This is a genomic window from Acinetobacter uliginosus (genome assembly GCF_044130295.1).
In the GTDB taxonomy this organism is placed as follows: domain Bacteria; phylum Pseudomonadota; class Gammaproteobacteria; order Pseudomonadales; family Moraxellaceae; genus Acinetobacter.
This window is the reverse complement of the sequence record NZ_JBIQOC010000015.1, coordinates 1-57,671: the sequence shown is the minus strand read 5'-3', so window position 1 is coordinate 57,671 and position 57,671 is coordinate 1. Positions and strand designations below refer to the sequence as shown.

Sequence of the window (57,671 nt, the reverse complement as noted above, 5' to 3'; positions counted from 1 at the left end):
ACCGCCATACGTACTGCAATACCGTTGGTCACCTGATGCAGAATCACTGACTGGGTGCCATCGGCAATACTGGAATCAATTTCCACACCACGGTTCATTGGGCCTGGATGCATCACGATGCAATCCGGTTTTGCCATAGCCAGACGCTCTTTGTTCAGACCGTACATTTTGTAAAATTCAGCTTGTGAAGATAAAGCGGGTGAATCAATACGTTCGTTTTGAATACGCAGGGTAATGATCACGTCGCAATCTTTAATGCCTTCTTCCATGTTGTTAAATAAACGGACACCTTCGCCATATTCAGCAAAACCATAAGGCAGCAAGGTATTTGGCGCAATCACACGGATATCTTTACAGCCTAAAGTTTGCAGTGCCGCAACATCTGAACGTGCTACACGTGAATGCTTGATGTCACCAATAATGGCAATGCTGATATCTTCAAAATTCTTTTTGGTTTCACGGCGAATGGTCAGCATGTCCAGCATCGCTTGTGTCGGATGTGCATGACGGCCATCACCGGCATTAATAATGGCAACATTCGGGCAGACATCTTTGGCAATAAAATGCGGCGCACCTGAAGATGAATGACGCACCACAAAAATGTCGGTTGCCATGGCTTCCAGATTCCACAAGGTGTCACGCAGGGTTTCGCCTTTAGAGGTACTAGAACGCGCAATATCAATGTTGAGCACATTGGCAGACAAACGCTTTGCTGCAGCTTCAAAAGTGGTACGGGTACGGGTAGAGTTCTCGAAAAACAGGTTCATCACCGTACGACCTTCGAGAAGATTATTGGTAATCAGCTGATTTTGGTCATTAAAAAAGGACTGCGCAGTGTCCAATATTTTTGTGAGTGTTTCTTTAGAAAGACCCTCGATGGTGAGGAAGTGTTTTAAGTTACCATCTTGGTTGAGTTGAATCTGGCTCGGAGTATGCAATGCCGCCAAGTGCATGAGAGATTCCTTATACGTTAAGTCAACGTATTATACAGAGTTTAAGCGATTTAAATAGTTCAGCTTGATCTTACTTGTCTAAAAAGCAGCTCGGTATTTGGAATAAAAAATATAATTCCCATTTAATTTTTCAATAAGATAAATTAACCATTCAATGATTTAGCCATCTGATTTTTAAAATAAAAATAGGTAACTCAGCCTGATTCCGAGTTACCCTAGACAACTAACGTAGAGCCCCAATGTAGCGGTTTGCCCCTTGTGCACGCTCTATATCTTCTTGAGTGGGTTCAACCGAAATTAATTCTTCATGTTGGGTGAACTGAATTTCATTTTCAGGCTCTTCATCAGTTTTTAGTCCCAGCACTTTAGTCAAACGTTCAACTAGGCGAAGTAATTCAGGGTCTTGTGTCTGTTTCGCCATTGCCACCACATGTTCGGCATATTCGACATTCTCTGTAAGATAGCTTGCATCAATCACACGCCCTGATACCCGTCTTAACCGTGCATAAATAAGTGTTGCCACTGAAAAAACTTCATTTGTAATGATTACACTTTCTGACATTTGTCATTCCCATCTCTAAAAAAGAAAGTGAGGCATCAAGTGCTCTTCTTGATCAAGCAGCCTCACTGGGCTATGCAGCAATATCTGTACCAATATCAAAAAAAGCTCACATGATTCAACATATGAGCTCTCTTAAAATGATGTTTTTATTATATTTTAGAATAGGCTAAAACTTACATGGCCTTCGTCAAAAACTTTTTTATTGGCATTATTTTCCTTCGAAAGACGAATCTGTTGATCTTCTCCATTTGTAAGTTCACGATCATCCTGTAAGTCTAAAAGCACTCGCAAACGTTCCACATAGCTGGCAAGCTCTGGATCCTTTGTCTCAAGTGCAAGTGTGACCACATGATGTGCATAGGAACGATCCTGCATTAAATACATGACATCAATAACCCGGCTATTCACTTTCCTTAAGCGTGCATATAATAATGTCGCAACTGAAAAAATATCATCCTTTTTTGCTGTAATATTCACATTTTTCCCTCAATAAAATCCATTCATTAAACTTTAAAACTTACTTTTAAGCGCAATGTAATTTTACATATCGTCTGAATTTTCAATTGGCTTTTTATTCCAACATTTAGAGCTTTTTATAATTAATACACTGACCTAAGTCGCTTGAAGTTTTCAAAATATAAAAAGTTTTCAGCACTAAAATAAGTTAAACTTATACAAGTTTTTATTTTATTTTTTCGGTCTCTCTATTTTATGAATACCTCTTCACGTTTAAGCAATTACTGGGTCACCTGTGCAGATGGTCTTGAAACCTTACTCCGCGAGGAAATTGAAGGTTTAGGTGTTCAAAATATTGAACAGTTACCGGGTCGTTTGATTTTCAAAGGCACACTGGCAGATGCATACCGTATTTGCATGTGGTCTCGTTTGGCTTCACGTGTTTTAACCCCTATTCATGTTCATGAACTTGAATTTACCCATGACGCACGTGATGTTGCAGAAGAGCTCTATAAAGGTGCAATCAACTTTGACTGGTCACTCATTTTCGCACCACAAAGTACATTTGCCATTCGTTTACATGTAGAACGTGAAATCAAGGTCAATACACAATTCGCAACTTTACGGGTAAAAGATGGTGTGGTGGATTCCTTTATGGAAGCTGTGGGTAAACGCCCAAGTATCGACATCAAACAGCCAGAAATTACCCTCTATGTACTTGCTGGTAAAACTGCGCATACCTATTGTCTGGATTTATCTGGCGATTCCTTACATAAACGTGGCTATCGTCATTACATGACCGATGCGCCGATTAAAGAAAATCTTGCGGCAGCCATTCTGCAAAAAGCCCAATTAAAAAAACGTAATCCCGATATTATTCTGGACCCGATGTGTGGTTCAGGGACCTTTATCATTGAATCATTGATGATGCTGACTGACCGTGCTCCGGGCCTGGTACGTCGCTTTGGCTTTAATGGCTGGAATGGTCACGACCATGAACTGTGGATGTCAATTAAGGCAGAAGCCGCAGAACGCCATCAAATAGCATTGCAACAGCCTTTACCGCAGTTTTATGCCTATGATGCAGACTGGGAAGCAGTCAAAGCCACCAAGCAAAACATCATTGCAGCCGGTTTTGAAAAGCTGCTTGACCATATCAAAATTGAAGAGCGTACATTGGCAGATTGGCCGGATTTTAAAGCCGAAGGCAAAACCTCATTTATTGTCACCAACCCGCCTTATGGTGAACGTTTAGGGGATAAAGCCTCTAACCGTGCTTTATATTTAGGTTTATCTTCGCTGCTACAAAAGAATTTCCCGAACCAGTATGCTGCGGTGATTGCTGCACAGGTTGAGCAAGCCGACGTGCTGGCATTCAATGAACCGCAAATTCTGCGTTTGATGAATGGTAAACTGCCGATTTATGTGCGTTTCGGCATCATTAAGCCTGCACCGGTATCAGAACCGTTCTTGGCACACTGGCAACCCCAGCAGTTCGAGCCGATTGAAGGCGCTCAGGACTTTACCAACCGTCTGCAAAAAAACATGCAGAATCTAAAAAAATGGGCGGTCAAAGAAAATATCTTCTGTTTGCGTTTATATGATGCCGATTTGCCTGACTTTAATGTTGCGGTAGATTTATATGGTGACCGTTTACATGTGCAAGAATATGCACCACCAAAAACCATCGATCCGGAAAAAGCTAAAAAGCGTTTTAATCTCGCTTTACAAGCCATTCGTGCAGTGACCGGTTCAGGTCGTGATGCTATCTTCATTAAAACCCGTGCGCGTCAGGAAGGTAAAAACCAGTACACCAAACAGAGTACTGCTTCTAAACGTTTTATCGTACAGGAAGGCAAAGCCAAAATTTTAGTCAACCTGACTGATTATCTGGATACCGGCCTGTTCCTGGATCATCGTCAAATGCGCTTGCGTATTGCAGCAGAAGCAAAAGGCAAGCATTTCCTCAACCTGTATAGTTACACCTCAACTGCCAGCCTGCATGCTGCTTTAGGGGGCGCTGCCAGTACCACCAGTGTCGATTTATCCAACACTTACCTGAACTGGTCGAAAGAAAACTTTGTCTTGAACGGTTTAACCGTAGATCATGCCGATGAACAACACCAGTTCTTTGCCAGTGACTGTTTTGAATGGCTAAAAGAAGGTCATGAACAATATGACCTGATTTTTATCGATCCGCCAACCTTCTCGAATTCGAAAAAGTTTCATGGTACCTTTGATGTACAACGTGACCATTTATCGCTGATTAAACGTGCCATGAACCGCCTGACTACAGAAGGAACTTTATACTTTTCGAATAACTATCGTGGTTTCGAGATGGATGAAGAAATTCTGGCGTTCTTTGATGTTCAGGAAATTACCAATGAAACCATTGGACCAGACTTTAAACGTAATACCAAAATCCACCGTGCATGGAAAATTCAACATCCACAAAATGACTAATATATTTTAGATACTACACTAACTAAAAAGGCTGCCTATCTGGCAGCCTTTGTTTTTACATATGTTAATTTAAAAATTTCTTTTCACCGTATTTATATTCAATACCGATTTTTAAGATATCACCTTCCCGTTTCGCTTGCAGCGTCTGCTGCATACCATCCAGCATTTGCTCAAGTTCCTGGTCAGATAAGGTTTTACCGCCTTGTTGCAGATAGTTTTTCATGATGGTTTTCATGATTTGTTTATCGTATTCAATATTGGCCTGATATTCGACCAGATTCGGCGCCATTTTCAATAAGCTTTCAAAAGAGGATTGATGTCCCGGCATGACCTTTCCTGTCAGGCTGGCTTTGGCATAGCCATCACCCACCTTAATTTGATTATTCTGCGATTCAAAAGTAAAACCGTCATTCACAATGGCCAGGAAACTGCTCACCATATCCTGATTGAGTTCTTCTTTTGCTATACATGCTGCACTACTTTTTTCCAATAAATCAAAAAAATTCTGCACTTTTTGTCGATTAAGATCAGTCAGCTTAAAATTCATTTCAAAATCATGAAAACTAGGAGTTTTATACATGGTCATTTCATCAATTTTGACCTGAGTATCAAAAGCAACCTTGGTTTTATCGAGCTGAGTATTTACCCGCAAAGCAAAGCCTTTTAATTCACCACTGCCAAACTGCTGTACATTTCGATCCGTACGCTGAATTGAAGCAATATTTAAACGAGCTTCCCCCTCCTTCAGAACCGTGTTTAAGCCATGATTGCTTTCAAACTCTAAATCGCGCATCTGCATCTGGCCCAACTTATCATTCACCGTCATATTCGGAATTTGAAATTTTACATTCAACACATCGAATTGATCATCTTTTGATTTGGCAAGCATTGTAAAAGTCATGGGATCAATGCGGGTTTGTATATCTGCATCATTTTTCTCATACACCGGAGTGACGAGTGAAGTATGCATTCTTCCCAACCAATCAATTTTTGTTTGAACCGTTAACGGTTGCTTCAGTAAACGTTGGAAGGTTGCATCACCTTGCTTTAGTGAGATTTTTGATTGAATCTGATAGCCATTCCAGCTGCGCTTGATTTTATCTTGACCGCTAATCATCAGGATATCTTTAGGCTTACAGGGATCAAGAGTAAATTCGGCCGTCCAGTCGGCAGAACCCTGCATCGCACCCATATTAAAATTTTTATACTGAATCGACATGAAATTTGATTTTTGAGACTGTTGATAATAGGAAGTTAAACTTTTGTCTGCATATAAATTCCCTCCTATGACCGCTGTTGCCAATACCACAATGCTTCCCAGACCCCAAGTTAATTTTGACATAGTATCTGCTCTAGATTTATATGTTTTTATTAAATAATAAGTATAATTAAATTTTTTAATAAAAGATAATTATTTTTTAATAATTAATAACTTACACACATAAAAAACCAAAAAAACTTTAAAAATTATGTCAATTTTTTACCTAACATTTCACTTTTTCGACTGAAATTGTCAGGCATAAAAAAACCTGGCCGAAGCCAGGTTTTTTCTATTTACAGCACATTAACTTAATTTCATTTTTTCAAATTCAAGATGACCATTTTCCCCTTTTACGAAAATGGTATCTCCTGGCAGAAAATCACCACTCAGGATTTTTTGCGCCAATGTATTTTCTACTTGTTGCTGGATAGCACGCTTCAATGGACGAGCACCATACACAGGGTCAAAACCGGCATCAATCAACTGATCAAAGGCAGTATCATCCACTGAAAGACGCATGTCTTTTTCGCTTAAACGTGCACGTAAACGATCCAGCTGGATATCGGCAATACCACGAATTTGCGCTTTTTTCAGTGAATGGAACACGACCAGCTCATCAATACGGTTAATAAATTCCGGACGGAAGTGTTGAGATACAGCCGCCATCACCACTGCACGAACTTCATCATCGGTTGCGTTATCACCCAATTCACGGACATCTTGCGAACCCAGGTTTGAAGTCAGCACAATCACCGTATTTTTGAAATCCACCACACGACCTTGCGAGTCGGTTAAGCGGCCATCATCCAGTACTTGCAGCAAAATATTAAATACGTCTGGATGTGCTTTCTCCACTTCATCAAACAACACTACGCTATAAGGTTTACGGCGTACTGCTTCAGTCAAGATACCGCCCTCTTCATAACCGACATATCCCGGAGGCGCACCCACCAAACGGCTGACCGAATGTTTCTCCATGAACTCACTCATATCGATACGCACCATGGCATCATCACTGTCAAACAGGAAGTTGGCCAAGGCTTTGGTCAATTCGGTTTTACCCACCCCGGTTGGTCCAAGGAACAGGAATGAACCACTTGGACGGTTTGGATCAGACAAGCCTGCACGTGAGCGACGTACTGCATTAGAGACTGCTACTACGGCTTCATCCTGCCCTACCACACGGTTATGCAGGAATTCTTCCATATGCAGCAATTTTTCACGTTCACCTTGCAGCATTTTCGCTACAGGAATACCGGTTGCAGCACTGACCACTTCGGCAATTTCATTTTCTGTAACTTTGGTACGGATCAGTTTCGGTTCCTCACCATTTTCTTCAGCAACTTCTTCAGCAGCAAGACGTTTTTGTAATTCAGGAATAACCCCGTATTGCAAACGGCTCGCTTCTGCCAAGTCACCTTCACGCTGGGCTTTTTCAAATGCGGTACGCGCTTTATCAAGTTCAACTTGCGCCTGACTGGTGCCTTCAACCAGTCGTTTTTCAGCAATCCACTGTTCTTCCAGATCGCTGTATTCACGCTGTACTTCTTCGATCTGTTTTTCCAGATGGCTGACTTCTGCCTTGCTTACCGAATCTGCATCCTGTTTCACCGCTTCCAGCTGCATTTTCAACTGAATTAGGCGACGGTCCAAACGGTCGAGTGGCTCAGGTTTGGAGTCAATTTCCATTTTAATCCGCGAAGCTGCTTCATCAATCAGGTCAATGGCTTTATCGGGCAATTGACGGTCAGTGATATAGCGGTGCGACATTTTCGCTGCGGCAATAATCGCTGAATCCAGAATCTGTACCCCGTGATGGGTCGCATATTTCTCTTTTAAGCCACGCAGAATTGCAATAGTATCTTCAACGCTCGGTTCATCGACCAATACTTTCTGGAAACGGCGTTCCAAGGCAGCATCTTTTTCAATGAACTGGCGGTATTCATCTAATGTGGTTGCACCAACACAGCGCAGCTCACCACGGGCCAATGCAGGTTTAAGCATATTGCCTGCATCCATGGCACCTTCGCCCTTACCTGCGCCCACCAGGGTATGTAATTCATCAATGAAGAGGATGATTTCGCCTTCATGTTTGGCCAAATCTTTCAGAACTGCTTTTAATCGCTCTTCAAACTCACCGCGATATTTTGCACCAGCCAGCAATGAACCCAAGTCCAAAGATAAAACCCGTTTACCTTTCAGGCCTTCCGGAACTTCACCGTTGACAATGCGTTGTGCCAAGCCTTCCACAATTGCCGTTTTACCCACTCCAGGCTCGCCAATCAGTACCGGATTATTTTTGGTACGGCGTGACAAGACCTGAATGGTACGTCGGATTTCTTCATCACGACCAATCACAGGGTCAAGTTTGCCGGACATGGCACGTTCAGTTAAGTCTATGGTGTATTTATTAAGTGAATCACGTTGATCTTCATGGGTATTACTCATGACTTTTTCGTCACCTCGAATTTTTTCAATCGCTTTGCGTAAGCTTTCAGTAGTTACGCCGACATTATTTAATAAAGTTTTGGTTGCACCAGTTTCCGCTAAAGCGAGTAGCACCCAGTCGGTAGATAAAAACTCATCCCCGGCTTTTTGGGCATAGCTGTCCGCCAGATTTAAAGCCCGTACCGCTTCAGGATTTAAGTTGATGTCCCCAGTTGGATTAGCGATGGTCGGCGCATCTTGAAGCGCTTGCTGCACTTTGGTTTGCAGATCACGTAGATTTGCTCCGGCTTGCTGAAACAGGCTGATATTGGCAGGCTCTTCCAGTAACACCGATAAAATGTGAATACCTGAGATGGCAGTATGGTCTTTACCCATGGCCAGAGACTGAGCATCTGATAAGGCTTGCTGCAAGCGATTTGTAAATTTTTCAAAACGCATTCTTATTTTTCCTCACAACAAATTTTGTACTTGGATAATAGATGGGAATGGCTTGATATTTTTCAATAACATTTTTAAAAAATATTTTTAATTTTCAACAACTAAACCAAATTAATATAAAGCTTGGATGTTAGTTATAATATGGGTGTTTAAGCTAATTTTTTCAAGCATATTGTAATTATTTATGTATGAAATTCTCTTCCCTAGGCATTTTGTATCTTTTAATAAGGAATCATCAAAGCTTTTAAAAAACTATTGTGATTATGAATACATCAATCAGCTTGATGAATATTCTAGAAATGCATGTTTAGAGGACAGGATTCATCAAAAGTATAATGGGTTACTGTTGAATCCCTCTTAGAGTGAAATGCGTTTTTACTTTATACCTTTTTAATTGTGATGCAGAATAAAAAATGGCAATCCAAAAATGGATTGCCATCTGGATTTCATTATTCAACTTCAATAATTTCAAAATCGTGGCTAATTTCCACCCCACCATCCGATAACATTTTGCTTGCAGAACAGTATTTTTCAGCTGAAAGTTCAACTGCTTTAGCGACCTGTTTTTCTTTGACTGCTTTACCCGTTACCACAAAATGTAAATGGATTTTGGTAAACACGGCTGGGATGCTATCCGCACGTTCAGCTTTGAGCTGACATACAACATCCGTCACATCTTGGCGAGATTTCTTTAAAATAGTCACAATATCAAAGGAAGCACAGCCACCAAGTCCCATTAATATCAACTCCATAGGACGTGGTCCACGGTTTTGACCACCATATGCCTCGGCCCCATCCATTACAATTTGGTGACCACTTTCCGATTTTGCTTCAAAAGCAACATTCTCTAGCCAATGAACGCTTGTTTGCATTGCAACTACCTGAAAAAAACTATAAATTTACGACGTACCTGTACACTAACATAAATTGAGTTGATAAGGAATTTCAGCTCTTCTGTGTGACAAGTTCACTTTAGGTCTTGTGCGATCTATTAATTATCCATATTCGGAACCGTTAGCATGACTTCAAACTTTTCACAACTTAGCACTGATGCGCTGTCTCCTGGTCAACTCCCTGAGTCAGTAAAAGCATTATTAAAACGTGCATATATAAATCGTTATCCAAAACGCACTGCAATTGTAGATGCAGGCTCAGAATCAAAATCGCTTTATTTGATTTTAAAAGGTTCGGTATCCATTATTTTACGTGAAGATGATGATCGTGAAATTGTGGTTGCCTATTTGAATGCTGGAGACTTTTTTGGGGAAATGGGTCTTTTTGAAGCAAATCCACAACGTACTGCAGAAGTTCGTACACGCGACGTATGTGAAATTGCCGAAATCACCTATGAAAACTTCCACGAATTAAGCAAACAGTATCCAGACCTGAGCTATGCCGTATTTGCCCAGCTTGTACGTCGCTTAAAAAATACCACTCGTAAAGTGACTGACCTGGCATTTATTGATGTATCTGGCCGTATTGCACGCTGCCTGATTGACCTGTCTTCTCAACCAGAAGCCATGATTTTACCGAATGGACGTCAAATCCGTATTACCCGTCAGGAAATTGGCCGTATTGTTGGTTGTTCCCGTGAAATGGTCGGTCGTGTCCTCAAAACACTGGAAGAACAAGGCATGATCCAGACTGATGGTAAAGCCATCCTGATTTATGATGTTTCTGCTGAAGATAGCAATGCAGCTTTAGAAGACGAGGATGATGAAGAATAAGTTTTCTTCCATTCACCATAAAAGCAAATCCTAAGATTTGCTTTTTTTATGTCCGTAATTTGCAACCTGTTCTTTTTAAATTTTTTATGACAACTTTAAAACAATTCATGATTTAACCCTGATGCAAAAATCAGTTAGCCTAATGCACAATGTTAAACTTGATAAAAATTAAGGGATCAACCTCTATGCAACTCAAATCTTTAGCCAATACCGGGATTCTTGTGCCTGAAATTTGTTTAGGCACCATGACCTTTGGTGAACAAAATACCCAGGCAGAGGCCTTTCAACAGCTTGAATATGCTCTGGATCAGGGGTTGTTTTTTTGGGATACCGCAGAAATGTATCCGGTCCCACCAAAACCTGAGACTCAAGGAGCAACAGAAACCATCCTGGGCAACTGGATTGCACAACGTGGTCAGCGTGACCAGCTGTTCATTGCCTCAAAAATCGCCGGTCCCTCACAAGGCGGCAGCCATATCCGTGATGGCCAAACACGCTTTACTGCAGCTGAGATTAGCTCGGCAATCGATGGCTCGTTAAAACGCCTGCAGAGTGATTATATTGACCTGTATCAATTGCATTGGCCACAACGTCCAACCAATTTCTTCGGAAAATTGGGTTATGGCAATACAGAAGCGCACAATCAACAGCAAGTCACTGCCTTAGAAGAAACCTTAAGCGCCTTAAGTGATGAAATTAAAAAAGGCCGTATCCGTTATATTGGGCTGTCCAATGAAACCCCGTGGGGAACTTTAAAATTTTTACATCTGGCTGAAAAGTTAGGCCTGGAAAAATTTGTCAGCGTACAAAATCCGTATAGCCTGTTGAACCGGACTTATGAAATTGGCATGTCTGAAATTGCCCATTATGAAAATGTCGGCTTACTTGCCTATTCCCCTTTAGCCTTTGGTTACTTGACAGGTAAATTCCGTCATGGTGCTCGTCCAGCCAATGCACGGGTCAGCCTATTTTCCCGTTTTAGCCGCTATAGCAATCCTGAAAGTGAATGGGCAACTGAACAGTATGCTCAGCTTGCAGAGCGACATGGCTTAACCCCAACCCAACTGGCATTGGCATTTATTAAGCAGCAGTTCTTTGTCACCAGTACCATTATTGGCGCAACTAACCTGGATCAACTGAAAGAAAATATTCAGGCTTTTGACATTGATTTATCAGCAGAAGTTTTACAGGGTATTGAAGATATTCACCGCCAGCAGCCAAATCCAGCACCCTAATTTCATTTTAAGTACTGCTTAAAATGAAATTAGAAAAGTTAAAGCTTTATATTCGATCACTTCGAAATTATTGACACCATCTTCCCTTGCGCACTCAGAATATATTCTGAGGATGCTCATCCCCCATAGGAAGAGGGAGTAAAAGCAAAAAAGGATGCTATAGGCATCCTTTTTTATGAATAAAACAACAATTAGCGTCTGTTATAAATAGCTTGAGCTGCAGGCAAGTTTTTACGCATTGCTTCGATACGCTGACCATTTGAAGGGTGAGTCGACAGGAATGATGTACCACCTGCACCTTCTAACTTGTTCATTTTTTCCCAAAGGGTAATCGCGGCTTGCGGGTTATAACCTGCACGTGCCATTAGCATTAAACCACCTTGGTCTGCACGGCTTTCAAGACTACGTGAATATGGCAAACCCACACCCACTTGTGCGCCTAACTGAGCTGCTGCTGCCCCCAATTGACCGACATTATTGCCTGCATAGCCTAAACCAATGTTTAAAGCTAGGTCAGTTAAAGCTTGTGCACCAATTTTTTGTTTGGAATGTTCTTCCAGGGCATGCACCATTTCATGACCCATCACAGCTGCAATTTCAGCATCGGTTAGATTGAGTTTATTCACAATACCAGTGTAAAACACCACTTTCCCCCCTGGTGCCACATAGGCATTAACCTGGTCTGATTTCAGCACAGCCAATTGCCAGTCAAACTTTTGGCCTGTCTGGTTGATTTGATCACCATAAGGTTTTAGACGTAAAAATACCGAATTAATTCGCTTATAAGTGGTAGATGAAGTATCTAAGGTTTTATTGGCACTTGCTTCCTGAACAGTTTTATTAAAGCCCTGCGCAGCAGTAACATTTAATGTGGATGAATCTGCCCCAGCCATATCCGCTACAGTGGTACAACCTGAAATAGTGATTACACTCGCTGCACACAAACTTAAAATCAGCTTGCTGTTCATTATAATAATCTCCGCCTTAAAACTAGATATCTCTTTTCAGGGAGATTATATGAAATAGTGAATAATCTTTAAATTGATATTCTCTTCACAATCATATCATTTATGTAAACAAGGTCATTTAAGAAATTGAAAACTAAGCCAATAAAGCAAACATAAAACATTTAGCCCCAAGTATATCTGGGAAAGGGGTTTAATTTTCTGTTCCAGTTGTTCATTTTTGCGCTTAAAAAATAAAAATGCATTTTGAATCAGAACAATGGGGACCAGAATACAGGCAATGATAACGCTTAATCCAATAAGTGCTGCATTAATAATTGCGGGATCTTGTGTTTGTGCCTGAATAACCAGCATGGCAATGGTCGGTGCCCCACCCATTGCAAACAGTAATGAATAAAACATCGTCGCTGATATATTTTTATGCATCATGCACAACCTTGTATTTCTTTTATATTTAACATTCTAGCAAGCGCAAATAAATTAAACAGTATTCTCTGATGCAACTTTAGTCGGGCAAAACAGTCTGCATACTGGTCGTAGATATATTTTCCAAATGAAATGGACAAAAAAAGCCTCGCAAATGCGAGGCTTTTTGTACATCTTAATTCTTGGCAGATTAAGCTTCGAATGGATGGCGAAGAATAATCGTTTCTTCACGGTCTGGACCAGTTGAAATGATGTCGATTGGACATTCAATCAATTGCTCAAGACGTTTTACGTAGTTAAGTGCAGCTTCTGGTAACTGATCAATTGATTTAGCACCAAAAGTAGACTCAGACCAGCCTGGCATAGTTTCATAAATTGGCTTTAAAGTTTCGAATGCAAGCGCATCAGAAGAACCTACGCAACCAGAATCAGCAGCTTCGTAACCGACACAGATTTTCACTTCTTCTAAACCATCAAGAACGTCAAGTTTAGTCAAGCAGATACCAGAAAGTGAGTTTACTTCTACTGAACGGCGAAGAATTTCAGCATCGAACCAACCACAACGACGTTGACGGCCAGTAGACGCACCAAATTCTGAACCTACAGTACCCAAGTGTTTACCAATTGCATCACCCACATCGTTCGCTGCATCGTAAACAAGCTCAGTTGGGAATGGACCAGCACCTACACGTGTTGTGTACGCTTTAGTGATACCCAATACATAGTCAAGGTGTAATGGACCAAGACCAGAACCAGAACTTACGCCACCAGCAGTTGTGTTTGAAGAAGTTACATACGGGTATGTACCATGGTCAACGTCAAGAAGTGAACCTTGCGCGCCTTCAAACATGATGTTATCACCGTTTTTACGGTATTTATGAAGTTCACCTGTTACGTCCACAACTAATGGAGCAACAACTTCACGCCATTGGTCGCAAAGAGCAAGTACATCTTCAAGATTAACTGCTTCTACACCGTAGAATTGAGTTAATTGGAAGTTATGGTATTCAAGAAGCTCGGTAAGTTGAGCTTTAAGATGTTCACCACCACGTACCAGGTCAGCAACACGAATTGCACGACGTGCAACTTTATCTTCGTAAGCGGGACCAATACCACGGCCAGTTGTACCAATTTTTGCATTGCCACGTTTTTTCTCACGCGCTTGGTCAAGTGCAATGTGGTTTGGAAGGATTAACGGACAGTTTGGAGAAATACGTAAACGCTCACGTACTGGCACGCCTTCTTTTTCAAGAATATCCATCTCTTTAATAAGCGCTTCAGGTGAAAGAACCACGCCGTTACCAATTAAGCACAGTACATTTTCACGTAAAATACCAGATGGAATGAGGTGTAATACAGTTTTCTTACCACCAACCACAAGAGTATGGCCTGCGTTGTGTCCGCCTTGATAACGAACGACCGCTGCCGCTTGATCTGTGAGCAGGTCAACGATTTTACCTTTACCTTCGTCGCCCCATTGGGTACCGAGTACCACAACATTCTTGCCCATAATAGCCTCATTGCATCATGCTGTTAAAATTGAAAACTTGAATCAGTGACTCAATACTGATTCAGGTCATTAAATCTGTTCGACTTTCCATTCCCCTGCTACATTCACCAATTGGTGAGTCGCAAACGGAATTGAGTTTAAATCGTCATTGCCTAATAACTGAATAACACTTAAGCCTTGTGCACGCAGAGCAGCAATTGCATCCAGTAATGCTTTGTCTGTCCCTTTCGGTGCAACCACTTTTTGAACTTGCTTGAACTGACCTGCACTGAGTGCATATAAGTCACAAGAGAAGCCTGTTGCAGGACGCGCACGCCCGAAATGTTCACCAATACCGTCATAACGACCGCCTTGAGCCAGGGGTGCTGCACGGTTTGGTGCATAGACGGCATACATTAAACCGGTGTGGTAGTGATATGAACGAAGCTCTACAACATCAATACCAATATGCAAGTCTGGCCAACGTGCCTGAATTTCAGACCGTGTGGTTTTTACTGCGTCAAATGCCTGTTTGAATGCCGGGTCTGCAATAATTTCAGCACTCAGGTTGGCTTCTAAAGCATCTAAATCACTTGAATAACGACCCAGTGCATAAAAATCTGCACCAAATTTTAATTCCTGTGTAAATTCAGCAAGTTCAGGCAATGCTTTACGTTGATAAAGATCCGAAAGCTGACTTTCTTCCGCCTTGCTTAAACCAGCATGTTTAACCAGACTACGGAATAAGCCGACATGACCTAAATCCAGATGGATGCCATCTACAAAACTTGCTGTTTTTAATAAGTTAAGCATCACGTCAATCATTTCGACGTCAGCATCAATACTGTCTGAACCAAAAAGTTCCGCACCCAGTTGCAGCGGTGCACGCGTGGTATTAAAACCTTGAGGTTTGGTGTGTAAAACCGTGCCAGCGTAGCAATAGCGCGCTACGCCTTCGACCGGATGTACATGCGCATCGATACGGGCCACTTGCGGTGTCATATCGGCACGCACACCAAGTAAACGACCAGAGAGCTGGTCGATGACTTTAAAAGTGGCCAAGTCTAAATCTTGATTCGATTCTGAGAGAGAAGAAAGAGATTCGATGTATTCGATAAATGGCGTGTACACCAGCTGATAACCTCGAGATGCGAGGAAATCCAATGCTTCACGGCGCAAAGCTTCAATTACTTGCGCTTGTTCTGGTAATACATCAGCTACACCATCAGGTAATAACCATGTCTCTGAAATGGGCATGTTGTAAACCTAAATACTTGTCAGCGCGGAAGTAATCCGCATAAAAAAATCGGGAGCACACCCGATTTCTCCTAGTCTAGCACGATCACTTTAGCTGTGCACATGACTTTTTGCAGATTTGTTCGTTTTTTACCAACTAATTTATGCCGTTTAAAAAACTGAATCAGCTGAATCATTCACGATTGATCAGTACTCTCGCAAATTCAACCATTATAAAATAAAAAATACTGAAATCCGCTAAAACAGCAAACGCCAATCCAGACTATTTGTACAAAGCCATTCTTCCAAAAAAACCAGTGACGAGTCAGGCCCTTTTTATAGCAACGTTTCCAAAGCTAGTTTAGTCGCATATGCTGAAAGATCGCTCTATAGCTGCTTTAAGAATACTATAAGCTCACCTTAAAATTAGACTGAAGGCTTGTCTGTTGAGTGAACCGTTTTTGCCAGCAGTCCAACCAATTCGGCATTTTGCGATTCCACCTGGTTCAGTTTGGTCGTGGTTTTATCAATCACTTCTTGCTGAATATGCATTTTCTTCGCCAGGTCTTGCATAATTTCCAGCGTTTTTTTAAGGTTTTCTTCCAGATGAACCACTTTTTTTTCCAATTGTTGATTCAACTGAATTTCACTGAGTGCAGCGCCTTGGTTGGTAAATTGTGCCCAAATCAAAAAGATCACTGCTATGGCCAAAAGGAAAATAAATCCCCATATAAATATCAACATAGATGCACTGCTCATGTTATTGATTCCTGACTTATTATTATCATGAATCGAGGTGATTAAATTAAAAAGACTTATAATTTTCGTATAACAATTAAAAAGTGATTGTAAAATTAACTCTGTCTAGCTAGAGAATATTTATTATAAGCATTTTTCTGGGTCGATGATCCACTGCCACTGTCCATAAAGCATTTCCTGACAGTCTATCCATCCTACTGAAGACCAGGCATTTACTCAAGATTCAACCAACCAATCAAACAAATTAATAATAATTGAGCTACATATCACACTTAATACAACTAAGCCCTGCGAAATCCGATCACTTGCGGAAATCGCATCATCCAATAACTCATCTCCACCTCATCTTTTAAATAAGGTTCTTTATTTATGAGTAAAAGATTCACACAAGTCCAGCAAGCGATTCGCATAACCCCATTCATTATCATACCAGGCAAAAACTTTAGCCTGATGACCCACCACCATAGTTTGGCTCAAATCCACAATCAATGAATAAGGCGAATGGTTAAAGTCTGATGAAACCAGAGGTTCATCGGTAACATCCATAATTTCCGCATAATCCTGACGTGCCGATTTGATCAGGATTTCATTAATTTTATGTGCTGTGACATGCGACTGCGCAACAAAAGTGAGGTCAATCGCTGCCACATTAATGGTCGGTACGCGTATGGAATAACCATCTATACGCTCTGCCATTTTCGGCATCACCCGTTTTAAGGCCCCAAGAGCTGAAGATGTGGTCGGAATAATATTGTGTCCTGAAGCACGGGCACGGCGCAAATCTCGATGAGCATGATCCAGCACAGACTGATCTGCCGTCACTGCATGAATTTCTGTCATCAGTGCGGTATCAATACCAAAAGCATCATCAATAATTTTAACTAAAGGAACCAAGGCTTGTGTGGTGCAGGATACACTGGAAATAATCTGGTCCGTGGCTTTGACTTCGTGATGGTTTACCCCATACACAATGGCGGCATCCACCGTGTCAAAGGGTGCAGCACCAATAATGACCCGCTTCGCCCCTGCAGTAACATGTCCTGTGGCTGCTGCACGTGAACGGAATAACCCGGTACATTCCAGCACCACATCAATATTTAACTTATTCCAGGGCAAGTGTTCAGGTTGTTGTTGTGAAAATACCTGTACTTTTAATTGCGCCAGACCTGCAGAAATATGCAAAAAAATCTGTTCATCTTGTAAAAGTACTTCGACCTTGCCTTTGAAGCGACCATGTGTGGTGTCATATTTAAACAAATGCACCAGTGTTTCTACATCTGCAACATCGTTAATCGCCACGATATCAAAATGAAAATCCTTAGGATTTTCAAACCAAGCCCGTAATACATTGCGACCAATTCGCCCGAAACCATTAATGGCTACTCGTTGCATCAGATATCCTTAACTCTTGGGTAGATGTAAACACCGCTCTATGTTAATGGATTTTAACCAGATACCGATACCATTTCTGCTGCTGTATTTATAAAATATCTCGCAACAAAGGGTTCAGCCTGATGCTTTTAAGCTTATTTTTTCGCAAATTTTATTTAGACCAGATTGCCTTAAAATATTTACTTCACTTTTCACTTACTTTATATCTTACGCATAAAGCAGAATTTGGCTGATTAATTCAGTGCATGAAACCTAATAGCGCTTAAATAGAATTGTGATTAATTCGCCTTAAAGTGATTGGTGCATGCGGCTTTTTCCGTTATACTTTAGCGTTTTAAAATTTTAAGCCAGTATCTCAAGCCAGCTTTATAAAAGTAAGACTTGCTTGACGTGCTATTAGCCAAATACAAGATTTATGGAGTGACTTGGTTGTGAGTACTCGTTTTATGACATCAGCTGAAATTCGCGAAGCTTTTTTAAGCTATTTTGAATCGCAAGGGCATACACGTGTCGCGTCGAGTTCTCTGGTTCCTGCCAACGACCCAACATTATTATTCACCAACGCTGGGATGAACCAGTTCAAAGACTGCTTCCTCGGTCTTGAAAAACGTGATTATGTTCGCGCAACATCTTCACAAAAATGTGTCCGTGCCGGTGGTAAACACAACGACTTGGACAACGTGGGCTACACTGCACGTCACCACACCTTCTTTGAAATGCTAGGTAACTTCTCTTTTGGTGATTACTTTAAACGTGATGCGATCAAATTTGCCTGGGATTTCTTGACCAACGAAAAATGGCTGGGTCTTCCTAAAGATAAGTTATATGCAACTGTTTACCATACAGATGACGAAGCATTTGATATCTGGAACAAAGAAATTGGCTTAGATGCATCTCGCATCATCCGTATTGGCGACAACAAAGGCGGTCAATACGCATCGGATAACTTCTGGGCAATGGGTGATACCGGTCCTTGTGGTCCTTGTTCTGAAATCTTCTTTGACCATGGCGACCACATCTGGGGTGGCTTACCAGGCACACCTGAAGAAGATGGCGACCGTTTCATCGAGATCTGGAACAACGTATTCATGCAGTTCAACCGTACTGCTGATGGCGTACTGCATCCTCTTCCAGCGCCATCTGTAGATACAGGTATGGGCTTGGAACGTATTTCCGCAGTTTTACAACACGTCAACTCAAACTACGAAATCGACCTGTTCCAGCACTTGTTAAAAGCTGCGGCTGAAATCATTGGTTTAGATACTTCTGAACTTGAAGCCAAAGCACAAGCAGAAAACAAACTCATTGACTACCCAGCTTCCCTTAAAGTTGTTGCTGACCATGCACGTTCATGCTGTTTCCTAATTGCAGATGGTGTGAATCCTTCTAACGAAGGCCGTGGTTATGTACTGCGTCGTATTATCCGTCGTGCAGTGCGTCACGGTAACAAATTGGGTGCAACCGGCTCATTCTTCCATAAAATGCTCCAGCCATTAATCGAAGCAATGGGTGCTGCATACCCTGAACTTGCAGCCAACCAGGCACGTATCGAAGCACAACTTTTAAAAGAAGAAGAACAATTCGCTAAAACTTTAGAGCAAGGTCTGAAATTGCTTGAAGGTGAATTAGCTCAACTGAAAGGTTCAGTGATTCCAGGTGCAACAGTCTTCAAACTCTATGATACTTACGGCTTCCCAACTGACCTAACAGCTGACATCGCACGTGAACGTGAGCTCACTATTGATGAAGCTGGCTTTGAAAAAGAGATGGCTGCGCAACGTCAACGTGCACGTGATGCAGGTAAATTCGCCATCGACTACAACAGTATTGTAAAAGTTGAAGGTGAAACCCAGTTCGAAGGTTATGAAGCCACTCAAGCTCAAGGCCAAATTGTTGCAATCTATAAAGATGGCGAACAGGTTGATGAAGTTGTGGAAGGTGACGAAGCGCTCATCGTATTGAACCAGACCCCTTTCTATGCAGAAAGCGGCGGTCAGATTGGTGATACAGGTATCTTCAAAAACGATACCGGTATTTTCGAAGTTCAAGATACCAAGAAATCGGGTGGTGCATTCGTTCACCAAGGTATTGTGACCATGGGTAGCTTAAAAGCCGCTCAATCTGTTGAAGCGATTGTTAAAGCAGACATCCGTGAAGCAACGTCACGCAACCACTCAGCAACTCACCTGTTACATGCTGCCCTTCGCCAAGTATTGGGTTCACATGTACAGCAAAAAGGTTCATTGGTTGCATCTGACATTTTACGTTTTGACTTTGCCAATGACCAACCTGTTTCATTCGAACAGCTGCAGGAAGTTGAACGCATTGTAAACCGTGAAATTATTGCCAACACTGCAGTTTCAACTGAACTTCTTGACATCGAATCTGCCAAAGAAAAAGGCGCGATGATGCTGTTTGGTGAAAAATATGGTGACGAAGTACGTGTACTTTCCATGGGTTCAATTATCGATGAGAAAAACTTCTCGATCGAACTATGTGGCGGTATTCACGTAAAACGCACTGGTGATATCGGTCTGTTTAAAATCACATCTGAAGGTGGCGTAGCGGCAGGTGTACGTCGTATTGAAGCGGTGACTGGCACAAAAGCGGTTGAAGTGGTTCAAAAAGCCGACCGTGATATCAACACCATCAATGGTCTGTTAAAAGCGCAAAAAGAACAAACCATCGAGAAAGTTGAAGCGCTGGCAGATACAGCATCCAGTCTGCAAAAGCAGATTGAACAACTCAATCAGAAATTGGCGAACTTCCAGGCAGCTGAACTTTTAAGCCAAGTTCAAACTGTGGCTGGTCGTCAAACATTGATTACTACTGTACAAAACATGGATGCGAAATCGCTTCGCAACCTGCACGACGGTGTAAAATCTAAATTAGATCATGCAGTGATTGTACTTGCTGCTGTAGAAGGTGATAAAGTCAGCCTTCTCGCTTCTGTAGCAAAAGACTTTACTGCTTCTATTAAAGCGGGCGACATCATCAAACACCTGGCAACCGAGCTCGGTGGTAAAGGTGGTGGTAAACCTGACTTGGCACAAGGTGGCGCGCCACTTAACGAGAAGTTTGCAACAGTGATGGCAGATTTGACTGCTTGGCTTGAAGCAAAATAAAACTTCACCTTTTGTGTAACTGATCCTGAAAAGGTAATTCAGGATCATGGCTTTTATGGAACAACTATGGCATTAATCGTTCAAAAATATGGCGGTACCTCTATGGGTACTCCCGAGCGCATCTTAAATGTTGCTCGTCGTGTAAAGCGCTGGCATGACCACGGCCACAAGGTTGTGGTTGTGGTATCAGCAATGAGTGGCGAAACCAATCGCCTGCTTGCTTTAGCGAAGGCCATTACCGAAACCCCTGATCCACGCGAATTAGACCAGATGGTGTCTACGGGTGAACAGGTTACGATTTCTATGTTAGCGATGGCGCTCAACTCAATTGGAGTAGAAGCAAAATCACTTACTGGCCGCCAGGTTGGCATTAAAACCGACAGCGCATTCAACAAAGCCCGCATTGAATCTATTGATACTGATGTATTAACTGAAAACCTAGATGCAGGCCGCGTACTTGTGGTTGCCGGTTTCCAGGGCTTTGATGAATTGGGCAATACAACAACTTTAGGTCGTGGTGGTTCAGATACCTCTGGCGTGGCACTTGCAGCTGCACTTAAAGCAGATGAATGCCAGATTTATACAGACGTAGATGGCGTTTATACCACTGACCCACGCGTTGCACCAAAAGCGAAAAAAGTTGATCGTATTTCTTTTGAAGAAATGCTGGAAATGGCATCACTTGGTTCGAAAGTCCTGCAAATCCGTTCAGTTGAATTTGCCGGCAAATACCAAGTGCCTTTACGCGTATTATCAAGCTTCGATAACGACGATGATGGCGCATTTGACGAAGACTTCAAAAACAACGTCGGAACTCTTATTACTACTGAATTGGAAGACAACATGGAACAGCCAATTATCTCTGGTATCGCGTTTAACCGTGACGAAGCAAAATTGACTATCTTGGGCGTGCCTGACCTGCCTGGTATTGCATCCAAAATCCTGGCGCCAATTGGTGCAGCGAATATCGAAGTTGACATGATCATCCAGAATGTGGAAGAAGACGGTACCACTGACTTCACGTTCACAGTCAACCGTGGTGAGTTCAATAAAGCAAAAGCAATTCTGGAGCAAACCGCAAAAGAAATTGGTGCTCGTGAAGTTGCGACCCGTTCAGACATCGTGAAAGTATCAATCGTAGGTGTGGGTATGCGCTCTCATGCAGGCGTAGCAAGCAAAATGTTTACTGCTCTTGCAGAAGAAGGCATTAACATTTTGATGATCTCAACTTCGGAAATTAAAATTTCAGTTATCATTGAAGAAAATTATTTAGAGCTTGCCGTGCGCACGCTTCACACAGCTTTCGGTTTAGACCGTGAATCTGGCGAATCAAGCGCACGCGCTTAATATGTAGAGTAACAAATTTAGTCCTTGTTGAACAAAATTTGCGAAATACTACAAAAAGAACAGAGCCACTATAGTTTTTTTTATAGTGGCTCTGTTATATTTGTAACTGAGGATTTTGAAAATATTAACAGAATTATTTTAGTCAAATTCTTGACAGATTGTTTTGATAATATTTCTATAATATTAAGGTTGTGTCTTTTTAAATTTTAAAATCAATTGCACGTTTAGCGTTTTGCAAGGAGATAAACATGCTGATTCTAACCCGACGTGTCGGTGAAACATTAATGATTGGGGATCAAGTCAGTGTAACTGTGCTTGGCGTAAAAGGTAATCAGGTTCGTATTGGCGTAAATGCTCCAAAAGAAGTATCTGTTCATCGTGAAGAAATCTACCAACGAATTCAACATGAACGCGCTATGCATGAACATCTGCAACACCTGGATCAGGATTATCAGCCTTCTTTTGAAGAAGATAATTTCCCACAAAATACCCAGAACGACTTTAATCGTTAAACCGTTAAAGGTTGTTCTAATATAAAGCGGCTATATGGCCGCTTTAAATTTATCTGCTGCTTATTTTTGTCCCAGCAAGGCCAATGCCTTTTTAACCGGTGCATAACTACGGCGATGTTGATCAATCACGCCATGCTCAGCAATCGCTTCAAAATGGGCTTTAGTTGGGTAACCCTTATGTTTGGCAAAGCCAAAATGCGGATATTGCCGATCCAGCTCTACCATTTGATGGTCACGCGTTACTTTTGCCAGGATACTGGCCGCTGAAATTTCTGCATGCAGTGCATCCCCGCCGACCACCGCATCACAGCTCATGGTTAAGCCTTGCGGAACTTTATTACCATCAACCAGCACATGTTCCGGCTGAAGATGCAAAGCTTCTACAGCACGGCGCATAGCCAATAAAGAGGCCTGTAGAATATTGATCTGGTCTATTTCTTCGTGGCTGGCTTCAGCAATCGCCCAAGCCAAGGCTTTCTCTTGTATTTCTACAAATAATTTTTCACGCTTTTTTTCGCTGAGTTTTTTAGAATCATTCAACCCTTCAATCGGATTATTGGGATCTAAAATAACTGCTGCCGCTACCACCGAACCTACCAAGGGGCCACGCCCCGCTTCATCTACACCGGCAATTTTCATCAATACTTACCTACAAAAAAAGAGGCCGAATCACATCAACCTCTTTAATTTTAACATGAATTAAAGCTGTATTAGTTCATGGCTTCAGCAACACAAGCATTAATGGTTTTAGTCACTGCATTTGAAACAATAGTATTACGTGCAGCCGGATCAATCGCAGCTGTCGCCAAATCGACTGCAGTTACATTTTGTGGTGCTTTTTCACTGACACAACCACAGATTTCAGTCTGAATATTTTGCTTTTGAGTTGCAGTCATTAACTTGGTTGCATTTTGCCATGCAGGAATAGTATTCAACTCGGTGGTACATTTGGCATTAATTGCAATTTTAATTGCAGCCATACCGAGTTGTTGAGTTGCCGATTGTGTAGCCGGCATTGTGCCAGTTGTAGTATTCGTTGCTACACAGGCAGTTAAAGCCAAAGTGAGAGGTACAAGCACCGCAATTATTTTTTTCACAGCTTAATCCTTAAATATAAAATATGTTAGGCATATTTTGCCGAAACTTTCCCAAGGAAGAAATCTATATTTCAGTTGAATTTTCCACATCCGGATAATCCGATTAAAAAAACAGCATCCTTTTCAGTGTTGCAAGAAGCACACGCTTCGTTCCATATCCATCATTTTTAAATATGGGCTTTTTGATTAGCATACCCAGACTTGAAAATGACATATGGATACATAGGTATAACATGAAAAATACCTCACAATACTATACGCGTACGGCACAAATGCTGCATTGGCTCATGGCTGCTATTTTTATTGCAGCATGGTGTATTGGTTTTTATAGCGGAAATTTTCTAAGTTATGAGGTTGATGGAAGCTTTAAAGGTCAGGTCATTACTCTACATAAGAACATCGCCACCACCATTATCTTTCTGGTCCTAATTCGTATATTTTGGCGCTATACCCACCCTGTTCCAGCACTACCCGACAGCATGTCACCTTTGATGAAAGTCTTGGCACATCTGGGACATTTAGCTTTATATCTCATGTTACTGGCTTTACCGATTACCGGCTGCTTATTTAGCTGGAGTGCAGGACATCCGGCACCTGTTTTGTATTTATTCGAAATTCCACGTTTGGTCCAGGATAATCCCAACCTTTTAGCCATCGTAAAACCTGTACACATTTATTTATCCTGGTTTGCAGGCTTACTTGTCATTGGTCATATTGCGGCGGCATTAAAACATCATTTCATCGATAAAGATAACATCTTGCGCAGCATGACCCGACAAGCAAAATAATCAATTTTGTCTCCATAAAAAAGCCGCATTGATGTATTACTGATGCGGCTTTTTTATAGTTCAATTTATAACCCTAAGTTATTTCAAAGCGTCTTGGGCACAACCTTTAACACTGTTCACCACCGCTTGTTTAATCAGGCTATTTTTTGCAGATTCACTCATCGATGCCATAGCTAACTCTTTGACCGAAACGTCCTGCAAGGCATGTTCACCCACACAACCACAGATTTGTTTTTGTACGGTTGATTGCCGCTCTGAACTCATGAACAAAGCTGCGGATTGCCACACTTTTGAAGCATTCAATTCACTTTTACAGCCTTGTTCAATCACTGGTTTCAACATTTTCTGGGTTAGAGTAGCATTTTTATCGGTCGCAAAAACTGATACAGAGCCAATCAATAAAACGACTGCAAATACCCAGCAAAAAAACTTTTTCACATTAGAACCTAATAGTTATTGAACAGATCAATATATCAATCTGCCCAATCCAAAAGCATTTTTCAAAGGAATGGATTACACCAAAGAATCAATCTGTTGTGACCATTTTTGCTTTTCAGCATCCGAGATAAATGAAGCTTCAAACGAATTTTTCGCCAATTGCTTTAGCTCATCATTTGACAGGTCTAAAGCTTTTGTAATTGCAATGAAATTATCATTCATATAACCACCAAAATAAGATGGATCATCTGAATTGACCGTTACATGTACACCCTGTTGCAATAAACGGCTGATATTATGCTGTGCCATATCATCAACCACACAGAGTTTTAAATTACTTAAAGGACACACGGTTAAAGGCATTTTTTCTGTAATCAAGCGCTGCATCAACGTCGCATCTTCTTCAGAACGCACACCGTGATCAATACGGTTTACTTTCAGCAAATCCAGAGCTTCCCAGACATATTCAGCCGGACCTTCTTCACCTGCATGTGCCACCACTAAGAAACCTGCTTCACGTGCTTTGGCAAAAACACGTTCAAATTTTGCAGGTGGATGTCCAACTTCACTTGAATCCAGCCCCACCGCAATAATTTGCTCTTTAAAAGGTAAAGCCTGCTCTAAAGTTTTAAATGCGGCTTCTTCACTTAAATGGCGCAAGAAACACATAATTAAATGCGAGCTAATGCCCAATTTGCTTTGCGCATCATCACAGGCACGTTTTAAACCCTGAATCACCGTTGCAAAAGCAATGCCACGATCGGTATGGGTCTGCGGATCGAAGAACATTTCGGTGTGAACCACTTTGTCTTCAGCACATTTTTCAAAATATGCCCAAGCCAGATCATAGAAGTCCTGTTCATGAATCAGGACATTGGCACCCGCATAATAGATGTCTAAAAAAGACTGTAAATTATGAAAGTTATACGCCTGTTTCACTTCCTCAACAGATTTATACGGAATATCAATATGATTGCGTTGAGCAATCGCGAACATCAGCTCAGGCTCAAAAGTCCCTTCAATATGGACGTGTAACTCCGCCTTTGGCATGGCTTGAATAAGCTCAAGTTGATTCATATCTTATCCTTATAAAATTTTTCAAAAATAAAAAAGGGTGCAAACCGAGTTTACACCCTATTCTGAATGGGGTGAATTAGCCGCCAAATACAGCAAATTTCAATGCCCAAAGAGCCGCAACAATCCAGACCATATAAGGTACAGTTTTCGCTTGCCCAGTCAGCAGCTTGATTAATGCGTAGCTAATAAAGCCCATTGCAATACCGTCGGCAATTGAATAGGTAAATGGCATGCATACGATGGTTAAAAATGCAGGAACGGCTTCAGTGATATCATCCCATTCAATGTTGACGATCCCTTGAATCATTAACACACCTACAAATAATAATGCAGGTGCAGTAGCAAAACCTGGAACCGATTGCGCCAAAGGAGCCAGGAATAAGCACAGCACAAACAACACGGCAACAACCACAGCGGTCAAACCTGTACGACCACCTGCAGCAACCCCCGCAGACGATTCAATATAAGGTGTTGTAGAGGAAGTACCCAATGCTGCACCCGCTACAATCGCAGTCGAGTCAGCAAAGAGTGCTTTTTTCAAACGTGGTAATTTGCCATCTTTTAACAGGCCGGCACGATGTGAAACCCCCACCAAGGTACCCGTCGAGTCAAATAAATCCACCAGGAAAAATACAAAGATGACCCCAACTAGACTGGCCGTGAACAGGCCTTCAAAATCCATTTGCAGGAAGGTTGGAGCAATCGATGGAATGGCTCCTACAACACCTTTAAATTCGTTCAGCCCCATTGCTGTAGCAATCGCGGTAATCACCAGGATACTGATAATGATGGCACCACGGACTTTAAAGTGATGCATCACCACAATCATCAGGAAACCCAGCAAGGTCAGCAATACTGTCGGTTGTTTCAAGTCACCCAAGCCTACAAGGGTGGCCGGATTATCAACAATAATGCCTGAATTTTTTAATGCAATCAGTGCAAGGAACAAGCCAATGCCGCCGCCAATCGCAAATTTCAGCGACATAGGAATGGCATTGACAATCGCTTCACGGATTTTAAACATACTGATGGCAATAAACACCAGCCCTGAAACAAACACGGCAGCCAGTGCCGTTTGCCAAGGTATCCCCATGCCCATACACACCGAATAGGTAAAGTAGGCATTCAGCCCCATACCCGGTGCAAGCGCGATCGGATAATTTGCAACAAGCCCCATCACCAGACAGCCAATTGCAGCTGCAAGACAGGTTGCAACAAAAACAGCCCCATGATCCATCCCAGTTTCGGATAAAATCATTGGATTGACAATAATGATGTAACACATGGTTAAGAAAGTGGTTACACCTGCAAGAACTTCTGTGCGAAAACTGGTTTTGTTTTCACTGAGCTTAAATAAGCGTTCTAGCATATTCTCTGAAGATGGATTAGGAGTCGTCATGACTTTACCCCTGTAAGTAAACTTTATGCTATCAGCACGCTATAAAATTAATGATCCGTTTCTCAAATCACCATTAAGTTTATAGATGTCCAAGCAATCGATATGCCAATATTTTCATTAAAAACAAATATTTTCTACAATGTTTCGTAGACGACAAAACAACCGGATAACAAAAACCATAAACAAAAAAGCCGCATAACTTTTATGCAGCCTCCTGAGATAGAAAGTGAAACACTTACAATGTAAATATAAGAATTCAGATCTTGGCAAATTATAACACAATGCTTTTTATTGTTTCTAAAATTTATTTTTAATTAAATTTAAATAACTTAACAATATATTTAAAACATATAGTAAAAACCCAGGCGTTAAAACTTGCTGGATTTCACATGCAAGGGTGCTGCAAAATGGGGATCCGAAGTTTCACTCTGCTCTACCACCCTATTATTTGGATTTGCTTCTACAGCCCTCAAAGATCGATGCGCATCCTGAATCAGTTGATCCATTTCCTGTCTTTTTTTCATTTGACTGTCGCGATAAACCCCGTACCCCAGTAAAACCACTGCAAAAATAAAGGTTGGAACTAATAATCTTTTCATCATAAAATTTTATTGTTCAACAATTCATCATGATGTTAACAAACATGAATTAAAATATAATGATAAAATATTTCAAAATCCTGTTTATTTTTTCGCAATAAAAATCCCGAAATTTATCGGGATTTTTACCTTGTTACTCTCATTTAAGCAGCTTGCTGCTCGTCGCGTTTAAAGACCAGCTCACCTTGTAGCGAACTCTCTGCATCAAAATAGTAACCATCCAGATTAAATGATTTTAAGTCCTCAGCACGTTCTGCTTGATTTTCAATGATAAAACGTGCCATTAATCCGCGTGCTTTTTTTGCATAGAAGCTAATGACCTTGTATTTGCCGTTTTTCTGATCCAGAAAAACCGGCTTAATGATCTCGGCTTTAATTTTGCCTGGTTTGACCGATTTATAATATTCATCCGAAGCAAGATTCACCAATAGTTCTGAGTGCACCTCGGCTAAATCATGGTTAATCAAATCAGTAATGATATTATCCCAAAAATCATAAAGATGATGACCACGTGGATTTTTGAGCTTGGTTCCCATTTCCAGGCGATAGGGCATCATTAAATCTAGAGGACGCAACAAACCATACAGTCCAGACAACATACGCAAATGCTGCTGTGCATAGGCAATATGCTGATCATTCAGCGCATAAGCATCCAGTCCAGTATACACATCCCCCTTAAAGGCAAATAAAGCCTGACGTGCATTAGAAAAGTTCAGCTCAGGCTGCCAATCATTAAAACGCTCGACATTCAACTTGGCAATTTTTTCACTCACGCTCATTAAATTGGCGATATCTGCTGCAGAAAGCTTACGACTCACATTTACAAGTTCTTGTGAATGTTCTAGCAATCTTGGCAGTGTATGTGCATCGGTTGGAAGTGCAGATTCGTAATCTAAAGTCTTGGCTGGAGAAATTAAGGCAAGCATGAATAACCTGGTCAAAAAACAATTAAACAGACTATAACAGTAGCATTGTCTTATTGCCAATGTGTGTTTTTACTGGGTCTTAACGCTAAAATAGCCCTCTCTTCTGTCATGAGTCGGTTATTACATGTCCGAGCAAATTTTCATTCAAGGTCCTGCAGGTCAACTAGAAGTTTTTGTTGATTATCCACAGGGTGAAGTGAAAGGATTTGCGCTGGTATGTCATCCTCACCCCCTACAAGGCGGCACTCCGCAGCATAAAGTTCCAGTTCTGCTTGCTCAGATGTTTCTTGAACGCAGCTGTATTGTCTATCGTCCAAGTTTCCGAGGCTCTGGCCAGAGTACGGGTGAGCACGATAAAGGCCATGGCGAAACGGATGATATTCTAGAAATTATTCAACAGATTCGCTGTAAGCATATCAATTTGCCTTTTTATGCAGCAGGCTTTAGTTTTGGTGCCCATGTCATGGCAAAGTGTTTTCATGTATTGCCCGATGAAATTAAACCCAAACAATTGATTTTATGTGGACTACCGACTGCAACAGTTGCAGGTATACGTCATTATGTTACACCACACATTCAAGGTGATATTCTGTTCCTGCATGGTGAAGCGGACGAAGTGACCTTGTTGTCCGACTTGATTGAATGGGCTAAACCGCAACGCCATTTACTCACCATCTTACCCGGTGCAAATCATTTCTTTACTGGATATTTAAAGCAATTACGCGTTGCTATCTCCCGCTTTCTTGTAGACGAATAAGCAGACAATAGCAGCATAGAGCATCCATTTATATGTAGTTTCTGCATGGCTGCAAATAAAAAGAGGAGGCTAAGCCCTCCTCCTGTTTTACTCATGGGGTCAAAATAAATATTTAACCTTTCCATGTAAAGCCACTAAAAGATTCGTCTTCTTTTAAGGTATTTTCTACCGCTTGGGCCAATTGATTCAATAAACTTTGTTCCGTAATACGATCTAGCCAGTCCTGATCTTCAGCTGGGTAAGAAGTAATCTCGCAGACCAGGTGCCCTTCTGCATCACGACTCTGGCAGGTGACAGATAATGGCAAAGATTGATTGTCTACACTTACCGCAACCTGATCACCACTTTGCGACAAGGTCTGGAAACCGTATTGACCGAGTTCTTTAGACAATAAATCCGCAACATATTCCTGAGTCACATGGCAGTCATTCGATTGCTGTGACACATGATTATGCTTTTCACAGTTTGCAGTAAATTGTAATTTTCTCATCTGTGTATCCAAAGACATTATTGTTGTATGGTTTTAGCATAAGCAATAAAAACAAAACAGCCAAGCAAAAGCTTGGCTGTTGTTTAACAAATACACAAAATTAGACTAATTATTCACTGACTTGAATGGCTAAACCAGCTTGATTGGCCAACTCAGTGAAAGTTGGAAAACTGGTTGCTACAGTTTCGGTGCCAATAATTTTAATTTCGCCGGAAGTACGCAAGCCCGCCATGGAAAAACTCATGGCAATACGGTGGTCATGATGCGATTCAATTTCACCACCTGTGAAAATTGCAGACCAGTCACCAGACTTGCCCTTACCTTCAATGATGATGCCATCATCGGTTGGCGTACAGTCAATGCCCATAGTTTGCAAGCCATCTGCCATCACCTGAATACGGTCAGATTCTTTTACCCGAAGCTCGGCAGCACCAGTCAAAATGGTTTGACCTTCAGCACAAGCCGCCGCAATAAATAAAGCTGGGAATTCATCAATGGCCAACGGCACCTGATCTTCCGGCATATGAATACCTTTTAAGGTGCGCGTGCCGCGAATACGAATGTCTGCAATCGGTTCACCGCCTGCGATACGTTCGTTTTCAACAGTCAAATCTGCACCCATCTGTTTCAGGATTTCAATGACACCGGTACGGGTCGGGTTAATCCCTACCGCTTCCAAAGTGACATCGGAACCTTCGGTAATGGCAGCACCCACCATAAAGAATGCAGCGGATGAAATATCAGATGGAACCTGAATATCAGTACCGACCAATTTACCGCCACCTTGCAGGGAAATACGGTTACCCTCGGTTTTTACTTCATAACCAAAGGCACGCAGCATACGTTCGGAGTGGTCACGGGTCGGTTCCGGTTCAGTCACCGATGTTTCCCCTTCTGCCCAAAGGCCCGCCAGTAAAATCCCTGATTTCACCTGAGCCGAAGCCATTGGTAAGTCGTAATGAATACCTTTAAGTTTTTGATTGCCGGTAATGGAAACGGGCGGCGTACCACGCTCACCTGTAGTCTGAATCTGCGCTCCCATTTCACGTAACGGTTTAGCAATACGTTCCATTGGACGTTTAGACAATGACGCATCACCGGTCATGACTGAATCAAACTTCTGTGCACAGAGCATACCGGAAAGCAGGCGCATGGAAGTACCCGAGTTACCCATGTATAAGGCACTTGCAGGAGCTTTTAAACCATTCATTCCTACGCCATGAATAGTCACTTCACCATTTTTAGGCCCTTCAATACTCACGCCCATATCACGGAATGCTTGAAGTGTTGCCAATGCATCTTCGCCTTCAAGGAAACCTGTAACATGGGTAGTTCCTTCAGCAATCGCACCAAACATGATAGAGCGATGTGACACAGATTTGTCACCTGGCACGGTAAATTTACCTTTAAATGTCTTATCACCCGGCAAAATGGTAAATTGTTGTGTCACGTTATCGTTCTCCATCAAAGGTTTTTTAGCGAGCATATGATTGAAATGCTGTCGTGCTGCCTGTGCATGCTCTAATAGTCCAATCAATGCTTTGGAATCTTCATTTTCAATCAGTTTTCGAATTTGAGCCAGTTGCTGCTCAAAACCGTCTACAGCATTCAAAATGGCTTTTTTATTGGCAAAAAAGATGTCATGCCACATTTGCGGGTCACTCGCCGCGATTCGGGAAAAATCACGGAAGCCCCCAGCGGCATAACGGAAAATATCCAGATTATCTTCCCGGTTGGCCAGTTGCTCAACCAGGTTAAAGGCCATCAAATGCGGAAGATGACTGGTATGGGCCAGCACTTCATCGTGCTTGTCCACATCCATACAAATCACTTCTGCCTTGGCAGCTTGCCACAGTTGAACCAGTTTATCCACAGCCCAGTCAGCACTGCTTGGTAATGGCGTCAAAATGACTTTATGATTGGCAAACAAATCGACCTTACCTGCATGTACGCCAGTATGTTCCGCACCTGCAATCGGATGACCCGGAACAAAACCTGCCGGCAGGTTTTCACCATATACGGCTTTGGCTGCATCCACTACATTGCCTTTGGTACTGCCCACATCGGTAATGATGGTGTTGTCTGACAGATAAGGCTTGATGGTTTCTAACACCTTTTGCGTTGCCCGCACAGGTAAAGCCAAAACCACCAGATCTGCACCTTGCACCGCATCTACGGGATTGCTATAGCCCTCTTGAATTAGTCCAAGCGCTTTTGCATCATCCAGAGTTTTTTGCGAACGCGTTGAGGCAACAATTTGCTTTGCCAGTTTTTCAGCAATGATGACACGAGCCAGACTTGAGCCAATCAGCCCAAGTCCAATAAAGGCAACTTTTTCAAACAGTGGCTGAGACATGGCTTAGGCTTTTTCCTCTACCGCATCAGGAGCTAAATCGAGTACTTTCGCCAGTGCTGTCAGGAATTTAGCATTTTCCGCTTCCGTACCAATCGATACACGCAGGTGATTTGCAATACCCACAGGACGTACAATCACGCCTTCTTTTAACAAGGCATTGAACGTTTGCGCAGGATCAGCCTGTACATCGACTAAAATAAAGTTGGCACGAGAAGGTACATAGTTCAGACCCAAAGCTTTAAAACCAGCTTCCAGCTGAGCCATACCCGCCTTGTTCACTTCACGAGATTTCTCGATAAATGCTTCATCTTTCAGTGCAGCAACCGCAGCTACCATGGCAAGATGATTGACGTTAAATGGCTGACGAATACGGTTCAGGTAATCTGTTACTTCTGGCGATGCCAAGGCAAAACCAACACGCAGTGCAGCCAGACCATAACACTTAGACAAGGTACGGCTGACAATCAGGTTTGGATACTGCTCAAGGAATTTCAGGCTGTTGAAGTTTTCCGGGAAATATTCCACATAAGCTTCGTCCAGAACAACAATGATATTTTCCGGAACTTTTTGCATGAAAGCTTCAAATTCGGCTTCTTCAAACCAAGTTCCCGTCGGGTTATTGGGATTGGCAATAAAGATCAGTTTGGTATTGTCTTTAATTGCCGCTGCCATAGCATCCAGATCGTGAGCAAAACCTTTGGCCGGCACTTCAATCGCTTCTGCATTAATCGCTTGAGTCACCAAAGCATATACGGCAAAAGCATGCTGGCTATAAATTACCGAGTCTTTCTCTGAAACGAATGCGCGGGCAAACATTTCCAGTAAGTCGTTTGACCCATTACCTAAAGTAATACGGTCAGCAGTTACACCAAATTGTGCCTGAATCTGGTCTTTCAAGATAAAACCGCCACCATCCGGATAGCGACCAATTTCTGCCAGTTCAGCCGCCACAGCCTGTTTGACTTTTTCAGAACAGCCCAACGGATTTTCGTTTGAGGCTAATTTGACAATATCAGTAATCCCTAACTCGCGCTCAAGTTCACTAATAGGTTTACCTGGTTGATAAGGCTTTAACTTTGAGATGCCTTCATTGGCAGGGACAAACGACATGTTACTCTTCCGCTATTTCAAGTGATAAAAGGGATCAGCCTAAAATTAAAAAATCAAGCCGATCACCAGAATGATTTATAAAACTGCGATCGGATATGAACCCAATACGCGAACTTCTTTGACCAAAGGACGAATTTCTTCAATTGCCGCTTTCACATTTTCTTGCTCGATATGGCCTTCCAGGTCAATAAAGAATACATAAGCCCATTTTTCCGGCAATGCAGGACGGGTTTCAATACTGGTTAGACTAATATTGTGTTTGGCAAAGGGTGCCAGAATTTCCAGTAATGCACCGGCACGGTCATGTGCAGAAATCAGCAATGAAGTTTTGTCATTGCCACTTGGCGGCACTTTTTCACGGCCAATTACCAGGAAACGGGTGGTATTTTCCGGATTATCTTCAATATTGCTGTGCAGGATTTCCAGGTCATAAATATTGGCAGCCACTTCTGACGCAATCGCTGCGGAATGCCATTCATTGCGAATACGGCGTGCCGCTTCGGCATTGGAACTTAAGGCAACACGTTCCACGCCTGGATAATGGGCATCTAACCATTTTCGGCATTGTGCCAAGGTCTGCTGATGGGCATAAATCTGTTTAATGCTGTCTTTACGGGTATTGGAGGACACCAGAAACTGGTGATGGATACGCAGTTCCACTTCACCAATCACGTTTAAATGCGAAGATTTAAAACAGTCTAAAGTATGGTTCACCACACCTTCAGATGAGTTTTCGACCGGCACCAAACCATAATGTGCACTGCCTGCTTCGACTTCACGGAACACTTCATCAATGGTAGGCAATGGACGGACAATAGCATCCTGACCAAAATGTTTAAGTACTGCCGAGTGGGTATAAGTGCCCACAGGCCCTAGAAATGCAATACTTTGTGGTGCTTCCAATGCCAGACATGCCGACATGATTTCACGGAATAAACGCGCCATGGTGACATCAGACAATGGGCCTTCATTACGCTGCATAACATTACGTAAAACTTGTGCTTCACGTTCAGGACGGTAAAACAATGGATTCTCTTCAGCAGCAAATTTTGCTTTTGCGACAGCTTCAGCCAGTTTTGCTCTTTTATTGATAAGCTGTTGAATCTGTTGGTCTACAGAATCAATATCCTGACGGATTTGAGCCAGATCAAGAGAAGTCGATGTGTTTTGATCGTCGTTGATCATTGTTATGTTGCCCTTCAAAAACGTTATGCAAACAGTATAACAATAGTTAGCTTTCAAATGTTACGCAATAAGACTTTGATTGATTCAGTCTTAAAAACATACAGTTGATTTAATCAGCAATTTTATTGCTGATGTTTTTGCCCTGAGTATTTTAAATTGCTGAGCTTTTGCCAATTCGCTAAAAAAGACACCACGGCTATACATCTGTAATTCAGCAATCCGGCTCGCAATTTTATGTCATTTCATTGAATAAATTTATTGCTATTTGCAAATAAGCTCATCGTTAAAAACGCTTAATACTGAATTATTTTTAGTCATTTTTCTTGTTTTAAAAGATTCGATTAAGCGATTCTGGTCGAGTATCTTCAAGTTCTGCAAGCAACAGTGATCAGTATTGTAGATAAACACATTCAGGAGCCGCTTCAAACTTGGATAGCCACGATAGCTTTTCATCTTGCAATGAATAACATCACAAAACGCAATCACGCCTATCTGACCGCATACAAAGTCAAAAAATCCACAGCCATTTTGAAATAATTAATAAAATCAATCATCGGAAAAATTTTGCATGCTGACCATTTGACACATGTAGAAACAAAAGTTTTTAGTTTAATTTTTTAATATTTACAAATACTTGAAAATACTCATCTAGGTTGATTACAGATATTCTACAGATGCAAGAGTCCTTTACCAAACTCCATCACAAAAGTTTAATGTTTAATTTATAGTCTGTGAACAAAGCAATTCGGAGAAAAATAATGTCCAAAAGAATCGCCGTGCTAGTGACTCATGATTTTGAAGATGTCGAATATTCAGAACCTGTGCAAGCGTTTCGTGCTGCACGGCATAGTATTTTAAATATTGAAAACAAAGCAGGCAATATTGTCTATGGTCATAAGCGAAAATCAGCCGTCACCATTGACCAAAGTATAGATGATGTGACCGTGCATGATTTTGATGCTTTGCTCATTCCTGGCGGTTATTCTCCAGACCGGCTCCGTGGCGATGACCGCTTCGTGGATTTTGTACGTAAATTTGCCCATGCAGAAAAACCCATTTTGAGCATTTGTTATGGTCCGCAGTTACTGATTACAGCCAAAGTCGTCAAAGGCCGCTTAATGACTACCATTAAAACGGTTGCCAAGGATCTGATTAATGCCGGCGCAGTCTATTATGATGTCGCTGTGGTCAACGATAATAATCTGTATATCTCATCACGCTCTCCTGATGATTTACCTGCGTTTATAGAAGAAAGCTTAATGGTTTTGAATCAATAAAAAGCACCCTGCAAAGTCAGATCTAGTGTCCAGCTTTTAGGGTGCCATTCTATTTATTTAACTATTTTTATTGCAGCATCTTATTCATGAATTAACGCCCCAATAAGCTACGCGCTACAATCTCTTTCATAATTTCATTGGTTCCGCCGTAAATTCGCTGAATACGGGCATCTACAAAGAAACGTGAAATTGGATATTCTGTCATATAGCCATAGCCACCAAACAGCTGTAACAGCTTATCCGCTATTTTCATCTGCATGTCGGTTGCGAAACTTTTTAAAGCTGCTGCCGTTTCCACATCCAGTTTACCCTGCATATATAACTCAACGTTCTGGTTATAAAAAGCAGCAGTCGCCTGTTCCTCAATTTTCGCCTGAGCCAAAACAAAACGGGTATTCTGGAACTGGCTAATTGGCTGACCAAAGGCTTGTCGTTCTTTGACATAAGCAATGGTGACATCAATTGAACCACGAATAGCACCAATGGCTGTTGCAGCAATCGCGGTGCGCTCACGTGGTAATTCCTGCATTAAATAGGCAAAACCTTGTCCTGGCTGACCCAGCAGCTGATCTTTAGGCACCTTGATATTATCGAAGAACAGTTCAGAAGTATCTTGTGAATGCAAACCAATCTTGTTGAGGTTGGTGCCCTTTTTAAAGCCTTCCAGGTGTGTATCTAAAAGCAATAACGACACGCCTTTTGCACGGGCTTGCGGATCAGTTTTTGCTGCCAAAACCACCAGGTCAGCATGTTGACCATTCGAGATAAAAGTTTTGGAACCATTGAGCAGATAGTGATCTCCCTGCAGGATGGCATTGGTGCGCATCGCCTGCAAGTCTGAACCGGCACCAGGCTCCGTCATGCCAATCGCCCCTACCACTTCACCCGTCACCATTTTGGGTAACCAGTACTGCTTTTGTTCTTCTGTCCCAATATGCAAAATATAAGGTGCTGCTATTTCAGAGTGGCAGGAAATACCGGTGGATAGTGCACTAAATCCGGCACGTGCAGATTCTTCTACCAGCATCAGTGAATAATGGGTTGGCACGTCATAACCGCCATATTCTTCAGGAACATCCACGCACAGGAAACCGTTTTCACCCAGCAAGTTCCAGACTGAACGCGGCATAATGCCTTCCTGTTCCCATTGTTCATAATGTGGAGCAATATGCTCATTCATAAAGCGTTTGAAATTGTCGCGGAATAATTCTAAATCAGCATCATAAGCCAACATACGGCATCCTTATATTGAGTTGTTGTAGTTCTGTCCCTTTCTCATGCTATCCACTTTATAGATATCTGTCATGTCGTATAGGCTTTATATTTTATGACCTTAGGGTCAATAAAAAAGGAAGCCGTAGCTTCCTTTTTAAATCTGCATCGATTAAGCGTGTGCTTGAGTCGCTTCTTCTTGCATTTTTTGGTCAACCATTTCAGGATTGTTTAATGCTTCATTTAATTTAACTGTATCTAATTGACCGACCCATTTTGCAACGACAATTGTTGCCAATGAGTTACCCACAAGATTCGTCAAGGCACGTGCTTCAGACATGAAACGATCAATACCCAGAATCAATGCCAGACCTGCTACAGGGATATTTCCTACAGCAGACAATGTTGCCGCCATGACAATAAAGCCAGAACCTGTTACACCTGCCGCACCTTTAGAAGAGATCAACAACACCGCTAAAAGTGTAATTTCATGTGCTAAATCAAGCTGAGTATTAGTTGCCTGTGCAATGAAGATTGCAGCCATGGTTAAATAGATTGAAGTACCATCCAGGTTAAATGAATAACCGGTAGGAATCACCAGACCCACAACTGACTTTTCACACCCGACAATTTCCAGTTTTTTCAACATGCGTGGAAGTACGGATTCAGAAGATGATGTACCCAGGACAATCAGGAGTTCTTCACGAATCATACGAATCAATTTCACAATACTGAAACCACTGAAACGCGCAATACTACCCAATACAATGAAGATAAACAGCAAACAGGTAATATAGAAGCAGATGATGAGTTGAGCTAACTGAGCAAGTGAACCAATACCATATTTACCAATCGTAAATGCCATTGCACCGAACGCACCGATAGGCGCAAGTTTCATGATCATGTTTACGATATTGAAGAATACATGCGAAATTTGATCGATGAATTTAAGGACCGGTTTACCTGCATCGCCCAATTTATGTAACGCAAAACCAAACAGCAATGCAAATAAAAGGACTTGAAGAATTTCACCTTCGGCAAAGGCACCCACCACCGTATTCGGGATGATGTTCATAAAGAAATCAACGGTCGATTGAGATGCACCGGATTCCACATACTTGGCGATACCTGAAGTATCTAAAGATGCAGGATCAATGTTCATGCCTACACCCGGTTTTGCAATATTGATCACCAGCAAACCGATAATTAATGCTAGTGTTGAGACAACCTCAAAATAAAGCAGCGCGATACCACCTGTTTTACCCACAGATTTCATGCTTTCCATACCTGCGATACCACTAACCACAGTACAGAAAATCACCGGTGCAATAATCATTTTAATGAGCTTAATGAAAGCATCACCTAATGGTTTTAATTGCTCGCCCAAGCCTGGAACACTTTGCTTAACGCCGTCAACGATTACAGATGAACTTGGGTAAAAATGCCCAACAATAACACCTAAAATGATGGCAACAATCACCTGAAAATACAGTGACTTATAAATTGGTTTTTTAGCCATAACATTACTTCTTTAGATATTTCCAGCACTAGAAATATTCAGTTTTTGCCTATTCTTACGAATACACAGCCTTTAATCCTTTTGTATTCATCACAAAAGAACATACAAAAAGTATTGAGTAAGCTCAAATACTGGGATATAAAAAAATCATAAACTTATCATCATGAATGAATTGAATTTATAAAAAATCCACCTATTCGGTCACACATGCTGATAAGCAAATCTACATAATTTTACCTAATGTTAAATTTTACCTAATTTTTATTTGTTGATGCGGTCTATATTGTTAAGTTTGTTTAAAATACCATCGCTACTCATTAGACATTAGTCGAAATAACTAAAGTTACTTTTATTTAAATTAGGCTGAAATATTTACCTTATCTTTATAAACTATTATCCATCCTATTTTCCTTTGCCAAGAAATACTCCTTATGCAAACCAAAAGAAATATCTACAAAGATGCTGAACATCCTTTCGCACAATATGTCCGTATTATAGGCAAAGGAAAAAACGGTGCCCGTTCGCTGACTTTTGACGAAGCCTATCAGGCATTCACCATGATCCTAAAAAATGAGGTTTTGGATGTTCAACTGGGGGCTTTCCTCATGCTACTGCGTGTTAAAGAAGAGTCTGTCGATGAACTGGCCGGTTTTGTACAAGCCACCCGTGATCAGCTCAGTTTCAAAGCTTTAGATGTGGATTTGGACTGGTCATCTTATGCTGGCAAACGCAAACATTATCCCTGGTTCTTATTGGCAGCGCTGACCCTGGCACAACACGACTATAAAGTCGTGATGCATGGCGCCTCTGGACATACCATTAACCGCCTTTATACCGAACAGGTTCTGGAATATCTTGGTTATCCAATTTGCCAGAATGACAGCGATGTGGAACAGCAGTTACAACAACGCAATTTTGCTTATATGCCCTTAGCAGCGATCTCACCTATTTTGAGTGATCTGATTTCTTTACGTAATGTGATGGGCTTGCGCTCACCTATTCATACTTTAGCGCGTTTAATCAATCCGTTTAATGCCAAAGCTACAGTGCAGGCTATTTTCCATCCGGCTTACCGTGCTTCACACCAGCAAGCGGCATTTAAACTGGGCTATCAAAATAGTGCGGTGATTAAGGGTGAAGGTGGTGAATTTGAACGGAATCCAGATGCCAAAACATTAATCTGCGGGATTAAAAATGGCGAGCTGTACGAACATGAATTACCGAAATTGACTGAAAACCGTAGTCCTGTTGAAGAAGAACTGGATTTAGCAGTTTTTAAAGCAGTTTGGGAAGGCAAGCAGCATCATGAATATGGCGAAATTGCTGTCACTGAAACCATGGGAATTGCTTTATACACCATGGGTGCTTGCGCTTCTTATAATGAGGCAATGTTAAAAGCCAAAGAGCTATGGCTAAATCGCAAGTCTAAAATCTAATTTGATGCAGAATAGATGATACGTGACAAAGCCATTCGCAATTGTTCGAGGCAAGACTTCATTTGATAAAAATGGTTCTGCGAAACATTCATCAAATGATAGTATGGAATGAGTTTTGCGATGAGAACACTTGAAACATATTTCTAGTGTTCGCAAGGTGATTTTGGCCTTACGAAGTAATACTTCTCAGGGCTTATCCAAAGTAACAGGATGAGCTGCTATAAATTGAGGTTTATCGGTAAGACACCGTCGTACCATTCAAAAAATTAAAATATAAAAAAGACACCGAAGTGTCTTTTTTATTATAAAGAAATACTTAAACAAAACGAATCGGCTTGAATTCTTCGTCTTGCTGCGGGTCATGAGAATCGCAGTGTTCATCTTCTTCTTTGGTACCGCGGTCAATATAGCCACTGCGTTCAGTCTCAGGCAAATTTTTTATTTCCCACGCATAAACCGCTTGCATACAGATTTGACGTTGCTCTTGCGTAAGTGCTACGCCATTCGGCCATTTACCAATTTCCACTGCTGTCTTTAAACGCGCAACAATTTCAGGATCGAGTACGGCCAGCATTTGTTCAATATTCATCATTTAATCCTGCTGTTGAAAAGAGTCAAAATCTTGGTTCCAGCCCAGCTTGGTACGGCAAGCAATATAGAAATCATAGCCGGGTGGATGAAGGAGATTCAATTTAAATGGATGTTTGCGGATATGCAAACTATCCCCAACACTGAGTGAAACACTGTGTTGACCATCGGCACTGACCATCGGTAAAACACGGTTTTCACGAATAATAATCTTAATTTCACTATGTCCACCGACCACAATCGGGCGTGAAGACAAGGTATGCGGGTGCATCGGCACCAAAGAGATGGCATCCATACTCGGATGGACAATCGGTCCACCACCAGAAAGCGCATAAGCGGTAGAGCCGGTAGGCGTCGAAACAATCAAACCGTCACTATGCTGACGATAGACATATTGACCGTCAATATTCAGTTCAAAGTCAATCATATGAACCGACTTGCCGGAATGTAAAACCACATCATTCAAGGCAATCGCATCATAAATGCTTTCACCTTTGGAGCGGATTTCCATTTCCAGCAAGAAACGGCGGTCGAGCTGAAATTCGCCTTTGAGCACCTGATCCAGCTTAAAAATAACCTCAGTCGGCTTGATATCGGTTAAAAAGCCCAAACGCCCACGGTTGACCCCAATGACAGGGGTATTGTGTCTGACCAGGGCACGTGCGGCATGCAGTAAAGAACCGTCACCACCGACCACAATGACCAGATCCACCACTTCACCCAGTAAACTGCGGCTTACCGTTTGCGTATTGCTATAAGGGACAAGGGCTGCTGTTTCCGAATCAAAAACAGGATGTAAACCCAAACTTAAAAGATGGTCATGAATAAGACTTAAAGTTTCCACGACGGAGGATTTATCTGGACGTCCTATTAATCCAATGTTACGAAAAGTTTTATGTGAAATTTGCACCTAGGTCATCGCTCCGCTACGATTCCTGACTATCATAGCATTAACCCTGTTCATTTTAAAAAGCTTTAAGTTCAGATTGCATTGACCATCCAGTGATTTCAAAAACTAAACCTGAGTTTAGCCAGTTATTCAGATCTGTTCACCTTGCATGAACTTAAAGCCATAATCAACCTGATTTTTTATGCTAAAAGCTACCCGGTTTACAAAATTACTTTAAGTAGAATAACTCAGAGGTATAGTGCTGTTCACTTGCTTTAATATGAACATATTTATTTGCAAATACGGTTTGAATACTAAAAATAATATCTTTTATAAAATCAAAGACTCATTACAAATATTTTGTGCGGTTTATTGTTATATTTTCTCTTCATTCACAGATTAATTATTGCAAAAAAATAAAAAGCTTCGCATGATTAGCACAATTTATTTGGATCTTATAATCATTGATGAAGTCTGAACGCGGTATCGGTTTAGTGGCCCTTATTTTCTCAATATTAGTCATTGGCATCTTCTTAGTTTTTAGTATCTATTTAATCCGAATGGATAATATTGTACGCAATAAATTTGAAGGTCAACGCTGGGACATTCCGGCAAAAGTTTTTGCCCGTCCTTTGGAGATTTATAACAATGCGCCGGTCAACCAGACAGACTTCTCTCAGGAACTCAAACTGCTGGGCTATAAAAGTTCTGATAGCTATGCCCAATCCGGCAATTATGTAAGCTCCGGTGATGCAATCTATGTGCATACCCGCGGCTTCGACTTTGGTGACAGCGTTGAACCTGAGCAGGTGTTAAAAGTTACCTTTAATGATAATCAGATTGGTGAAGTCAGTGCAACCAAACCTTCTTCTACCGGCATTGCACGTTTAGAACCCTTACTGATTGGCGGAATTTATCCGCAACATAATGAAGACCGTGTGCTGATTAAGCTTAATAATGTGCCTAAACCGCTCATTGAAGCCCTGATCTCAACAGAAGACCGTAATTTTTATCATCATCATGGCATATCGGTTCGTGGTACAGCGCGTGCTGTAGTCAGCAATCTCACTGGTGGCAAACGTCAGGGCGGTTCTACCCTGACCCAGCAGCTGGTGAAGAATTTCTATTTAAGTCCAGAAAGAACCTTAAAACGTAAAGTCAATGAAGCCCTGATGGCCATGCTGATTGAGCTTCATTATGACAAAGATGAAATTCTGGAAGCATATTTAAATGAAGTGAATCTGGGGCAAAATGGCAATTATTCAATTAATGGCTATGGTCTGGCTTCACAGTTTTATTTTGGCTTACCGCTACGTGAACTGAATATTGCCCAGCAGGCTTATTTAGTCGGTCTGGTACAAGGACCGTCCCTGTTTAATCCATGGAAAAATCCGGAAGGTGCAAAAAAACGTCGCGATATCGTGTTACACAACATGCTGGTGATGGGGTATCTGACCCAAGAACAGTATGAACGAGAAGTTGCACGACCATTAAATGTCATTGCAAAACCCACCTTGGGGCCTGCTCGCTTCCCGGATTTCATGGATATTGTACGTCGACAGCTACGCACCGAATATCAGGAAGGCGACCTGACCAATCAAGGGTTAAAAATCTTTACCACGCTGGACCCGATTGCCCAAACCAAGGTACAGGAAGCATTTAAAGCATCTGTTTCCAATTTGGCCAATGCCAACCCGCAACGTTTAAAAGATTTGCAAGGTGCTGTTTTAATTTCTCATCCTGAAAATGGCGAACTGGTTGCCGCTTTAGGTTCGACTCAGGACTTTACTGGCTTTAACCGTGCGCTGGATGCAAAACGTCAGGTCGGTTCCTTGCTTAAACCGGTCATTTACTTAAGCGCAATCGAGTCAGGACGCTATAATTGGGCCAGTCCCATTGAAGATAGTGCCATCAGCATCTTAAGTGAAGGTAAAAACTGGACACCTAGGAATTACAGTGGTGGTGCACACGGTGTTATTCCAATGTCGGAAGCCCTGGCAAACTCCTATAACCTCGCGGCAGTACGTTTGGGTCAGGAATTTGGTATTTCCACCTTTAGCAATCATCTGAAAAAATTTGGCGTGACTGCCAATATTCCAAACTATCCGTCGATCTTCCTGGGTGCAATTGATATGTCACCGATGGAAGTGATGAGTATTTACGGCAATTTTGCAACCGGCGGTTTCAAATATCCTATCAAGTCCATTCGCTCAGTGGTCGATTCCAATGGACGCCTGCTCGATCGTTATGGTCTGACGCCACAACAAACCATCGACGCTTCTGCAGCTTATATTTTGAATTATGGTTTACAGCAAGTCATGAACTCTGGTACGGGACGTGCAGCTTATAGTGCTTTCCCTGCTGACTTGAAACTGGCAGGCAAATCGGGCACCACCAATGATACCCGCGACTCATGGTTTGCAGGCTATTCAGGCAATTATCTCAGCGTAGTCTGGCTGGGTCTGGATAATAACAAGGTGACTGGTCTAACCGGTTCTTCAGGTGCACTTCCGATCTGGATTAATGTCATGAAACAGTTGCGTCAAAAACCGGTTAACTTGCGTCAAACTGACAGTGTACAATGGCAATGGATTGATCGTTCGACGGGTCATCTATCCGCACAAGGCTGTGAAGGTGCGATGTACATTCCCTTACTACGCAGTAACATGCCACGTCAGGCCACCGGTTGTGGTATACCGCATTATCAGGTAGAACCTGCTGACACACCTAATACTGAAAACAATCAGACACCCGTAGATCAAAACGATAGTATTGGTAACTATATCCGTGAAAGTGAGACTGAAACCCAGAACGATGGTTCTACCAATCAGATCATTTCAAGCGGTAGTTATAACAATTAAGGGTAATAATTGAGCATGAACAGGCAATCTAAACGGCATAAACACGGGCTGATTATTCTGAGCTTGATCGCTTTGGCGGGCTGTCAAAGCCTGCCTGCTCCCAAGAGCAAACAGCCACCAAAACCTACCCAGACAGAAAAGCGGGACATTAAAACCCCTGCAGGCGTGGTCATTACCCCTTATGAACGTGAAGAAATTCAACGTAAAAAGATGCAGGTGATTGTTCCTGAGCAACAGAGCAAACAGCAGTTTGATGATGGCCGCCAGCTACCTGCATTTCAAAAGCTCATGCAAAAAACTCAACTCGCCTATAAGCAAGGGCAATGGAATGAAGCTGAAGCTGCGGCATTGCAAGCTCAACGCCTTGCGCCGCAATCCGCTGAAACCTTCTTGTATCTGGCCTTGATTGCCAATAAAAAGAATCGACCAGTAAATGCTCAAGCTTTGGCACAACGCGGGCTTAGTTATGCACAAACCAATGCCATGAAGAAACAGCTTTGGCAGGTCATTTTAAAAGCTGCACAACAGCAAAAAGATCAAAAAACCATTCAACAAGCGCAAAAAGCCCTGCAAAGCTTATAAACTTGAGGAGATATTGAACTGATCATCTCAATACATCCTCTGTCTTTGTTTTATAAAAATCTCATCCCGGCAATGCCATAACCACTCTGCTCTTTAGCAATGGCAAGATCACCCGCCTGCATGCCGCCCAAGGCAAAAACCGGTATATCGACCTGTGAAACCCAGCACTTGAACTGTTCCCATCCCAATGCTACAGCCTCTGGATGGGTGGCTGTAGGCAGAACCGGACTCAGCAAGATTGCATCACAACCGATGTTTTGCGCCTGTTGCATTGAAGCCAAATCATGACATGCCGCAATGTAACGTTTACCGATCTGCAAATCACCCGGCTTTAATGCCATCAGTTGTGGCTGTTTTAAATGAATGGCGGAAATGGCTTGCTGTTGAATCGGGTTTAATTGTTCAAAAATATCGACATTGACAATCAGCCGAGATAAATGCTTCACACTGCGCTTAGCCAGTTCCGTGAGCTGCTGCTGAGTTCCCTCGACACGCCAATATAACAACTGGTCCTGTTTTAACTGTGCAACCTCATCCAGCTGCGCTGAAATTTTAATCTGATGGGGCCAATACAGGCGCTGAATTATGGCTAAATTGGCTTTAGGGAAATTTAGATTCAACAATTCTTCACGGCTGTACCAGCTCCACGGCTGTTGAATTTCATTCAATAAAGCAGTCGGTACAACGGCATGAAATAAATGCAGCTTGACGATTACATCATCATATTCATGAACAATCACATCAAAGGCATGCCATTCATGCAGACCAATGCCCACTTCTTCATAAATTTCACGGCGGCATGCCGCCAAAGGCGTTTCACCCTCCTCCAATTTTCCTCCCGGAAATTCATGTTTATTGCACTGATGCTGTTTCGCTTCACGCCAGCCGACCAGCACATTGTTCTGATGAAGTAAAATTGCAATGGCAACATCAATGATGGGTTTAAACATTCCCTGTTCCTCGGCATGAAAATATTACAGAGTGTAAGCAAATTTAAGTTTTTTATAAAATCTTAAATAATTAATTGACAGAATTACTTGATAATGATTATCATTTAAATAATTTAATACATACCACGGAATCGACGGAATGAACGCACCATTTAGCCTATTTACCCGTAATAACGATACAGCTCACTCACTTCCCATGTTGCACTCGAACAACCTGTTTGCTCTTGGGCGAGAAATTCGGATTATGCATGCCGGAGAAGAATATCGTCTACGTTTAACCCGTAACAATCGTCTTATTCTGACCAAATAAAAATAATTCACTCAACAATAATAAACGTGGAAACAAGCAGTATGAGCGCAAACATACTGCTTTTTAACGCTGGATATGCAATGGAAATTGCAGTTCAACTTTTAATCCACCATATACCGACCGAGAAAAATGAATTTCACCGGCATGTAATTCAATAATCTTTTTACAAATCGACAACCCCAATCCTGAACCTTGCGTTTTAGTACCCAATGCCCGATAAAAGCGCTCACCCAGTCGTTGTAAAACCTCTTCTGTCACAGCTTGTCCATCATCTTCAATCACGATGCTGATGTATGATTGCTTGTGCTGCATCTCAATCCATACATGACCATTTTGCCCAGCATAACGGATGGCATTGTCCAGCAGATTGCGCAGGCAACTGAAAATGAGTTTGTCATTGCCAGTAATCACCAGATTTTCGGCGAATTGTGTCTGGATTTGAATATTTTTCTCGGCGGCAAAGGGCTGTAAGGCTTGCAAGACTTCATGGATCACCCTGTTCATATCCATTTCAGACTTGGGCAGTTGACCCGTATGAGCCGGGTCCAGTCGTGCCAGTAACAGCAAGTTTTCTAACACCTGTGTACCACGGTTGACATCATTTTGAATACTCGCCAAGTCTTGGTCGAGTTCCGGATATTTACGTTTCAGTACCTGCAAACGCATTTGAATAGCAGATAAGGGCGAACGTAATTCATGCGAAGCATCCGCAGTAAAACGCTGTTCTGCCACCAGAGATTGTTCAAGCCGCTTTAATAACTGGTTCAGCTGCCATACCATCGGCTGTAATTCTTTTAATTCAGGTACTTGCTGCTGAATCGGTGCGAGATCATCGGCACTTTTAGCTGAAATTTCTCTGGACAGTTGATGAATGACTTTAAATTGGCGTTTCACAGCAAAATGTAAAATCAGCCACTGAATGAACCAGAGCACAATTAAAATCAGGCCATAGCCCATGACATTTTGAGCCAAAGCTTTAAAGCGCTCTCCCATCGGCTGCAATAGCAATACTGAAGTATTCAGTTCAGGATTTTGCGAGGTGTAGATACGCCACAACTGCTGATCGTGCCAAATCAGATCATAACCTTCATCGACATTATTTTTGAACGTTGAAGACAGATGGTCCAAATGGAAATTTTCTGATTCGCTCAGTACCTGTTGCTGATCTTTTAACTGGTATTGAATATCAAATTCATCACTGAGTTCATCGACCTGTTGTCCTGAACTCGTACTTACATCTGAAATCAACAGCATATCTGCAATTTCATCCATGATCTGGTCTTGTACCTGCATGGTCTGGTACAAGGAAATCCCCACAAAAAGCAGCAAGGCCAAAACCCCAGCCAATATGGAACTGAATAATGAGGTCTTGATTAACCTGGTTTGTAGAGAAATGGCTTTTAACATACTAACCCTGACTCATGCGATAGCCCAAACCACGGATGGTTTTAATATACTGGCTGCCAATCTTTTTACGCAATTGATAGATAAACACTTCTATGGCATTGCTTTCTATTTCATCACCCCAAGCATAAAGTGATTCTTCCAGCTGTTCACGGGTAATTACATGCTCCGGCTTTTGCATTAGTTTATGTAAAATCTGAAATTCTTTGGCGGTTAAATTGACGGCCTTTCCATCTTGAATAAGCGTTTTGGCCTGTGGATCGAGGACTAAATTTGCATAGCACAGATACTGTCCGGCACTGCTTTGATGCTGGCGTAATTGCGAACGTACACGCGCAGAAAGTTCTTCCAGGCTAAAAGGCTTGACCAGGTAATCATTGGCACCCAAATCCAGCCCTTCAACACGGTCATGAATACTATCCCGTGCAGTAATAAAAATCACAGGGGTTTGTTGCTGATGCGCACGTAGAGCTTTAAGAATGTCATCGCCACTGGCTTTGGGTAGCCCACGATCGAGCAGAATACAGTCATATTGATGCTGTTCAATGGCTAAAATGGCATGATCGCCACGTTCCACCCAGTCAATATTGTAGCCATCCATTTCCAACCATGTTTTGATGCTTTCTGCTTGGGAAGCATCATCCTCTGCCACTAAGATTCGCATATCTTGTTCTCATGTCTGGATATGTTTTTGTTTAAGATAACAGTTTTTTAAACCACATGATTGCAAAAAAACCACATGACATGCATGTGGTTTTGGGGAGAAATCAGGAAGAATCTCTTACATCTTGATCTATCATGGCATCACTTAAAAACGGATGGCATCCACATCAATTTCAATACGTTTAGCCGGTTTGTAATCGATGTCGACTTCACCGATGATGGTCACTGGCGTTTTGGCATTTACGGGTTTACCTTGCCATAACTCATCGTCAATCTCGACGGTCATGGTGCCGGTATTATCACGAAACTGGTATTTTTCATCCCCGACTGCTTTTACCACATAGCCTTTAAGCTGTACCTTGCTGTCATCTTTTAAAGTTAAAGCCTGTTTAACCGTAGTGGCTTTTTGTGGTGCAATTGCAGCTTGATTTACGGTAGTATTTGCCACGGCGAATGTTGTTGCACCGACCAAAGCGGTCATTAAAGCTGCTTTAGAAATCATGTTCATGCTCAAACCCTCATTAAGTTGTTGCTCATTTCGATAGCATGATTAAAACAAATCAAGATGAGGTGAATCTTAAGATAGCTTCATTTTCAAACAGTATTTCAATTCAGTGGAACAACGCGTAACACCTCTTCCAAAGTGGTCATTCCTGCCAGTACTTTACGCGCCCCCGCGATACGTAGCGGCTCAATCCCCTCTTTCTTAGCCTGATCACGGAGCTGGTTTAAAGTCGCATCTGCACCAATCAGCTGTTTGGTCGCAAGGCTTAAAGGCATAAACTCATAAATGCCGACACGTCCTTTATAGCCGGTATGGCGACATTCTTCACAACCCACCGCCTGAAATACGAAGTTTGGCATTTCCAGTACATAATCAAAGGTTAAATGCTTCCATTCCTGTTCATTAATAAAGGTTTCCTGTTTGCAATGCGGGCAAAGTTTACGTACCAGACGCTGTGCCAGTACACCTAAAATCGTGGCTGAAGTTAAAAAGGGCTGTACCCCTAAATCATGCAGTCGGGTCAGACTGGATGGTGCATCATTGGTATGCAAGGTGGATAACACCAGGTGACCGGTTAATGCGGCCTGAATCGCCATATTGGCGGTATCCTGATCACGAATCTCGCCGACCATAATGATATCCGGGTCTTGACGCATCAGCGCACGCACACCGTCGGCAAAACTTAAATCAATCCCCTGATTCACCTGCATCTGGTTAAAGCTCGGTTCCAGCATCTCGATCGGATCTTCAATGGTACAGACATTGACTTCTTCAGTTGCGAGCTGTTTGAGTGAAGAATACAGCGTGGTGGTTTTGCCTGAACCGGTCGGACCCGTGACTAAAATAATGCCATGACTGTGTGCAGTTAAAGCCTGCCAATCATTCAGTAACCCGCCTTCAAAACCGAGCTGCTGAAAACTGCGTACCAACACTTCCGGGTCAAAAATACGCATCACCATTTTTTCGCCAAAAGCGGTCGGCAAGGTGGATAGACGTAACTCAGTTTCCTGTCCTTTAGGCGTACGGGTTTTTAAACGGCCATCTTGCGGTTTGCGTTTTTCCGCCACATTCATGCGGCCTAAAATTTTAATGCGCGAAATCACGGCGGTCAGGGTATTGGCCGGCATTTTATAAATGGTATGTAATACCCCATCAATACGGAAACGCACCTTGCCGGTATCTTTACGGGGTTCCAGATGAATATCACTGGCACCCTGTTCAAAGGCAAACTGCAACACCCAATCCACCAGCTTGACAATATGTTGGTCATTGGCATCCGGGTTTTGCGTATCGCCCAGTTGCAATAGTGCTTCTACGCCTTTGTTATCACGGTCATAAGCACTGTTTTTTTGCGATGAATTAACCGCCCGGCTCACCTGATAATATTCCACCAGATAGCGCTGCAACTGATCCGGACTGAGCAGTACACGCTGAATTTTTTTCGGGGCAATACTATGTTCAAGATTGGCCACCCACTCCGTTTTAAACGGTTGATCGGTGGCAATCAGGACTTTATCCGGCTGAATTTCAACGGCCAGAATTTTATTACGCACAGCAAATTCTTGCGACATGATATTGGTCAAAGCACCAACATCGGCCTTCAAGGGATCAATAATATAAAAAGGAATATTGGCTTTGTCTGCAATCCACTGGCACAAGCGGTTTAAGGTTAAGGTCGATTGTGGATGCGCCTGATCGACCAGATTAAAATGTGCGATCCACTGCAAGGGATGCCATTTCAGTTGCTCACGTTGACGGTGTGTAGTTTGGATCAGTAGCTTGTTACGTTCGGTAATACGTCCATCTTTTTGTAGTTGTTCCAGACACCAAGATGTATCCATTTCAAAATTAAACTTCATTATTATATGCCCCAAAACATTCACACACTATAACAAACTAAAGATCATCTCGCTTCAGTCCGTTGTTAGAAAAAGATATCCCCATATCTTTTTCTAAACTGATTTATATAACCATTTACTGCAAAATAAACTATAGCTGTTTTTCATCAGCATTATGCTTTTACTTTCGGACATTTATAGCCAATAATGCCGAATATGCTGTTTAATTCAGCAGCTGAATATGCATAACCCGATAACTGGATTTTCACTGTGAATAATATGCTGAATCTGCCCCTTCAAAGTACATCATTTCAAGCCTTGCTGATGATTATGGCAGCAGCATTGGGCTGTGGCTTGCTGATTGGTCTGGAACGTGAACGTAGCAAGCAACGTGAAAATCAGCATAGCTTTGCCGGGGTTCGCTCATTCGCAATCTGCGCTCTACTGGGAGCCTTGTGTTTTGCTTTTGGCGATATCTTTGGCGTGATTGGTGCACTGATTGTTGGCGGTATCGGTATTTTCTCCCTTAAAAACCAGCTGCAAGATCCCGGGGTTACCACCGAACTGGCTTTTGTCATGACTTATTTCATTGGTGCGCTGTGTGTGTGGAATATTACGCTGGCTGCCAGTCTCTCTGTGATACTGACCTTCATTTTAATGATGAAACAGTCCATGCACGGGATTGCTGGAAAATGGATTACCGGGGCAGAACTTAAAGATGGTGTATTTTTACTGGCCCTAATTTTAATCGCTTTACCGCTGACCCCTGATACGCCTTTATGGGGCAACGTGCTTAATCCGCATATTATTTTAAAACTGCTCACCCTGATTCTTGTCGTACAAGCATTGGCACATATTGCCAAACGTTTACTTTCAAGTAAGAAAGCTCTCATACTTTCTGCAATTGCTTCCGGATTTGTTTCCAGTACAGCAATGATTGCACATTTAGGTATACAAGTACGCAATGAAGAAGCCGATGCCCGATCCAATGCCGGTGCAGCACTGATGTCATGTATATCCACTTTGGTACTTTTATTGATTGTGGTAGGAGGAGTCTCCTTAATCTGGCTAAAGCTGCTGATATTTCCCTCGCTCATTGCCATCAGCATTTTAGCACTGTGCGCTTACTGGCTTTTACGTAAAGCAGGGCCTGTCGAAGAAACAGAACCTGTAGATAGTGCCATGTTCAGTCTAAAAGAAGCAGCCATTATTGCAGGGACATTAACGGTCATTCAGGCCGGTGTACATGGCCTAGAACTCTTACTGGGTGATTCCGGATTAATTGCAGGTACACTGCTGGCTTCACTGTTTGAAATTCATGCCGCTGCAGCCGCTGTAGTGATTCAGGGTGAACCGACAAATGCCAGCTTGCTCTATGCAATGATGTTAGGTCTGGGTGCTCATGCCGTTTCTAAATGCATTAATGCAGCCATAAGCGGAGGATTAAAATTTGCACTTTATTTTGCACCTATACAAATTCTGCATATGGCTGTTTTGATCGGTGTACTTTGGTGGCTGGTACAACATTAAGCTGAAAGTTCAACAATTTCTATGACTGTAATGCCATCCAAGTCCACCCTGAAACTGATATCAAAATCAGCAAACTTCATTTTATAAATCCGCTCCGCATCATTTTGATAAGCCGGCCTTGGATCGAGCGATAAAACCTGTTCCAGTTCATTCACAATTTGACTATTTAACCTGTGGCCTTTCATTAAATCTTGCTTTTGCTGTTCGGCATTTTCTGTCCAGATCACAGAATGTCGTTCAGGTTCATCCTGTGCATAACCACTTTGCGCCGTAACCACAGCATCTGAATATTGGATATAAGGTTTAATATCGACAATCGGTGTGCCATCCAGAAGATCGCTCCCTGTCACATACACATGTACAGACTTGCCAACTTTTTTCACTGTTTTCAGCTGGACAACGGATAGACCTATCGGTGATGGACGGTACATACTGCGTGTTGCAAATACCCCGATTTTTGTATTCCCCCCCAGACGCGGCGGACGAACTTGTGGTCTAAACTTTTGACTTTCCTGCTTATTTTTATTTTCATGAAACTGCCACAACAGCCAGAGATGACTAAATTCCTCGATTCCTTCAAAAGCCAGTAAATCATTATAAGGTTCAACCATCTCAATATAGGATTCAACCTGTACCAGATTGGGTTGGCGTGGAATGCCAAATTTTTCTTTATAGGGCGATCTCATATACCCAATTATTGGCATTTTAAGCTCAGTCATAATCACTTTTTCTGATAAGTTCAATTAAATATATTCAGTTTATCGAGAATGTTTTTAGATTAGAATAGTAAGCTGTTCTAATTTGATAACTTATTGAGACCTTTAATGGCTGCTTTCAACGTCGAAAAGATTACTCACGTCCACCACTGGAATGACACTTTATTCTCTTTTAAAACAACTCGTGATACTGCATTACGTTTTAAAAACGGACAATTTGTGATGATCGGTCTTGAAGTGAATGGTAAGCCTTTAATGCGCGCTTATTCAATTGCAAGTGCTAACTACGAAGAAGAACTCGAGTTTTTCTCTATTAAAGTTCCAGATGGTCCTTTAACTTCTATTCTGCAAAAAGTAAAAGTGGGTGACGAAATTCTGGTTTCTAAAAAACCTACAGGTACTTTGGTTCTGGACGATTTGAACCCGGGTAAAAACTTGTACCTTCTTTCTTCTGGTACTGGTCTTGCTCCATTCCTGTCTGTGATTCGTGACCCTGAAACTTACGAACGTTTCGAAAAAATCATCGTGGTTCACGGTACACGTTTTATCTCAGAATTGGCTTACCAAGATTTGATTCTCAACGAAATTCCAAACCATGAATTCTTTGGTGAGTTAGGTGCTAAAGAAAAATTAGTGTATTACCCAACTGTAACTCGTGAAGAGTTCCATACTCAAGGTCGTGTAACCACTGCCATTGAATCTGGTCAATTGTTCGAAAAAATCGGTCTGCCACGTTTCAACCCGGAAACTGACCGTGCCATGCTTTGCGGTAGCCCGGCATTCCTGGACGACGTAGCGGCTCTTCTTGACCAGCATGGTCTAAAAGAATCTCCACGTATGGGCGTTTTAGGCGACTACGTAATTGAACGTGCATTCGTTGAAAAATAAGATTCCTTGAATCTAAAAAACCGAGCTGAGTAGCTCGGTTTTTTAGATTTTTTCCTTTAATTACTCAGATGCATGTACAAAAGGCTTATTCTCTTTGCGCTCTTGTAAAGATTTTTGAATGACTTGATATCCTGCTGTTAAACCTAAACTTGCCATAATTAAAGCGACGACAATATCAGGCCACATGCTCCCTGTACCAAACACACCGACGGCAGCCAAAATCACCGCGACATTACCAATGGCATCATTACGGCTACACAGCCAGACCGACTGCATATTTGAATCACCATCACGAAAGGCATATAAAATCACTGCCGCAGTGACATTGGCAATTAAAGCAAGCAGACCAATTGCCCCCATAGTCATGGCTTCAGGCGGAATACCTTGTAGATAGGCATAAATAGCTTTACCCATAACCACGAAACCAAACAGCGCCATGGTCGCGCCTTTTAACAACGCCACCGTAGCACGCCAGTATAGGCTTGCACCCAATACGGCAAGTGATACCCCATAGTTCACCGCATCCCCAAAGAAATCGAGTGCATCTGCCCACAATGCCGATGAATGGGCATATGCTCCTCCAATCAATTCTACGATAAACATCACAATATTAATAATGAGCGCAATCCACAAAGCAGTCCGAAATTTACTATGTGGCTTTTGCGGTGCAGGTTCATGACTGCAAGTACATGCCATTTTTCACCACCTCTATGACTTTATTTAAAACCTTGTTTGTATTATTGTTATTCAAAACTATGGAGTAACTCCAAGGTCAAGCATGAATACACCTAAATATTATTTAATTAAAGAATTAGCCAATAAAACCCAGCTCAGCACTGACACGATCCGTTTTTATGAGAAGAAAAATCTGCTCCAACCCAGCTTTCGTGGCGACAATAATTATCGCTATTATGATGAAAATACATTCAAACGACTGATGTTTATTAAACGCTGTCGCACGCTCGATATTTCACTCAGCGAGATTGAAGCCTTGCTTGAACTAGAACAGCAGCCCTCGCAAAGCTGCCATGCAGTGAATCAGCTAATTGAACAACATATTGAACAAGTTACTGATAAAATTATAGAATTACAAAAATTTCAACAACAGCTCATCCAGCTACGCGCCTCTTGCAGTAGCACCAAAACCATTGACAGTTGCCAGATTTTAAAACAACTCGAAGCCGAAAATAAGGAAATATCCAACTAATTTACTGGGTTGAATCTAATTTTTAAATCCATACAATTAAGCCATATTTTTAATATGCCTTTAATTTTGTCATGAGCATTACTCACGTTACAGAACTTCTTTCACCTGCCGGCTCACTAAAAAACATGCGCTATGCTTTTGCCTATGGTGCCGATGCGGTATATGCAGGTCAGCCACGTTATAGTTTACGTGTGCGTAACAATGCTTTTGATCATGACAATCTGGCCATTGGCATTGCCGAGGCACACGCTTTAGGTAAAAAGTTTTATGTGGTGGTGAACATTCAACCGCATAACTCCAAGTTAAAAAACTTCATTCGTGACCTGGAACCAGTGGTTGCCATGAATCCGGATGCACTGATTATGTCTGACCCGGGTCTGATTATGATGGTGCGTGAACATTTTCCCGACATGCCTGTACATCTGTCTGTACAAGCCAATGCCGTGAACTGGGCAACAGTCAAATTCTGGAAAAACATGGGTCTGACTCGTGTCATTCTGTCACGTGAACTTTCTATCGAAGAAATTGAAGAAATTAAAAATAATGTCCCAGACATGGAAATTGAAGTTTTCGTGCATGGTGCATTATGTATGGCTTATTCCGGTCGTTGCTTACTTTCTGGCTATATGAATAAACGTGATGCTAATCAAGGCGCCTGCACCAATGCCTGTCGCTGGGACTATAAAATTCACGAAGCAGCTGAAGATGAAACTGGAGATGTGATTCCAGTTCAACAAATTGAAGAATCATCATCATGCTGCAAAAACAAAGATGCCGATGAGCAACACGCCCTAGAACAACACCAATTTGGCGAGCCGGTTTTATTACAACGCAATGAAGAAGACATGTTTGCAGCTGAAGAAGACGAACATGGCACCTACTTCATGAACTCTAAAGATTTGCGTGCGGTACAGCATGTCGACCGTTTAACCAAAATGGGCATTCATTCCTTAAAAATTGAAGGTCGTACCAAATCATATTTCTACTGCGCGCGTACTGCACAGATCTACCGTAAAGCGATTGATGATGCTATAGAAGGCAAACCTTTTGATCCGGCCCTGATGACTCAGCTGGAAGGCCTGGCGAATCGTGGTTATACCGAAGGTTTCCTGCGCCGTCATGTGCATAGTGAATATCAAAATTATGAAACCGGTTCATCGCGTTTTGACCATCAGCAATTTGTCGGTGAAGTATTAGAACGTAACGGTGACTATATCAAGATTGAGGTAAAAAACCGCTTTGTGGTGGGTGACTCGCTTGAGCTAATGACCACTTCAGGCAATATCACGTTTACTTTAACAGAAATGAAAGATAAAAAAGGTAATCTGATTGAGGATGCCAAGGGCTCAGGTCATATCGTGGATATTCCTGTCCCTGCTGATGTAGACATGAACTTTGCCCTGCTGATTCGCAACTTGCCAAATTCAACGGCAGATATTTCAGCATCATCTTTGGCTTATCAAGCCATCTAGTTTGAGAGATCAGGATGGCTTTACTGATTACCGATAAATGCATCAACTGCGATATGTGTCTGCCTGAATGTCCGAATGAGGCCATTTATGAAGGCGACAAGGTGTATGAAATTGACGTGAAACGCTGTACAGAATGTGTCGGCTTTTATGAGCACCAAACCTGTGTAGCCGTGTGTCCAATTGAGTGCATTATTCCTCATCCTGAACATATGGAGACGCAAGAACAGTTGATGCAGAAGTTTAAGGACTTGAATTTATTCAAATCTTAAAAAAATCTTTGGAGATGGCATTAAAATTGCTTAATTAAATACAACAAGTTTGGGGAAAGAACAATAAAAAAGGCAAAACAAAAAATGCAGAAGAACAGAATAACCATGGAAATGGTCATAATAAAAAAAGGAACCCAGAGTTAGCATGCTGAGTTCCTATAAACAGGGTAAAACAAAAACTTGGGGAACTAAAGCCAAAGTGTCTATGTTTACATAGCCACTTTGGCTTTTTTAGTTACTGTCCCGAACGGATAATGTAATCAAAGGCAGATAGAGATGCTTTCGCACCTTCACCGGTGGCAATAATAATCTGCTTGTACGGCACTGTGGTACAGTCACCAGCAGCAAACACACCCTTCACGTTGGTTTCATTGCGCTCGTTAATCACGATCTCGCCACGATTGGTCAGTTCAACAGCGGTTTCTTTCAGGAAATCCGTGTTTGGCAACAAACCGATCTGTACAAAAATTCCCGCCAGTTCAATCGTATGTTCCTCATCCGTTGCACGGTCCTTGTATTTCAGTGCAGTGACCTGTGAA

The 57,671-nt window shown here is 42.0% G+C and carries 53 protein-coding genes (1 of these 53 running past the window's edge); 18 read left to right on the top strand and 35 right to left on the bottom strand.

Translation table 11 applies throughout. The features are described from left to right. The 3 genes from ACE01T_RS05000 to ACE01T_RS04990 all read right to left on the bottom strand — a co-directional run. Positions 1-953, bottom strand: the 5' portion of a protein-coding gene (locus tag ACE01T_RS05000; RefSeq protein ID WP_086195586.1) for an aspartate carbamoyltransferase catalytic subunit. 64 nt of this gene lie to the left of the window's left edge; only the first 953 of its 1,017 coding nucleotides appear in the window; the start codon lies at positions 951-953; the stop codon falls past the left edge of the window. A 223-nt stretch (positions 954-1,176) separates the two neighbouring features. Then, positions 1,177-1,515 (bottom strand): hypothetical protein, encoded by a 339-nt coding sequence (locus ACE01T_RS04995; protein WP_180041805.1) that lies wholly within the window; start codon positions 1,513-1,515, stop codon positions 1,177-1,179. 156 nt (positions 1,516-1,671) lie between these two features. Continuing rightward, on the bottom strand, positions 1,672-1,992 hold the full coding sequence (locus tag ACE01T_RS04990) for a hypothetical protein (protein WP_180174454.1): 321 nt from the start codon (positions 1,990-1,992) through the stop codon (positions 1,672-1,674). Positions 1,993-2,226: 234 nt separating this feature from the next. On the opposite strand from ACE01T_RS04990, the gene rlmKL reads away from it, so the two are divergent. Then, entirely contained in the window at positions 2,227-4,434 is a 2,208-nt protein-coding gene (gene rlmKL / locus ACE01T_RS04985; RefSeq protein ID WP_395518841.1) for a bifunctional 23S rRNA (guanine(2069)-N(7))-methyltransferase RlmK/23S rRNA (guanine(2445)-N(2))-methyltransferase RlmL, read from the top strand. A 64-nt stretch (positions 4,435-4,498) separates the two neighbouring features. Here rlmKL and ACE01T_RS04980 read toward each other — a convergent pair whose 3' ends face one another. From ACE01T_RS04980 to ACE01T_RS04970, 3 genes are all read right to left on the bottom strand, one after another. Further along, complete coding sequence (locus ACE01T_RS04980; protein WP_180176500.1) at positions 4,499-5,776, bottom strand: DUF945 family protein; 1,278 nt, start codon at positions 5,774-5,776, stop codon at positions 4,499-4,501. A 222-nt stretch (positions 5,777-5,998) separates the two neighbouring features. Continuing rightward, on the bottom strand, positions 5,999-8,581 hold the full coding sequence (clpB, locus tag ACE01T_RS04975; RefSeq protein WP_395518840.1) for an ATP-dependent chaperone ClpB: 2,583 nt from the start codon (positions 8,579-8,581) through the stop codon (positions 5,999-6,001). A gap of 449 nt (positions 8,582-9,030) precedes the next feature. Next, positions 9,031-9,453 (bottom strand): OsmC family protein, encoded by a 423-nt coding sequence (locus ACE01T_RS04970; protein WP_166166676.1) that lies wholly within the window; start codon positions 9,451-9,453, stop codon positions 9,031-9,033. Positions 9,454-9,600: 147 nt separating this feature from the next. On the opposite strand from ACE01T_RS04970, the gene crp reads away from it, so the two are divergent. Both crp and ACE01T_RS04960 read left to right on the top strand, forming a co-directional pair. Further along, complete coding sequence (gene crp, locus ACE01T_RS04965; protein ID WP_166166679.1) at positions 9,601-10,308, top strand: cAMP-activated global transcriptional regulator CRP; 708 nt, start codon at positions 9,601-9,603, stop codon at positions 10,306-10,308. Positions 10,309-10,493: 185 nt separating this feature from the next. After that, complete coding sequence (locus ACE01T_RS04960) at positions 10,494-11,543, top strand: NADP(H)-dependent aldo-keto reductase (RefSeq protein WP_180041816.1); 1,050 nt, start codon at positions 10,494-10,496, stop codon at positions 11,541-11,543. A 191-nt stretch (positions 11,544-11,734) separates the two neighbouring features. On the opposite strand, the gene ACE01T_RS04955 is transcribed toward ACE01T_RS04960, so the two are convergent. The 6 genes from ACE01T_RS04955 to ACE01T_RS04930 all read right to left on the bottom strand — a co-directional run bounded on the left by ACE01T_RS04955 (position 11,735) and on the right by ACE01T_RS04930 (position 17,810). After that, positions 11,735-12,511, bottom strand: coding sequence for a M48 family metallopeptidase (locus tag ACE01T_RS04955; protein WP_180176499.1), 777 nt, complete (start codon positions 12,509-12,511; stop codon positions 11,735-11,737). Positions 12,512-12,625: 114 nt separating this feature from the next. Then, the gene (locus ACE01T_RS04950; protein WP_166166688.1) at positions 12,626-12,934 is read right to left on the bottom strand and encodes a hypothetical protein; all 309 of its coding nucleotides are present in this window, start codon (positions 12,932-12,934) and stop codon (positions 12,626-12,628) included. Positions 12,935-13,124: 190 nt separating this feature from the next. Further along, positions 13,125-14,444 (bottom strand): adenylosuccinate synthase, encoded by a 1,320-nt coding sequence (locus ACE01T_RS04945; RefSeq protein WP_086195597.1) that lies wholly within the window; start codon positions 14,442-14,444, stop codon positions 13,125-13,127. Positions 14,445-14,513: 69 nt separating this feature from the next. Then, a complete protein-coding gene (locus tag ACE01T_RS04940) occupies positions 14,514-15,680 on the bottom strand; it encodes an ATP phosphoribosyltransferase regulatory subunit (RefSeq protein ID WP_180041818.1) in 1,167 nt (388 codons plus the stop codon). Between the two features lie 405 nt (positions 15,681-16,085). Further along, positions 16,086-16,403, bottom strand: coding sequence for a hypothetical protein (locus ACE01T_RS04935; protein WP_086195599.1), 318 nt, complete (start codon positions 16,401-16,403; stop codon positions 16,086-16,088). A 378-nt stretch (positions 16,404-16,781) separates the two neighbouring features. Then, complete coding sequence (locus ACE01T_RS04930; RefSeq protein ID WP_180081820.1) at positions 16,782-17,810, bottom strand: type I glyceraldehyde-3-phosphate dehydrogenase; 1,029 nt, start codon at positions 17,808-17,810, stop codon at positions 16,782-16,784. A gap of 431 nt (positions 17,811-18,241) precedes the next feature. Here ACE01T_RS04930 and alaS point away from each other — a divergent pair, with 431 nt between their 5' ends. The 3 genes from alaS to csrA all read left to right on the top strand — a co-directional run bounded on the left by alaS (position 18,242) and on the right by csrA (position 22,794). Further along, on the top strand, positions 18,242-20,935 hold the full coding sequence (gene alaS, locus ACE01T_RS04925) for an alanine--tRNA ligase (protein WP_180081822.1): 2,694 nt from the start codon (positions 18,242-18,244) through the stop codon (positions 20,933-20,935). Between the two features lie 66 nt (positions 20,936-21,001). Beyond that, positions 21,002-22,282, top strand: a complete 1,281-nt coding sequence (locus tag ACE01T_RS04920) for an aspartate kinase (RefSeq protein ID WP_180041824.1) — start codon at positions 21,002-21,004, stop codon at positions 22,280-22,282. Between the two features lie 248 nt (positions 22,283-22,530). Beyond that, positions 22,531-22,794: a carbon storage regulator CsrA gene (gene csrA, locus ACE01T_RS04915; protein ID WP_067723263.1), complete on the top strand. Its 264-nt coding sequence runs from the start codon at positions 22,531-22,533 to the stop codon at positions 22,792-22,794. 60 nt (positions 22,795-22,854) lie between these two features. Here the strand turns inward: csrA and rnhB are convergent, their stop codons facing one another. Together rnhB and ACE01T_RS04905 are read right to left on the bottom strand one after the other, a co-directional pair. After that, complete coding sequence (gene rnhB, locus ACE01T_RS04910; RefSeq protein ID WP_180041825.1) at positions 22,855-23,433, bottom strand: ribonuclease HII; 579 nt, start codon at positions 23,431-23,433, stop codon at positions 22,855-22,857. A gap of 71 nt (positions 23,434-23,504) precedes the next feature. Then, on the bottom strand, positions 23,505-23,891 hold the full coding sequence (locus tag ACE01T_RS04905) for a hypothetical protein (RefSeq protein WP_180041827.1): 387 nt from the start codon (positions 23,889-23,891) through the stop codon (positions 23,505-23,507). A 233-nt stretch (positions 23,892-24,124) separates the two neighbouring features. Between ACE01T_RS04905 and ACE01T_RS04900 the strand changes: the two genes are divergently transcribed. Further along, positions 24,125-24,679, top strand: a complete 555-nt coding sequence (locus ACE01T_RS04900; RefSeq protein ID WP_180041829.1) for a cytochrome b — start codon at positions 24,125-24,127, stop codon at positions 24,677-24,679. A 78-nt stretch (positions 24,680-24,757) separates the two neighbouring features. Here ACE01T_RS04900 and ACE01T_RS04895 read toward each other — a convergent pair whose 3' ends face one another. The 5 genes from ACE01T_RS04895 to yaaA form a co-directional block, all read right to left on the bottom strand. Continuing rightward, on the bottom strand, positions 24,758-25,117 hold the full coding sequence (locus ACE01T_RS04895) for a hypothetical protein (RefSeq protein ID WP_180041831.1): 360 nt from the start codon (positions 25,115-25,117) through the stop codon (positions 24,758-24,760). 75 nt (positions 25,118-25,192) lie between these two features. Then, complete coding sequence (locus ACE01T_RS04890; RefSeq protein WP_180041833.1) at positions 25,193-26,194, bottom strand: adenosine deaminase; 1,002 nt, start codon at positions 26,192-26,194, stop codon at positions 25,193-25,195. Between the two features lie 76 nt (positions 26,195-26,270). Beyond that, on the bottom strand, positions 26,271-27,593 hold the full coding sequence (locus ACE01T_RS04885) for an NCS2 family permease (protein ID WP_166166715.1): 1,323 nt from the start codon (positions 27,591-27,593) through the stop codon (positions 26,271-26,273). Between the two features lie 368 nt (positions 27,594-27,961). After that, positions 27,962-28,195 (bottom strand): hypothetical protein, encoded by a 234-nt coding sequence (locus tag ACE01T_RS04880; protein WP_180082780.1) that lies wholly within the window; start codon positions 28,193-28,195, stop codon positions 27,962-27,964. A gap of 140 nt (positions 28,196-28,335) precedes the next feature. Beyond that, positions 28,336-29,118 (bottom strand): peroxide stress protein YaaA, encoded by a 783-nt coding sequence (yaaA, locus tag ACE01T_RS04875; RefSeq protein WP_200222708.1) that lies wholly within the window; start codon positions 29,116-29,118, stop codon positions 28,336-28,338. Positions 29,119-29,242: 124 nt separating this feature from the next. On the opposite strand from yaaA, the gene ACE01T_RS04870 reads away from it, so the two are divergent. Further along, positions 29,243-29,875: an alpha/beta hydrolase gene (locus ACE01T_RS04870; RefSeq protein WP_395518838.1), complete on the top strand. Its 633-nt coding sequence runs from the start codon at positions 29,243-29,245 to the stop codon at positions 29,873-29,875. Between the two features lie 112 nt (positions 29,876-29,987). Here the strand turns inward: ACE01T_RS04870 and ACE01T_RS04865 are convergent, their stop codons facing one another. The 4 genes from ACE01T_RS04865 to pheA form a co-directional block, all read right to left on the bottom strand. Continuing rightward, complete coding sequence (locus ACE01T_RS04865; protein WP_200222709.1) at positions 29,988-30,365, bottom strand: hypothetical protein; 378 nt, start codon at positions 30,363-30,365, stop codon at positions 29,988-29,990. A 109-nt stretch (positions 30,366-30,474) separates the two neighbouring features. Next, entirely contained in the window at positions 30,475-32,721 is a 2,247-nt protein-coding gene (locus ACE01T_RS04860; protein ID WP_180041842.1) for a bifunctional prephenate dehydrogenase/3-phosphoshikimate 1-carboxyvinyltransferase, read from the bottom strand. Between the two features lie 3 nt (positions 32,722-32,724). After that, positions 32,725-33,831 carry a histidinol-phosphate transaminase gene (gene hisC / locus ACE01T_RS04855; RefSeq protein WP_200222710.1) on the bottom strand — a complete coding sequence of 369 codons (1,107 nt, stop codon included), beginning with the start codon at positions 33,829-33,831 and terminating at the stop codon, positions 32,725-32,727. 75 nt (positions 33,832-33,906) lie between these two features. Next, entirely contained in the window at positions 33,907-35,016 is a 1,110-nt protein-coding gene (gene pheA, locus ACE01T_RS04850) for a prephenate dehydratase (RefSeq protein ID WP_086195615.1), read from the bottom strand. A gap of 758 nt (positions 35,017-35,774) precedes the next feature. Here pheA and ACE01T_RS04845 point away from each other — a divergent pair. After that, positions 35,775-36,293 (top strand): type 1 glutamine amidotransferase domain-containing protein, encoded by a 519-nt coding sequence (locus ACE01T_RS04845; protein ID WP_166166733.1) that lies wholly within the window; start codon positions 35,775-35,777, stop codon positions 36,291-36,293. A gap of 91 nt (positions 36,294-36,384) precedes the next feature. Here ACE01T_RS04845 and ACE01T_RS04840 read toward each other — a convergent pair whose 3' ends face one another. Together ACE01T_RS04840 and ACE01T_RS04835 are read right to left on the bottom strand one after the other, a co-directional pair. After that, on the bottom strand, positions 36,385-37,527 hold the full coding sequence (locus ACE01T_RS04840) for an acyl-CoA dehydrogenase family protein (protein WP_395518837.1): 1,143 nt from the start codon (positions 37,525-37,527) through the stop codon (positions 36,385-36,387). 150 nt (positions 37,528-37,677) lie between these two features. Continuing rightward, positions 37,678-39,024: a dicarboxylate/amino acid:cation symporter gene (locus ACE01T_RS04835; protein WP_180174466.1), complete on the bottom strand. Its 1,347-nt coding sequence runs from the start codon at positions 39,022-39,024 to the stop codon at positions 37,678-37,680. 431 nt (positions 39,025-39,455) lie between these two features. Here ACE01T_RS04835 and ACE01T_RS04830 point away from each other — a divergent pair, with 431 nt between their 5' ends. Continuing rightward, the gene (locus ACE01T_RS04830) at positions 39,456-40,460 is read left to right on the top strand and encodes a glycosyl transferase family protein (RefSeq protein WP_395518836.1); all 1,005 of its coding nucleotides are present in this window, start codon (positions 39,456-39,458) and stop codon (positions 40,458-40,460) included. A gap of 316 nt (positions 40,461-40,776) precedes the next feature. Here the strand turns inward: ACE01T_RS04830 and ACE01T_RS04825 are convergent, their stop codons facing one another. Together ACE01T_RS04825 and ACE01T_RS04820 are read right to left on the bottom strand one after the other, a co-directional pair. Continuing rightward, entirely contained in the window at positions 40,777-41,049 is a 273-nt protein-coding gene (locus tag ACE01T_RS04825; RefSeq protein WP_086195677.1) for a YeaC family protein, read from the bottom strand. A gap of 3 nt (positions 41,050-41,052) precedes the next feature. Beyond that, positions 41,053-41,958: an NAD(+) kinase gene (locus ACE01T_RS04820; protein ID WP_395518835.1), complete on the bottom strand. Its 906-nt coding sequence runs from the start codon at positions 41,956-41,958 to the stop codon at positions 41,053-41,055. A gap of 446 nt (positions 41,959-42,404) precedes the next feature. On the opposite strand from ACE01T_RS04820, the gene mrcB reads away from it, so the two are divergent. After that, positions 42,405-44,798, top strand: a complete 2,394-nt coding sequence (mrcB, locus tag ACE01T_RS04815) for a penicillin-binding protein 1B (RefSeq protein ID WP_180043913.1) — start codon at positions 42,405-42,407, stop codon at positions 44,796-44,798. A 15-nt stretch (positions 44,799-44,813) separates the two neighbouring features. Then, positions 44,814-45,380, top strand: coding sequence for a tetratricopeptide repeat protein (locus tag ACE01T_RS04810; RefSeq protein ID WP_180174467.1), 567 nt, complete (start codon positions 44,814-44,816; stop codon positions 45,378-45,380). A gap of 50 nt (positions 45,381-45,430) precedes the next feature. Here the strand turns inward: ACE01T_RS04810 and ACE01T_RS04805 are convergent, their stop codons facing one another. Beyond that, positions 45,431-46,330 carry an NUDIX domain-containing protein gene (locus ACE01T_RS04805; protein ID WP_395518834.1) on the bottom strand — a complete coding sequence of 300 codons (900 nt, stop codon included), beginning with the start codon at positions 46,328-46,330 and terminating at the stop codon, positions 45,431-45,433. A gap of 139 nt (positions 46,331-46,469) precedes the next feature. Between ACE01T_RS04805 and hemP the strand changes: the two genes are divergently transcribed. Continuing rightward, a complete protein-coding gene (hemP, locus tag ACE01T_RS04800) occupies positions 46,470-46,640 on the top strand; it encodes a hemin uptake protein HemP (RefSeq protein ID WP_180043905.1) in 171 nt (56 codons plus the stop codon). Positions 46,641-46,703: 63 nt separating this feature from the next. Here the strand turns inward: hemP and ACE01T_RS04795 are convergent, their stop codons facing one another. From ACE01T_RS04795 to tfpB, 4 genes are all read right to left on the bottom strand, one after another. Beyond that, positions 46,704-48,047 carry a sensor histidine kinase gene (locus ACE01T_RS04795; RefSeq protein ID WP_395518833.1) on the bottom strand — a complete coding sequence of 448 codons (1,344 nt, stop codon included), beginning with the start codon at positions 48,045-48,047 and terminating at the stop codon, positions 46,704-46,706. Between the two features lies 1 nt (position 48,048). Further along, positions 48,049-48,708, bottom strand: a complete 660-nt coding sequence (locus ACE01T_RS04790; RefSeq protein ID WP_395518832.1) for a response regulator transcription factor — start codon at positions 48,706-48,708, stop codon at positions 48,049-48,051. Positions 48,709-48,852: 144 nt separating this feature from the next. Further along, positions 48,853-49,215, bottom strand: coding sequence for a NirD/YgiW/YdeI family stress tolerance protein (locus ACE01T_RS04785; protein WP_395518830.1), 363 nt, complete (start codon positions 49,213-49,215; stop codon positions 48,853-48,855). A gap of 98 nt (positions 49,216-49,313) precedes the next feature. Next, positions 49,314-51,071: a type IV pilus assembly ATPase TfpB gene (gene tfpB / locus ACE01T_RS04780; protein WP_180081356.1), complete on the bottom strand. Its 1,758-nt coding sequence runs from the start codon at positions 51,069-51,071 to the stop codon at positions 49,314-49,316. 258 nt (positions 51,072-51,329) lie between these two features. On the opposite strand from tfpB, the gene ACE01T_RS04775 reads away from it, so the two are divergent. Beyond that, positions 51,330-52,580, top strand: coding sequence for an MgtC/SapB family protein (locus ACE01T_RS04775; RefSeq protein WP_218944735.1), 1,251 nt, complete (start codon positions 51,330-51,332; stop codon positions 52,578-52,580). Here ACE01T_RS04775 and tsaA read toward each other — a convergent pair. Beyond that, complete coding sequence (tsaA, locus tag ACE01T_RS04770) at positions 52,577-53,299, bottom strand: tRNA (N6-threonylcarbamoyladenosine(37)-N6)-methyltransferase TrmO (RefSeq protein WP_395518829.1); 723 nt, start codon at positions 53,297-53,299, stop codon at positions 52,577-52,579. The genes ACE01T_RS04775 and tsaA overlap by 4 nt on opposite strands. Before the next feature lie 105 nt (positions 53,300-53,404). Between tsaA and ACE01T_RS04765 the strand changes: the two genes are divergently transcribed. Beyond that, a complete protein-coding gene (locus tag ACE01T_RS04765) occupies positions 53,405-54,184 on the top strand; it encodes a ferredoxin--NADP reductase (protein WP_005236496.1) in 780 nt (259 codons plus the stop codon). 60 nt (positions 54,185-54,244) lie between these two features. Here ACE01T_RS04765 and ACE01T_RS04760 read toward each other — a convergent pair whose 3' ends face one another. Next, entirely contained in the window at positions 54,245-54,880 is a 636-nt protein-coding gene (locus ACE01T_RS04760) for a cation efflux transmembrane domain-containing protein (protein WP_180081352.1), read from the bottom strand. An 82-nt stretch (positions 54,881-54,962) separates the two neighbouring features. On the opposite strand from ACE01T_RS04760, the gene ACE01T_RS04755 reads away from it, so the two are divergent. The 3 genes from ACE01T_RS04755 (at position 54,963) to ACE01T_RS04745 (ending at position 57,132) form a co-directional block, all read left to right on the top strand. After that, a complete protein-coding gene (locus tag ACE01T_RS04755) occupies positions 54,963-55,391 on the top strand; it encodes a Cd(II)/Pb(II)-responsive transcriptional regulator (protein ID WP_180043891.1) in 429 nt (142 codons plus the stop codon). 71 nt (positions 55,392-55,462) lie between these two features. Continuing rightward, a complete protein-coding gene (gene trhP, locus ACE01T_RS04750) occupies positions 55,463-56,863 on the top strand; it encodes a prephenate-dependent tRNA uridine(34) hydroxylase TrhP (RefSeq protein WP_395518828.1) in 1,401 nt (466 codons plus the stop codon). A 14-nt stretch (positions 56,864-56,877) separates the two neighbouring features. Beyond that, the gene (locus ACE01T_RS04745; protein WP_086195634.1) at positions 56,878-57,132 is read left to right on the top strand and encodes a YfhL family 4Fe-4S dicluster ferredoxin; all 255 of its coding nucleotides are present in this window, start codon (positions 56,878-56,880) and stop codon (positions 57,130-57,132) included. A gap of 235 nt (positions 57,133-57,367) precedes the next feature. Here ACE01T_RS04745 and ACE01T_RS04740 read toward each other — a convergent pair. Then, positions 57,368-57,671: FAD-dependent oxidoreductase (locus ACE01T_RS04740; protein WP_395518827.1), on the bottom strand; the 304-nt coding region annotated here is incomplete at its 5' end.

Bases quoted from the DNA above. Each gene is read 5' to 3' on its own strand.
- ACE01T_RS04890 (WP_180041833.1), bottom strand. From the start codon at position 26,194: ATGAATCAACTTGAGCTTATTCAAGCCATGCCAAAGGCGGAGTTACAC.
- yaaA (WP_200222708.1), bottom strand. From the start codon at position 29,118: ATGCTTGCCTTAATTTCTCCAGCCAAGACTTTAGATTACGAATCTGCA.
- ACE01T_RS04765 (WP_005236496.1), top strand. From the start codon at position 53,405: ATGGCTGCTTTCAACGTCGAAAAGATTACTCACGTCCACCACTGGAAT.
- ACE01T_RS04920 (WP_180041824.1), top strand. From the start codon at position 21,002: ATGGCATTAATCGTTCAAAAATATGGCGGTACCTCTATGGGTACTCCC.
- ACE01T_RS04950 (WP_166166688.1), bottom strand. From the start codon at position 12,934: ATGCATAAAAATATATCAGCGACGATGTTTTATTCATTACTGTTTGCA.
- ACE01T_RS04790 (WP_395518832.1), bottom strand. From the start codon at position 48,708: ATGCGAATCTTAGTGGCAGAGGATGATGCTTCCCAAGCAGAAAGCATC.
- ACE01T_RS04955 (WP_180176499.1), bottom strand. From the start codon at position 12,511: ATGAACAGCAAGCTGATTTTAAGTTTGTGTGCAGCGAGTGTAATCACT.
- ACE01T_RS04810 (WP_180174467.1), top strand. From the start codon at position 44,814: ATGAACAGGCAATCTAAACGGCATAAACACGGGCTGATTATTCTGAGC.
- ACE01T_RS04995 (WP_180041805.1), bottom strand. From the start codon at position 1,515: ATGTCAGAAAGTGTAATCATTACAAATGAAGTTTTTTCAGTGGCAACA.
- ACE01T_RS04980 (WP_180176500.1), bottom strand. From the start codon at position 5,776: ATGTCAAAATTAACTTGGGGTCTGGGAAGCATTGTGGTATTGGCAACA.
- ACE01T_RS04830 (WP_395518836.1), top strand. From the start codon at position 39,456: ATGCAAACCAAAAGAAATATCTACAAAGATGCTGAACATCCTTTCGCA.
- csrA (WP_067723263.1), top strand. From the start codon at position 22,531: ATGCTGATTCTAACCCGACGTGTCGGTGAAACATTAATGATTGGGGAT.
- ACE01T_RS04960 (WP_180041816.1), top strand. From the start codon at position 10,494: ATGCAACTCAAATCTTTAGCCAATACCGGGATTCTTGTGCCTGAAATT.
- ACE01T_RS04945 (WP_086195597.1), bottom strand. From the start codon at position 14,444: ATGGGCAAGAATGTTGTGGTACTCGGTACCCAATGGGGCGACGAAGGT.
- rlmKL (WP_395518841.1), top strand. From the start codon at position 2,227: ATGAATACCTCTTCACGTTTAAGCAATTACTGGGTCACCTGTGCAGAT.
- ACE01T_RS04865 (WP_200222709.1), bottom strand. From the start codon at position 30,365: ATGAGAAAATTACAATTTACTGCAAACTGTGAAAAGCATAATCATGTG.
- ACE01T_RS04755 (WP_180043891.1), top strand. From the start codon at position 54,963: ATGAATACACCTAAATATTATTTAATTAAAGAATTAGCCAATAAAACC.
- pheA (WP_086195615.1), bottom strand. From the start codon at position 35,016: ATGATCAACGACGATCAAAACACATCGACTTCTCTTGATCTGGCTCAA.
- ACE01T_RS04745 (WP_086195634.1), top strand. From the start codon at position 56,878: ATGGCTTTACTGATTACCGATAAATGCATCAACTGCGATATGTGTCTG.
- ACE01T_RS04785 (WP_395518830.1), bottom strand. From the start codon at position 49,215: ATGAACATGATTTCTAAAGCAGCTTTAATGACCGCTTTGGTCGGTGCA.
- ACE01T_RS04825 (WP_086195677.1), bottom strand. From the start codon at position 41,049: ATGAATATTGAACAAATGCTGGCCGTACTCGATCCTGAAATTGTTGCG.
- tfpB (WP_180081356.1), bottom strand. From the start codon at position 51,071: ATGAAGTTTAATTTTGAAATGGATACATCTTGGTGTCTGGAACAACTA.
- ACE01T_RS04840 (WP_395518837.1), bottom strand. From the start codon at position 37,527: ATGTTGGCTTATGATGCTGATTTAGAATTATTCCGCGACAATTTCAAA.
- ACE01T_RS04935 (WP_086195599.1), bottom strand. From the start codon at position 16,403: ATGTTGATATTTATATGGGGATTTATTTTCCTTTTGGCCATAGCAGTG.
- rnhB (WP_180041825.1), bottom strand. From the start codon at position 23,433: ATGAAAATTGCCGGTGTAGATGAAGCGGGGCGTGGCCCCTTGGTAGGT.
- hemP (WP_180043905.1), top strand. From the start codon at position 46,470: ATGAACGCACCATTTAGCCTATTTACCCGTAATAACGATACAGCTCAC.
- ACE01T_RS04860 (WP_180041842.1), bottom strand. From the start codon at position 32,721: ATGTCTCAGCCACTGTTTGAAAAAGTTGCCTTTATTGGACTTGGGCTG.
- hisC (WP_200222710.1), bottom strand. From the start codon at position 33,831: ATGTCGTTTGTCCCTGCCAATGAAGGCATCTCAAAGTTAAAGCCTTAT.
- ACE01T_RS04930 (WP_180081820.1), bottom strand. From the start codon at position 17,810: ATGCAACGAGTAGCCATTAATGGTTTCGGGCGAATTGGTCGCAATGTA.
- ACE01T_RS04870 (WP_395518838.1), top strand. From the start codon at position 29,243: ATGTCCGAGCAAATTTTCATTCAAGGTCCTGCAGGTCAACTAGAAGTT.
- ACE01T_RS04970 (WP_166166676.1), bottom strand. From the start codon at position 9,453: ATGCAAACAAGCGTTCATTGGCTAGAGAATGTTGCTTTTGAAGCAAAA.
- ACE01T_RS04795 (WP_395518833.1), bottom strand. From the start codon at position 48,047: ATGTTAAAAGCCATTTCTCTACAAACCAGGTTAATCAAGACCTCATTA.
- ACE01T_RS04845 (WP_166166733.1), top strand. From the start codon at position 35,775: ATGTCCAAAAGAATCGCCGTGCTAGTGACTCATGATTTTGAAGATGTC.
- ACE01T_RS04775 (WP_218944735.1), top strand. From the start codon at position 51,330: ATGCTGAATCTGCCCCTTCAAAGTACATCATTTCAAGCCTTGCTGATG.
- ACE01T_RS04940 (WP_180041818.1), bottom strand. From the start codon at position 15,680: ATGCCCATTTCAGAGACATGGTTATTACCTGATGGTGTAGCTGATGTA.
- ACE01T_RS04885 (WP_166166715.1), bottom strand. From the start codon at position 27,593: ATGACGACTCCTAATCCATCTTCAGAGAATATGCTAGAACGCTTATTT.
- tsaA (WP_395518829.1), bottom strand. From the start codon at position 53,299: ATGACTGAGCTTAAAATGCCAATAATTGGGTATATGAGATCGCCCTAT.
- ACE01T_RS04835 (WP_180174466.1), bottom strand. From the start codon at position 39,024: ATGGCTAAAAAACCAATTTATAAGTCACTGTATTTTCAGGTGATTGTT.
- crp (WP_166166679.1), top strand. From the start codon at position 9,601: ATGACTTCAAACTTTTCACAACTTAGCACTGATGCGCTGTCTCCTGGT.
- ACE01T_RS04880 (WP_180082780.1), bottom strand. From the start codon at position 28,195: ATGATGAAAAGATTATTAGTTCCAACCTTTATTTTTGCAGTGGTTTTA.
- ACE01T_RS04805 (WP_395518834.1), bottom strand. From the start codon at position 46,330: ATGTTTAAACCCATCATTGATGTTGCCATTGCAATTTTACTTCATCAG.
- ACE01T_RS04900 (WP_180041829.1), top strand. From the start codon at position 24,125: ATGAAAAATACCTCACAATACTATACGCGTACGGCACAAATGCTGCAT.
- ACE01T_RS04760 (WP_180081352.1), bottom strand. From the start codon at position 54,880: ATGGCATGTACTTGCAGTCATGAACCTGCACCGCAAAAGCCACATAGT.
- mrcB (WP_180043913.1), top strand. From the start codon at position 42,405: ATGAAGTCTGAACGCGGTATCGGTTTAGTGGCCCTTATTTTCTCAATA.
- clpB (WP_395518840.1), bottom strand. From the start codon at position 8,581: ATGCGTTTTGAAAAATTTACAAATCGCTTGCAGCAAGCCTTATCAGAT.
- trhP (WP_395518828.1), top strand. From the start codon at position 55,463: ATGAGCATTACTCACGTTACAGAACTTCTTTCACCTGCCGGCTCACTA.